Annotated in this window: 53 protein-coding genes (2 of these 53 running past the window's edge); 32 read left to right on the top strand and 21 right to left on the bottom strand. The window is 52.4% G+C overall.

All coding sequences use genetic code 11. The annotated features are described in order from the left end of the window. The 5 genes from Q4E93_RS22455 to Q4E93_RS22435 form a co-directional block, all read left to right on the top strand. Positions 1 to 780, top strand: the end of a protein-coding gene (locus Q4E93_RS22455) for a hypothetical protein (RefSeq protein WP_303589119.1). 1,584 nt of this gene lie to the left of the window's left edge; 780 of the gene's 2,364 nt are visible here — the last part of the coding sequence; its start codon lies off the left edge, out of view; the stop codon is at positions 778 to 780. Positions 781 to 892: 112 nt separating this feature from the next. Next, complete coding sequence (locus Q4E93_RS22450) at positions 893 to 1,939, top strand: PAS domain-containing sensor histidine kinase (protein ID WP_303589117.1); 1,047 nt, start codon at positions 893 to 895, stop codon at positions 1,937 to 1,939. A 25-nt stretch (positions 1,940 to 1,964) separates the two neighbouring features. After that, on the top strand, positions 1,965 to 2,621 hold the full coding sequence (locus Q4E93_RS22445; RefSeq protein WP_303589115.1) for a DsbA family protein: 657 nt from the start codon (positions 1,965 to 1,967) through the stop codon (positions 2,619 to 2,621). A 106-nt stretch (positions 2,622 to 2,727) separates the two neighbouring features. Continuing rightward, the gene (locus Q4E93_RS22440; protein WP_303589113.1) at positions 2,728 to 3,384 is read left to right on the top strand and encodes a DUF5606 family protein; all 657 of its coding nucleotides are present in this window, start codon (positions 2,728 to 2,730) and stop codon (positions 3,382 to 3,384) included. 160 nt (positions 3,385 to 3,544) lie between these two features. Beyond that, on the top strand, positions 3,545 to 5,266 hold the full coding sequence (locus tag Q4E93_RS22435; protein ID WP_303589111.1) for a M3 family oligoendopeptidase: 1,722 nt from the start codon (positions 3,545 to 3,547) through the stop codon (positions 5,264 to 5,266). A gap of 316 nt (positions 5,267 to 5,582) precedes the next feature. On the opposite strand, the gene Q4E93_RS22430 is transcribed toward Q4E93_RS22435, so the two are convergent. Both Q4E93_RS22430 and Q4E93_RS22425 read right to left on the bottom strand, forming a co-directional pair. Further along, positions 5,583 to 6,002 (bottom strand): Fur family transcriptional regulator, encoded by a 420-nt coding sequence (locus Q4E93_RS22430; protein ID WP_303589109.1) that lies wholly within the window; start codon positions 6,000 to 6,002, stop codon positions 5,583 to 5,585. A gap of 11 nt (positions 6,003 to 6,013) precedes the next feature. Then, entirely contained in the window at positions 6,014 to 6,679 is a 666-nt protein-coding gene (locus Q4E93_RS22425; protein ID WP_303589107.1) for an SCO family protein, read from the bottom strand. 83 nt (positions 6,680 to 6,762) lie between these two features. On the opposite strand from Q4E93_RS22425, the gene Q4E93_RS22420 reads away from it, so the two are divergent. From Q4E93_RS22420 to Q4E93_RS22405, 4 genes are all read left to right on the top strand, one after another. Continuing rightward, positions 6,763 to 7,188, top strand: coding sequence for a MerC domain-containing protein (locus tag Q4E93_RS22420; RefSeq protein ID WP_303589105.1), 426 nt, complete (start codon positions 6,763 to 6,765; stop codon positions 7,186 to 7,188). 183 nt (positions 7,189 to 7,371) lie between these two features. Then, positions 7,372 to 7,965 carry a NifU family protein gene (locus Q4E93_RS22415; protein ID WP_303589103.1) on the top strand — a complete coding sequence of 198 codons (594 nt, stop codon included), beginning with the start codon at positions 7,372 to 7,374 and terminating at the stop codon, positions 7,963 to 7,965. A 5-nt stretch (positions 7,966 to 7,970) separates the two neighbouring features. After that, positions 7,971 to 8,606 carry a nicotinamide riboside transporter PnuC gene (gene pnuC, locus Q4E93_RS22410; protein ID WP_303589101.1) on the top strand — a complete coding sequence of 212 codons (636 nt, stop codon included), beginning with the start codon at positions 7,971 to 7,973 and terminating at the stop codon, positions 8,604 to 8,606. After that, positions 8,596 to 9,180 (top strand): AAA family ATPase, encoded by a 585-nt coding sequence (locus Q4E93_RS22405; protein ID WP_303589099.1) that lies wholly within the window; start codon positions 8,596 to 8,598, stop codon positions 9,178 to 9,180. Before pnuC ends, Q4E93_RS22405 begins: the two co-directional genes overlap by 11 nt. A gap of 47 nt (positions 9,181 to 9,227) precedes the next feature. On the opposite strand, the gene mtgA is transcribed toward Q4E93_RS22405, so the two are convergent. The 4 genes from mtgA to Q4E93_RS22385 form a co-directional block, all read right to left on the bottom strand. Then, positions 9,228 to 9,929 carry a monofunctional biosynthetic peptidoglycan transglycosylase gene (gene mtgA, locus Q4E93_RS22400; RefSeq protein WP_303589097.1) on the bottom strand — a complete coding sequence of 234 codons (702 nt, stop codon included), beginning with the start codon at positions 9,927 to 9,929 and terminating at the stop codon, positions 9,228 to 9,230. A 110-nt stretch (positions 9,930 to 10,039) separates the two neighbouring features. Further along, positions 10,040 to 10,528, bottom strand: a complete 489-nt coding sequence (locus Q4E93_RS22395) for a hypothetical protein (RefSeq protein WP_303589095.1) — start codon at positions 10,526 to 10,528, stop codon at positions 10,040 to 10,042. A gap of 136 nt (positions 10,529 to 10,664) precedes the next feature. Next, complete coding sequence (locus tag Q4E93_RS22390) at positions 10,665 to 11,297, bottom strand: LysE family translocator (protein ID WP_303589093.1); 633 nt, start codon at positions 11,295 to 11,297, stop codon at positions 10,665 to 10,667. Between the two features lie 45 nt (positions 11,298 to 11,342). Beyond that, a complete protein-coding gene (locus tag Q4E93_RS22385) occupies positions 11,343 to 12,869 on the bottom strand; it encodes a GH3 family acyl-acid amido synthetase (RefSeq protein ID WP_303589091.1) in 1,527 nt (508 codons plus the stop codon). 118 nt (positions 12,870 to 12,987) lie between these two features. On the opposite strand from Q4E93_RS22385, the gene Q4E93_RS22380 reads away from it, so the two are divergent. Next, positions 12,988 to 13,710 carry a hypothetical protein gene (locus tag Q4E93_RS22380; RefSeq protein WP_303589089.1) on the top strand — a complete coding sequence of 241 codons (723 nt, stop codon included), beginning with the start codon at positions 12,988 to 12,990 and terminating at the stop codon, positions 13,708 to 13,710. Here Q4E93_RS22380 and Q4E93_RS22375 read toward each other — a convergent pair. Then, complete coding sequence (locus Q4E93_RS22375) at positions 13,700 to 14,758, bottom strand: glycosyltransferase family 2 protein (RefSeq protein WP_303589087.1); 1,059 nt, start codon at positions 14,756 to 14,758, stop codon at positions 13,700 to 13,702. The two genes, Q4E93_RS22380 and Q4E93_RS22375, sit on opposite strands and share 11 nt — an antisense overlap. Before the next feature lie 83 nt (positions 14,759 to 14,841). Between Q4E93_RS22375 and Q4E93_RS22370 the strand changes: the two genes are divergently transcribed. The 8 genes from Q4E93_RS22370 (at position 14,842) to Q4E93_RS22335 (ending at position 27,192) form a co-directional block, all read left to right on the top strand. Further along, positions 14,842 to 15,627 (top strand): inositol monophosphatase family protein, encoded by a 786-nt coding sequence (locus tag Q4E93_RS22370; RefSeq protein WP_303589086.1) that lies wholly within the window; start codon positions 14,842 to 14,844, stop codon positions 15,625 to 15,627. 10 nt (positions 15,628 to 15,637) lie between these two features. Beyond that, on the top strand, positions 15,638 to 16,675 hold the full coding sequence (gene thiL / locus Q4E93_RS22365; protein ID WP_303589085.1) for a thiamine-phosphate kinase: 1,038 nt from the start codon (positions 15,638 to 15,640) through the stop codon (positions 16,673 to 16,675). A gap of 7 nt (positions 16,676 to 16,682) precedes the next feature. Continuing rightward, positions 16,683 to 18,221 (top strand): S41 family peptidase, encoded by a 1,539-nt coding sequence (locus tag Q4E93_RS22360; RefSeq protein WP_303589083.1) that lies wholly within the window; start codon positions 16,683 to 16,685, stop codon positions 18,219 to 18,221. A 164-nt stretch (positions 18,222 to 18,385) separates the two neighbouring features. Beyond that, positions 18,386 to 21,142: a PAS domain S-box protein gene (locus Q4E93_RS22355; RefSeq protein WP_303589082.1), complete on the top strand. Its 2,757-nt coding sequence runs from the start codon at positions 18,386 to 18,388 to the stop codon at positions 21,140 to 21,142. Positions 21,143 to 21,154: 12 nt separating this feature from the next. Next, positions 21,155 to 21,619: a response regulator gene (locus Q4E93_RS22350; RefSeq protein WP_303589080.1), complete on the top strand. Its 465-nt coding sequence runs from the start codon at positions 21,155 to 21,157 to the stop codon at positions 21,617 to 21,619. Beyond that, positions 21,604 to 23,082 (top strand): hybrid sensor histidine kinase/response regulator, encoded by a 1,479-nt coding sequence (locus tag Q4E93_RS22345; RefSeq protein ID WP_303589078.1) that lies wholly within the window; start codon positions 21,604 to 21,606, stop codon positions 23,080 to 23,082. Before Q4E93_RS22350 ends, Q4E93_RS22345 begins: the two co-directional genes overlap by 16 nt. Positions 23,083 to 23,141: 59 nt before the next feature. Then, entirely contained in the window at positions 23,142 to 23,648 is a 507-nt protein-coding gene (locus Q4E93_RS22340; protein ID WP_303589075.1) for a redoxin domain-containing protein, read from the top strand. A 163-nt stretch (positions 23,649 to 23,811) separates the two neighbouring features. After that, positions 23,812 to 27,192 (top strand): sensor histidine kinase, encoded by a 3,381-nt coding sequence (locus Q4E93_RS22335; RefSeq protein WP_303589073.1) that lies wholly within the window; start codon positions 23,812 to 23,814, stop codon positions 27,190 to 27,192. Positions 27,193 to 27,247: 55 nt separating this feature from the next. Here Q4E93_RS22335 and nagA read toward each other — a convergent pair whose 3' ends face one another. From nagA to Q4E93_RS22320, 3 genes are read right to left on the bottom strand one after another with little or no spacing between them, the layout of a single operon-like run. Next, positions 27,248 to 28,360, bottom strand: coding sequence for an N-acetylglucosamine-6-phosphate deacetylase (gene nagA, locus Q4E93_RS22330; RefSeq protein WP_303589071.1), 1,113 nt, complete (start codon positions 28,358 to 28,360; stop codon positions 27,248 to 27,250). Between the two features lie 11 nt (positions 28,361 to 28,371). Further along, positions 28,372 to 29,223 carry a nitrilase family protein gene (locus tag Q4E93_RS22325; RefSeq protein WP_303589069.1) on the bottom strand — a complete coding sequence of 284 codons (852 nt, stop codon included), beginning with the start codon at positions 29,221 to 29,223 and terminating at the stop codon, positions 28,372 to 28,374. An 11-nt stretch (positions 29,224 to 29,234) separates the two neighbouring features. Continuing rightward, positions 29,235 to 29,714 (bottom strand): regulatory protein RecX, encoded by a 480-nt coding sequence (locus tag Q4E93_RS22320; protein WP_303589067.1) that lies wholly within the window; start codon positions 29,712 to 29,714, stop codon positions 29,235 to 29,237. A gap of 145 nt (positions 29,715 to 29,859) precedes the next feature. On the opposite strand from Q4E93_RS22320, the gene dnaN reads away from it, so the two are divergent. The 5 genes from dnaN to Q4E93_RS22295 all read left to right on the top strand — a co-directional run bounded on the left by dnaN (position 29,860) and on the right by Q4E93_RS22295 (position 34,359). Next, entirely contained in the window at positions 29,860 to 30,975 is a 1,116-nt protein-coding gene (dnaN, locus tag Q4E93_RS22315) for a DNA polymerase III subunit beta (protein WP_303589065.1), read from the top strand. Positions 30,976 to 31,129: 154 nt separating this feature from the next. Further along, positions 31,130 to 31,354, top strand: coding sequence for a putative signal transducing protein (locus tag Q4E93_RS22310; protein ID WP_303589063.1), 225 nt, complete (start codon positions 31,130 to 31,132; stop codon positions 31,352 to 31,354). Positions 31,355 to 31,378: 24 nt separating this feature from the next. Next, positions 31,379 to 32,281, top strand: a complete 903-nt coding sequence (locus Q4E93_RS22305; protein ID WP_303589061.1) for an alpha/beta fold hydrolase — start codon at positions 31,379 to 31,381, stop codon at positions 32,279 to 32,281. A 47-nt stretch (positions 32,282 to 32,328) separates the two neighbouring features. Beyond that, positions 32,329 to 33,213, top strand: coding sequence for a sterol desaturase family protein (locus Q4E93_RS22300; protein ID WP_303589059.1), 885 nt, complete (start codon positions 32,329 to 32,331; stop codon positions 33,211 to 33,213). Between the two features lie 96 nt (positions 33,214 to 33,309). Continuing rightward, positions 33,310 to 34,359: an Abi family protein gene (locus tag Q4E93_RS22295; protein ID WP_303589058.1), complete on the top strand. Its 1,050-nt coding sequence runs from the start codon at positions 33,310 to 33,312 to the stop codon at positions 34,357 to 34,359. Positions 34,360 to 34,371: 12 nt separating this feature from the next. Here the strand turns inward: Q4E93_RS22295 and Q4E93_RS22290 are convergent, their stop codons facing one another. The 3 genes from Q4E93_RS22290 to Q4E93_RS22280 all read right to left on the bottom strand — a co-directional run bounded on the left by Q4E93_RS22290 (position 34,372) and on the right by Q4E93_RS22280 (position 37,922). After that, positions 34,372 to 35,352 carry a transglutaminase family protein gene (locus tag Q4E93_RS22290; RefSeq protein WP_303589056.1) on the bottom strand — a complete coding sequence of 327 codons (981 nt, stop codon included), beginning with the start codon at positions 35,350 to 35,352 and terminating at the stop codon, positions 34,372 to 34,374. A 44-nt stretch (positions 35,353 to 35,396) separates the two neighbouring features. Continuing rightward, a complete protein-coding gene (locus Q4E93_RS22285) occupies positions 35,397 to 36,329 on the bottom strand; it encodes an alpha-E domain-containing protein (protein ID WP_303589055.1) in 933 nt (310 codons plus the stop codon). Between the two features lie 102 nt (positions 36,330 to 36,431). Next, positions 36,432 to 37,922 carry a circularly permuted type 2 ATP-grasp protein gene (locus Q4E93_RS22280; RefSeq protein ID WP_303589053.1) on the bottom strand — a complete coding sequence of 497 codons (1,491 nt, stop codon included), beginning with the start codon at positions 37,920 to 37,922 and terminating at the stop codon, positions 36,432 to 36,434. Positions 37,923 to 38,061: 139 nt separating this feature from the next. On the opposite strand from Q4E93_RS22280, the gene kdsB reads away from it, so the two are divergent. From kdsB to mgtE, 5 genes are all read left to right on the top strand, one after another. Continuing rightward, a complete protein-coding gene (gene kdsB, locus Q4E93_RS22275) occupies positions 38,062 to 38,796 on the top strand; it encodes a 3-deoxy-manno-octulosonate cytidylyltransferase (RefSeq protein ID WP_303589051.1) in 735 nt (244 codons plus the stop codon). 219 nt (positions 38,797 to 39,015) lie between these two features. Next, positions 39,016 to 39,927 (top strand): ROK family protein, encoded by a 912-nt coding sequence (locus Q4E93_RS22270; protein WP_303589049.1) that lies wholly within the window; start codon positions 39,016 to 39,018, stop codon positions 39,925 to 39,927. Positions 39,928 to 40,092: 165 nt separating this feature from the next. Beyond that, on the top strand, positions 40,093 to 41,175 hold the full coding sequence (locus tag Q4E93_RS22265; protein WP_303589047.1) for an iron-containing alcohol dehydrogenase family protein: 1,083 nt from the start codon (positions 40,093 to 40,095) through the stop codon (positions 41,173 to 41,175). A 111-nt stretch (positions 41,176 to 41,286) separates the two neighbouring features. Next, positions 41,287 to 42,171 (top strand): fasciclin domain-containing protein, encoded by an 885-nt coding sequence (locus Q4E93_RS22260; RefSeq protein WP_303589044.1) that lies wholly within the window; start codon positions 41,287 to 41,289, stop codon positions 42,169 to 42,171. Positions 42,172 to 42,244: 73 nt separating this feature from the next. After that, positions 42,245 to 43,615 carry a magnesium transporter gene (gene mgtE, locus Q4E93_RS22255; RefSeq protein WP_303589042.1) on the top strand — a complete coding sequence of 457 codons (1,371 nt, stop codon included), beginning with the start codon at positions 42,245 to 42,247 and terminating at the stop codon, positions 43,613 to 43,615. 82 nt (positions 43,616 to 43,697) lie between these two features. Here mgtE and cydB read toward each other — a convergent pair whose 3' ends face one another. From cydB to Q4E93_RS22235, 4 genes are all read right to left on the bottom strand, one after another. Beyond that, a complete protein-coding gene (cydB, locus tag Q4E93_RS22250; protein WP_303589040.1) occupies positions 43,698 to 44,732 on the bottom strand; it encodes a cytochrome d ubiquinol oxidase subunit II in 1,035 nt (344 codons plus the stop codon). 20 nt (positions 44,733 to 44,752) lie between these two features. Next, a complete protein-coding gene (locus Q4E93_RS22245) occupies positions 44,753 to 46,132 on the bottom strand; it encodes a cytochrome ubiquinol oxidase subunit I (RefSeq protein ID WP_303589039.1) in 1,380 nt (459 codons plus the stop codon). A gap of 73 nt (positions 46,133 to 46,205) precedes the next feature. After that, a complete protein-coding gene (locus Q4E93_RS22240) occupies positions 46,206 to 46,712 on the bottom strand; it encodes a DUF2480 family protein (protein ID WP_303589037.1) in 507 nt (168 codons plus the stop codon). A 103-nt stretch (positions 46,713 to 46,815) separates the two neighbouring features. Beyond that, on the bottom strand, positions 46,816 to 48,987 hold the full coding sequence (locus tag Q4E93_RS22235; RefSeq protein ID WP_303589035.1) for a peptidylprolyl isomerase: 2,172 nt from the start codon (positions 48,985 to 48,987) through the stop codon (positions 46,816 to 46,818). A 773-nt stretch (positions 48,988 to 49,760) separates the two neighbouring features. On the opposite strand from Q4E93_RS22235, the gene nadA reads away from it, so the two are divergent. Next, the gene (gene nadA / locus Q4E93_RS22230; RefSeq protein ID WP_303589033.1) at positions 49,761 to 50,771 is read left to right on the top strand and encodes a quinolinate synthase NadA; all 1,011 of its coding nucleotides are present in this window, start codon (positions 49,761 to 49,763) and stop codon (positions 50,769 to 50,771) included. 109 nt (positions 50,772 to 50,880) lie between these two features. On the opposite strand, the gene mnmG is transcribed toward nadA, so the two are convergent. Together mnmG and ybeY are read right to left on the bottom strand one after the other, a co-directional pair. Then, on the bottom strand, positions 50,881 to 52,743 hold the full coding sequence (gene mnmG, locus Q4E93_RS22225; protein WP_303589031.1) for a tRNA uridine-5-carboxymethylaminomethyl(34) synthesis enzyme MnmG: 1,863 nt from the start codon (positions 52,741 to 52,743) through the stop codon (positions 50,881 to 50,883). A gap of 345 nt (positions 52,744 to 53,088) precedes the next feature. Next, positions 53,089 to 53,523, bottom strand: a complete 435-nt coding sequence (gene ybeY / locus Q4E93_RS22220; protein ID WP_303589028.1) for an rRNA maturation RNase YbeY — start codon at positions 53,521 to 53,523, stop codon at positions 53,089 to 53,091. 160 nt (positions 53,524 to 53,683) lie between these two features. Here ybeY and Q4E93_RS22215 point away from each other — a divergent pair, with 160 nt between their 5' ends. Then, positions 53,684 to 53,914 carry a FeoA family protein gene (locus Q4E93_RS22215; protein WP_303589026.1) on the top strand — a complete coding sequence of 77 codons (231 nt, stop codon included), beginning with the start codon at positions 53,684 to 53,686 and terminating at the stop codon, positions 53,912 to 53,914. Next, a complete protein-coding gene (nadD, locus tag Q4E93_RS22210; protein ID WP_303589024.1) occupies positions 53,914 to 54,495 on the top strand; it encodes a nicotinate (nicotinamide) nucleotide adenylyltransferase in 582 nt (193 codons plus the stop codon). The genes Q4E93_RS22215 and nadD overlap by 1 nt, the downstream gene beginning before the upstream one ends. A 10-nt stretch (positions 54,496 to 54,505) precedes the next feature. Here nadD and Q4E93_RS22205 read toward each other — a convergent pair whose 3' ends face one another. Both Q4E93_RS22205 and Q4E93_RS22200 read right to left on the bottom strand, forming a co-directional pair. Next, a complete protein-coding gene (locus tag Q4E93_RS22205; RefSeq protein WP_303589022.1) occupies positions 54,506 to 54,856 on the bottom strand; it encodes an MmcQ/YjbR family DNA-binding protein in 351 nt (116 codons plus the stop codon). An 84-nt stretch (positions 54,857 to 54,940) separates the two neighbouring features. Next, complete coding sequence (locus Q4E93_RS22200) at positions 54,941 to 56,242, bottom strand: amidohydrolase (protein WP_303589020.1); 1,302 nt, start codon at positions 56,240 to 56,242, stop codon at positions 54,941 to 54,943. 184 nt (positions 56,243 to 56,426) lie between these two features. On the opposite strand from Q4E93_RS22200, the gene chrA reads away from it, so the two are divergent. Continuing rightward, on the top strand, positions 56,427 to 57,671 hold the 5' portion of the coding sequence (chrA, locus tag Q4E93_RS22195; protein ID WP_303589018.1) for a chromate efflux transporter. It continues 15 nt past the right edge of the window; only the first 1,245 of its 1,260 coding nucleotides appear in the window; it begins with the start codon at positions 56,427 to 56,429; its stop codon lies beyond the right edge, outside the window.

Here is a 57,671-nt window from a genome sequence, read left to right as displayed (position 1 = left end):
TATGGCTATGGCGGCGGATGGCTGCATTTCGGGATCGGCTTTGGCGGCTACTGGGGTGGCGGTTGGGGCGGCGGCGGATGGTGGGGACCCCGTGTGTATCGTCCCCCCTATGTATGGAGCGGGTACCGTAACTATGGCTACTATGGCCATAACTACTATCGTAACAGTAACATTTACACCAATCATTATACGACCAATATTTACAGGAACAGGGGCGGCGTGATCACCCGGAATGTGCAGGGTGGCTATAACTTCCGCAACGTTTCTACCCGTCCCACCAGCTATAACAGGCCCGGCGGCTATAATGGCAGTACCCGCCCGTCGCCGCAGGGCTTTCGTCCCGGCGGAACGTATAATGGTACGAGCCGGCCTATCACGCAGGGAGCAAGACCGGGCATGAGACCGGGTTCGAACAATGTTTATTCGGATCGCAATGGGAATGTGTATCAACGGAACCCTTCCACGAACCAGTGGCAGCAGCGGCAGTCCAACCAATGGAGGCCTGTGCCGAACAACAGCCAGGCCGTGCCCAACCTGAACAGGGATCAGCAGATGCGGATGCGTGGCCAGCAGAGCACCCAGAATTTCGAGCGGGCCCGGAGCGGTGGTTATAGCCAACCTGCCCGTCCCAGCGGGGGCGGCGGTGGTTTTAGCAGGCCCAATGGCGGAGGTGGCGGCGGCTTCAGTGCGCCCCGGTCCAGTGGCGGAGGCGGTGGCGGCGGTTCCAGGTCTTCCGGAGGTGGCGGTGGCGGCGGCAGCAGGCCCGGCAGAAGAGGTTAAAATAGTAAAATATAAACAAAAGCCCCGGATGAGTGTAAATGCTTACCGGGGCTTTGTGTTTTCTCCTATCTTAGGCTGAGAATCTTATTTTTACATTGAATATTGTTTTTTCATGCCTGTGACCAACGACATCACTCATCCGTGGCTTTTCCAGCCTGTTTTTTTACTGGACAATATCAGTGATGTCGTCATTTCCACCGACCTGGATTATCGTATCAAGACCTGGAATAAAGCGGCGGAGGAGATGTTTGGGTACCGGGCATCCGAGGCGTTGGACAAGCCGATAATGGAGCTGGTGACGTACGATTTTCTTACAGATTCGCGGGAAATCGCCTGGAGCAACCTGAAGCGGGATGGGAAGTGGAAGGGTGTGATGGTGCTGAGGAAAGGCGAGCGGGAGATCTTCCTGGAATGCAGCTCTTCCTCCGTCAAAGACACCGAAGGCGAGCCGAGGGGGTATGTATCGATCTACCGGGATATCACCGTTCAAAAGAACCTGGAGAAAATGCTGATCGAGGATGAGGTGCGAAAGAAGCGGGAGATCATCAAGGCTATCATGGAGGCGCAGGAAAAAGAACGGAGGGAGATCGCATCGGAGCTGCATGATAATGTAAACCAGATCCTCACCACTTGTAAGCTTTTCCTGGAAATCGCCCGGAACGATCCCGCGGACGCACGCTTTATCGACGGATGTTATCAAAATATTCAGATTGTGATCGAAGAGATCCGGAATATCTCACATAATCTTACGCCTTATACGTTGAAGGACCTGGGTCTGGCGGCGGCATTGCATGACATCATTCAAAAGATCAACCAGTCGGGCAAGCTGACCATCCGGCTTCTGGCCCTTGAAAACCTGGAAGAGGAGGAGATCAGCCATGATATCAAGCTGGTTGTTTTCCGGATCATCCAGGAAAAGATCAGCAATGTGCTGAAGCATGCGCATGCTACGGAACTGAAGATCGTCCTCAGTGCGTTTGAGGGACGGATCCGGGTACAGCTGGTGGACAATGGCCGGGGATTTGATGAGAAAGCAGTGAAAAAAGGAATGGGGCTGAACAATATTCAAAACCGTGTGGAGTATTATAAGGGATCCTTCCATTTGAGGACGGCGCCGGGAGAGGGATGTGAGGTAAAGATCGAATTGCCCTGTCGTTGAAAATATCCCGTTCTTTGCTTTTATTATGACACCGACCTTATATTACTGTTATGATGCCTATTGCGGATGGTGCTATGGTTTTAGTCCTGTTATCCGGCAGATCTTTGAGCAATACAAAGACCGTTTGGCTTTCGAGGTATTGTCCGGGGGCATGATCCTGCCCGAAAAGCCGCAGCCCATCGGGGTGATGGCGCCGTATATTCAGAAAGCTTATAAGACAGTGGAGGAGCATACGGGGATCAAATTCGGAGCGGACTGGCTTTGGCATATTTTTCATCCGGAGGAGAGCGACTGGTATCCCTCTTCGGAGAAGCCGGCCATTGCCCTGTGCGTATTCAAGGAGTATCATCCTGACCTGGCCATTCCTTTCGCTGCTGGCCTGCAGTATGCCCTGCACGAGGAAGGCAGGGACCTCACGGATGACGAGGCTTATCGCCATCTGCTGGAGAAATATGCCATCCCGGAACAGGAGTTTTACGCCCGATTGCATAGCGTGACGTACAGGGAAAGGGCCTATGAGGAGTTTGCGCTTATAAAGCAGCTGAAGGTGACGGGGTTCCCTACCCTGTTCCTGCAGGTGAGTGCGTCCCGGCTGTACCTGCTCAGCAGGGGGTATACGGATAAGGCGTCCGTACAGGCGGGCATTGAGCGGGCGTTGGAGGAGGCGGCAAAGCAGAAATAGCTGTGAGCCGTGAGCTACCAGCCATGAGCCAGGGTCATTAGGGGTAAAAATTTATGGCCAAACTGGCCGTATAGTATTAACTTGCATGTCCCATAAAATTATCAGCATGGAATATAACAAAGTTATCGCTGTTACCGGTTTGCCCGGATTATACGAATTGTTAAGCAGTAAGTCCGATGGTGCGATCGTACGTTCGCTGGATGACAAGAGCACTCGTTTTGTTTCCAGCCGTATTCACAATTTTTCGCATTTGGAAAGTATCGAGATCTATACGGTGCGGGAGAATGTCAATTTAGTGGATGTGTTGAAGGCGATGGAAGGCAGCGGTGAAAAGCTACCGGACGACAAGGACAATACCGCCCTGAAGGCTTATTTCACGAAAGTATATCCCGACATGGATTTCAGTCGCGTATACACCAGTGACCTGAAGAAGATGGTGAAATGGTTCAGCGTGCTGAAAGCGAATAACGTCGAGATCAAGCTGTCCGAGCCTGCGGAAGAAGAGGAAGCTGCGGAGCCGGAAGAAGCCGTTGGCGAGAAGGCGCCGGCGAAGCCGAAGAAAGAGAAGGCGGCGGCGGCCGAGGAAAAGCCTGCTGTTAAAGAAAAGAAAGCGGCAGTGAAGAAGGAAGAAGAAGAGGAGGAGGAAGAGCCGAAGGCAAAAAAAGCGGCTCCCAAGAAGAAAGCGGCCGAGAAAGCGCCGGCAGAAACGTCCAAGAAGAAAGCAGCTGAAGCCCCCAAGAAGGCGGCGGCGAAGAAGAAATAACCGTTTTTGTAGCTGCAAGCAACAAGCTTCAAGCTACAAGTTGGCTTAAATAGGTACATAAGATCTTTTAATATAAACTTCAGGCTTGCGGCTTGTAGCTTGCGGCTTGAAGCTAAAAAAGGCAGGCTTGCAGCTTGTAGCTTGCCGCTTGAAGCTAAATATGAGGTATACAGCTGAATTAGCGAAGCCGGAACGGCATTTTCTACCAGGTGATTTCGTTTTGACGGACTGGAATGGGCTGGAGCCTTATTTCCAGGATCTCGAGCAGCGGGTGCTGGATTCCAGGCAGGCGCTGGAAAAATGGCTGCGGGATATGAGCGAGCTGGAGGCGGTGGTAAGCGAGGATGCCAGCTGGAGGCAGATCCGCATGACCTGTGATACGGAGAATAAGGAGCTGGAAGAGGCATTCAGGTATTTTGTAATGGAGATCCAGCCGAACATACAGCCTTATGCTGACCGGCTTAACCGCAAGCTGGTGGAATGTCCGTATACGGCCGACCTTGATCAACACCAATTCTTCACTTATATCCGTAGCGTAAAGAAAAGGATCGAACTTTTCCGGGAGGAAAATATTCCTATACAGGCCGAGCTGAGTGTGCTTGCGCAACAATACGGAATGATCGCCGGCAAAATGACGGTGACGTTGGACGGCAAGGAATACACATTGCAACAAGCGGCAAAATTCCTTGAAAACCCGCAGCGTAATGTGCGGGAAGATGCGTACAGAAAAATCCAGGAACGCAGGCTACAGGATAAGGACGCACTTGACAATTTGTATTCCGAATTGATCAAGCGGCGTCACCAGGTGGCTTTGAATGCTGGTTTTGCCAATTATCGCGACTATAAGTTCGAGGACCTGGGGCGTTTCGATTATACGAAGGAAGATTGTTTCGAGTTCCATGAAGCCGTCAAAGCGCATGTGTTGCCGTTGGTGAGCCGCATCCACGAGGAGAAGAAAAAGAAACTGGGCGTCGATACGCTGCGTCCCTGGGATACGGAGGCGGAACCTGCGGGGACAGAACCCTTGCGGCCTTTCAAGGACGGGGGGGAGCTGGTGACCAAGACGATCGAGTGCTTTGACCGGCTAAATCCTTTTTTTGGCGATTGTCTGCGCACGATGAGGTCCATGGGAAGATTTGACCTGGAAAGCAGGAAAGGAAAGGCTCCTGGCGGTTATAACTGTCCGTTAGCCGAAACCGGCGCCCCTTTCATTTTTATGAATGCGGCGGGGCAGATGGGCGACCTGACGACGATGGTCCATGAGGGGGGCCATGCGATCCACTCTTTCCTGGCACATCCGCTGGAGCTGAGTGCCTTTAAGGAGTACCCTATGGAGATTGCGGAAGTAGCAAGCATGTCCATGGAACTGTTTAGCATGGATCATTGGGATCTGTTCTTTACTAAAAACGATTTAGCAAGAGCGCGTCGTCATCAACTGGAGCGTGTTATTACTATCTTCCCCTGGATTGCCACCATCGATAAGTTCCAGCATTGGGTATACGAAAACCCAGCGCACTCACTGGAGGAGAGAAAGGAAAAATGGCTGGAGATCCTGCAGGAGTTTTCCACTCAAGTGATTGACTGGCAAGGTCTAGAGCAATACAGGCCCACTTCATGGCAAAGACAGCTGCACCTTTTTGAAGTACCGTTCTACTATATTGAATATGGCATTGCGCAGTTAGGCGCCATCGGATTGTGGAAACAATATAAAGAGAACAAAGAGAAAGCGTTAAACAATTATATGGCTGCGCTCAGCCTGGGAGGGACCCGTACGTTACCGGAATTATACGATGCAGCGCGGCTCAGGTTCACCTTTTCAAAAGAGCATATTAAACAATTAATGGAATTTGTTAGTACAGAATTGGAACAAAATTGTTCCTAAAAAAAATTCAAAAATACCCGGAAAGTAGTACTTATACCTCTTGTTCGTATGCTTTTTTCCGGCTATATTTGCAATAGACGATGAGATAAGTAGGGTGATTCGTATCACCTTTTACATAAAGAAGCTACTAATCAGAGCCTTAACCAAAAGTCCCGGTGTTTCTACATCGGGGCTTTCGCTTTTATATATACTCATCGCATTGGAGGCCTGAAAAAACATTGTCGAAACATCATTCATTGTTCGTAAACCTTCTGTCTGCCGGAAAGCCCGTTATATTTTTGATTGCCAGAACCCGCCAGGGGCGCGGCCTGGCGGCTCAGGAATTACAACTTTTACAGACGCCGCTGACCAACATCTCCACCTGCTCGGACGTAAACCCTTTGGGAAGTTGAATAGGGGGAACTGCTACTCCTTCGAGACAAACGGTGTTGCCACACGCACTGCAAACGAAGTGTACGTGATCGTCGTGGTGATGACCGCCGGTACAATTGTCCTTACATAACGCATAACGTATAGAATTATCCGCAGTTGGGATACTGTGGATAAGGCCTTTTTCCAGGAAGGCCTGCAGCGTACGATAGATCGTGACGCGATCGAATTTTTCGCCTGCGCGTTTTTCTATATCGCTGTGTGCGAGTGCACCTTCCTGTTGCAGGAACAGCTCGAGGATCTTTTTGCGGCCGCTGGTTATGCTGAGCTGATTGCGTTTGAGTATGTCTTCAATTTTATTTTCCATGGCGATATCTTTTATCCCGGATTATTATTGAATAATCCATTGGCGAAACGAGGTGAAGAAGAAGCAGACTCTTTCAGCAATGTCCTGATATCTTTTTCCATTTCAGCCAGCTCGTCTTTTTTAAGACTATCGTAGATCTTTCGTATGCGACCGGCCTTGTCTACCAATGCGAGGAACTGGGTGTGGATGAATTGTTCGTCAATGCTGGTGGTGTTGTTCTTCGGGTCGTCCAGCAAATAGCTGTTGCGGGCAAGGTGATACAGGCTGTCCTTGCGTCCCGTGAGGAACCACCATTTTGCCGGGTTGGCGCCCAAAGAGTCTGCATAGTGTTTCATGCGTCCCACCGTATCGACCTCCGGGTCCACGGTGTGGGAGAGGATGCGAAAATCGGGTTCACCGTCGAATTCCTCGGCAATCTTTTTCATGTTGGCATTCATTCTCGGACAGATGCCTTTGCAGGTGGTGAAAAAATATTCCGCTACATATACCTTTCCTGCCACGTCTTTTTCCGTGATGCGCCTCCCGTCCTGGTTGGCAAAAGAAAAAGCATGTACATAGCTGAGTACAGGGAGCTTTGTATCTGCATAACCGGGGATGTACCGGGCCAATGCGAAATAGAAGCCTAAGAACAGCAGGACGAAGAAGCCTATAAAAAATGCCAGTTTTTTCTTATTCATGATTAGTGCAAAATTAAGACTTACCGGGGACAATATTATTTGCAACATTGTTGCGTTTGGGGTATATTTGCATTCTCCTGACTATGATACGTAAAATTAATTGGGATATCCTGGGCATCAGCGCTTCTCTTTTGTGCGCTATTCACTGTGCCATCCTCCCTCTGGTGCTGGCAAGTCTTCCGGTGCTGGGGGTCAACATCATACATAATACACTCTTTGAATATGGAATGATCGGCGTGGCCTTTGTGGTGGGGAGCCTGGCGTTATTGCATGGTTTTCGGTATCATCACCGGCATCCCGGCCCCTGGCTGTTGTTCACCGCGGGCTTGTTGTTGCTGGTTGCCAAGCAGATATGGCATGCTTACGAGCTGCAGCTCCTTCCATTTGCCGTTGGGCTCGTCATCGGGGCGCATGTGCTGAATTATCGTTTTTCCAAGAAGCTGCAAGCCACCGGCGTGAGAAGCTACAAGCGACAAGCTGCAAGCTGCAAGCCAGACAGGATTTATTAGGACCTCACTTGTGGCTTGCAGCTTGCAGCTAATGAAAGGAGGTCGTGGATTTTGGCTGGGAATTGTTAACTTTGTACCAAAGCGGCCCACAGGGTCGCTGGCCAAAGGCCCATCATCAGACGTGCGGCGGGGATGGGTTAATTTTGGTAAACACATACCCGCGGCACAACAATAAGGCGTGCTATGATCAAAACTGGAAATCCTGTTATCAGCATATATACTGAAATGACTCCCAATCCGGAAACGATGAAATTCGTGGCCAACAAACTGTTGTACCCCGGAAAGAGCATTGATTTCCCGGATGTGGAAGCCGCCAGGCCGTCTCCGCTGGCTATCGAGGTATTTGGTTTCCCCTTCATAAAAAGTGTTTTCATCGCCAGCAATTTTGTAACGCTCACAAAGACGCCCGATACGGACTGGAACGACGTCATTCCCACGATCAGGCAGTTCCTGAAAGAATACCTGGAGGAGAACAAACCTATCATCAACGAGGAAGAAGTAGTCGTGGTGAAATCCGAAGGCAATACCATCGATGCAGATGATGACGATGTCGTCAAGCGCATCAAGGAGCTGTTGGAAAATTATGTAAAGCCTGCCGTAGAAATGGACGGTGGCGCTATTCAATTCAAAAGCTACCAGGAAGGCGTTGTCAACCTCATGCTGCAAGGCTCCTGTTCCGGTTGTCCTTCTTCCATGATCACGCTGAAGGCCGGTATCGAAGGCATGATGAAGCGCATGATCCCTGAAGTAAAGGAAGTAGTGGCAGAAGCGGAATAACCGGCATGAATATATCGGCGCTTTACCAGCAATTTATTACCGACCTGCAACATACTTCCTGGCTGGAATTCATAGCCGTGGTGGCGGGCATTCTCAGTGTCTGGTTCAGCCGTCGGGAAAACATATGGGTGTATCCTACGGGGTTGGTGAATACCATCATCTATATTTATCTCAGCTTTAAGTTTGCATTATTGGGCGAGGCGAGCGTCAATTTCTACTATACGGTGGTCAGCATCTATGGTTGGATACTGTGGGCACGCAAGGACAGGCAGGAGCGGCCATTGCTGCATATCACGGCTTCCACCGCGCGGGAATGGTTGCAGCAGGTGGGTTTTTTCGGTTTCTTTTACATCGTCGTCTTTAGCGCGCTGACCTACCTGAAAAAAGATTTTGCGCCGCAAGCTATTCCCTGGGCGGATGCATTCGCTTCGGCTACGGCATATACGGGCATGTGGCTGATGGCAAAGAAGAAAGTAGAGAGCTGGCATTGGTGGATCGCCACGAATGTCGCCTCTATCCCTTTGTACTTCGTAAAGCATGCCGTTTTTACCAGCGTTTATTATGTCATTTTGCTGATCATGGCCGTCTCGGGGCTGATGGAATGGCGTAAGAAATCCAAACAAAGGAGCTATGCGGCTTAGGAAGATCGTCATCATAGGACCGGAGTCTACGGGCAAGAGCACCTTGTGCGAGGGATTGGCGGCGCATTTCAACACGGAGTGGGTGCGGGAGTATGCGCGGGAGTACTTGCTTACACATGGAAAGCAGTATCAATATGCGGACCTGAAGACCATTGCCCGGGGGCAGCTGGAGCTGGAGGAGCGGTATGCGGCTGACCTGGCGGGCCATCATGACCCGATCCTTTTCATCGACACGGATATGTATGTGATGAAAGTCTGGGGCGAGTTCGTATTCGGTCGCTGCGATCCGTGGATACTCGACCAGATCGTTGCCCGCGATTATGACGGCTACCTGCTTTGCAGGACGGATCTTCCCTGGACGGCAGACGAGCTGCGGGAGTACCCGAACGAGGGGCCCAGGGAAACCTTGTTCCATATGTATAAGGATTGCATGGTGAACCAATCCACTCCCTGGAGGGAGATTGGCGGACACGCGGAGGAAAGGCTGCGGACGGCGATCAACGCAGTGAAGGAAATGCTGGGGGAGGGGCGAGCTGCAAGCTACAAGCCGCAAGCTGCAAGCGGTGAGCTGTGAGCGGTGAGCTGCGGGCTATGAGCCCAGGTTGTATTAAAAGATGGGTGTTAGTTCATCAGGCGTTGTATGTCGTCATCGTCCTGCAGGTGGTTCATCTGTGTCAGGATCCAGGGATAGCGGTGGGCCACATGATCTGACAGGGGCTTGACCGTAAACTCCTTTGGATTGGGGAGACAGGCGGCGATCTTAGCCGCCTCGATGCGGTTGAGATTTTTGGCCGGCTTGTTGAAATAATAATGCGCGGCGGCCTCGATGCCATAGACGCCTTTTCCCATCTCGCTTATATTCAGATACATTTCCAGGATCCTTTTCTTACCCCAGATCCATTCGATCATAAACGTGAAATATACTTCCAGGGCTTTCCTGATCCAGCTCCTCCCCTGCCAGAGAAATACGTTCTTCGCTACCTGCTGGCTGATGGTGCTGGCCCCGTGGAGGGACTTGCTTTTCTGATTATGTTTCATCGCCTTTTCAATGGACTTGAAATCAAAGCCGTCATGATCGGGGAACAGCTGGTCCTCGGAGGAGATGACGGCCAGCTTGGCATAGGGGGAAATATTCTTCATACTCTCGTAGTCCCGCCGGAGCCCTTCGCCTTTGAACACGCTGCTCAGCTGTGTCAGCGTGATGGGGGGATTGACCCATTTCAGTAATAGCAGGTAGAACAGCTGGAAAAAGAACAAAAAAATAAAGATGCGTTTGATCACTCTCCATATGCGGGGCACTAATCCTTTGGTATTGATGGGCATCCGTTTAATTTACCCTTGCAATATACGGAGATACATCTTCAGGACATAGGGAGTTACCGCGAAAACAACGGATCGTATTTTCCTCATAGGCCTCTGGGAAATTGCGCCTGTCAGAATGGACGCGGTGAGGGAGTCGGTGAGGACGCCGGTGTTTTCTTAAATGTGAGCTCGAGGTAGTCTAGCTTGAACCTGTGTCCGAGATGGTAAGTCGAGCGGGTTGTCCGGGTGAGGAGGAAGCCGCCGGCGAGGAGCGCTATGCCTGTGACGATGCTGGAATGGGTATACCAGTCCTTTGCTTTATCGTGGCGGTAGGCGCCGTTGACGGCGTTGAGGACCAGGATGCCTCCCGCGGCGGCTATCATGCCGTAAGGGAGCACGGTGTTGCCAAAATTATAATGTGTCCGGCGGATGGCCTTGATCTCCTTATAATGAAAAGCCATGCCGTTGAGATAAATGCTGTCATGCCGCAATTGGGTGATGGTGCCTGTGAGCCACTGATTGTAGACGGTCTCCATGTTGAGTTCGTCGCCGACCGTATAGGTGCGCACGTGCGCGCCTCTTTTTTTCAGCACAAGGATGTCTGTCTGTGCTTGGGTCATAAAGGGGATGAGACAAAAAAGTAATATGAGGGCCTTGATCAGCATCTGGTTCAAACTTACAAATAGAACGTCATATCCAGATGTTAATGCGCAAGGAATGTTATACATTCCCTGGCCGACAGACCTGTGGTCTGTCTTAGTGCATGATCTTCTTTGAAAAAAGTACGAGCGCGAGCCCAAAGATGATGAGGAGCGAACCGGAGATCTTATTGACGATGGTAAGGGCGCGGAGGGTGATCTTCGCCCGGAGCTTGCCGGCCATCATGACCTTCGCCACGTCGGCGGCCATATTGATCAGCAGGCAGACGGAAAAAATAATGATGCGTTCCTGCAGGGTGTGGTCGACGGATAGTACGGTGGCATTGCCCAGCCAGAAGAGGATGACGCCGGGGTTGAGGGTATTGATGATAAAGCCGGAGGCAAAGATGCGGGCCATGTCTCTTTTACGGAAGCGGACTTCTTTGCCTTCCGCATCCTTGGGAAGGTGCGCTTTTTTGAAAAAGGCAAAATAAACCCCCATGGAAACGAGGAAGGCGCTGCCGGCGATGGCGATGGCGCTTTTGTGTTCCAGCATCTGATTCACCAGGGCGCTAACGGTGTTGCTGAGCACGACGAGAACGATGTCGCTGATCCAGACGCCGGCCACGAAGCTGAAGCCGCCTTTGTGGCCATTGTTCAGGCTTTGCTTGATGATGGTAAAAATGATCGGTCCTACCGATAAAGCAAGTACGAATCCCAATGCTAACCCTTTCAATACGGCTTCTGTCATAGTTTGCGTTTATGCCTTATAGCTTGCAAAGGTCGGGAGAATACATCAGATGGCGCCTGTTTCCAGGAATTTCTGCCAGTCCTGCAGCATCTTGCCTTTCAGCACCCGGGGGAATTTATGCTGTCCGCCTATTTTTCCTTTCAGCCGCATGAACTCCATGAACTTTTCTTCGGACAGCACCTGTACGTAAACATCTTTGAGGGCGCTGTCGCGTTCGACGGCGTAGTCGTCATTGAGCTCCCGCAGCCTTGCATCGATCCTTTTGCGCAGCATTTCCGGGTCGACCTTATCGTTGGTGGCCACCCACCATTGGTGTGCAAAAAAGAGGCCATGGGGTATGCCGGCCACAGTGAACTCGGGGATCGAGATATTCAGCTCTTCGCTGGTGAGCTGAACGGCCTTGTTCATGTTATCGACGCTGAGGTGTTCGCCTACCAGGCTGAGGTAGTGTTTGGTCCGTCCGGTGATGATGATCTCACTGCGGGCTTTGTCCACGAAACGGACGGTATCGCCTATCAGGTAGCGCCATGCGCCGGCGCTGGTGCTCAGGAGGATGGCGTAATCCTTTCCCTCTTCCACCTCATGGATCATAAATGCTTCCGGGTTCTCCACCAGATTGCCGTCCTGGTCGAAATTCCTGCTGTCGAAAGGAACGAATTCCAGGAATATATGCTGGTTGGTCACCAGGCGCATGCCTTTGGCATATTGCAGGTCCTGGTAAGCGATGAATCCTTCAGAAGCGAGGTAGGTCTCGATGTAGGTGATGGGTTTGCCCAGCAGCTTTTCGAAACCTTTCTTATAGGGTTCGAAGGAGACGCCGCCGTGGACGAAGAATGCCATGTTGGGCCAGATCTCATGGATGTTGTTGAGATTATACCGCTCGATCACTTTTTCCATGCAGAGCTGGATCCAGCCGGGGACGCCGACGACAAAGCCAATGTCCCATTGGGGAGCGAGGCGTACGACCTCTTCCAGCTTTTTGGTCCAGTCCGTGGTGCGGGCGATCTTTTTGCCGGGCTTATAGAAGGGCTGGAACCAGAAGGGGACTTTCCGGGCCGTGATACCACTGAGATCCCCTGCGTAATAGCCGGAGCCTTTTTGCAGGCTGGTGCTGCCTCCGATCATCAACCATCCTTTTCCGATGCTTTTCACGGGAATGTCGTGATAGGTACGCAGCGTCAGCAGCTGCTTGATCATGACGATGCGGTTGCCGCGCAGGAGGTCATTGGTGATGGGGATGAATTTACTGCCGGCTTCGGATGTGCCGGAGGAGAGCGCATAATACTTGATCTTTCCGGGCCAGCAGATGTCGGCCTTTCCTTCAAGGGTCTTGTGCCACCAGGCGTCGTAGATCTTGTTGTAATCGAAGGTGGGGACCATCTCCTGGAATTTCTTGCCCGGATGTTTGCTCAGGAGGATCTCATCGAATCTGTATTGCTGGCCGAATTCCGTGAAGCGGGCTTTTTTGAGCAGTTTCCGCAATACCTTCAACTGCTGCCGCCGGGGAGATTTCTGGGGCAACCGTAATGCTCTTGCCAACGATTTGGGTAATTGAATTTCAATCAACGCCATTGAGTAACATTTCGCCTTCGGCAGTGAACCTGTGGTTCATCACAGGTAACAGTTCGTTTATCAGTCCGTTGCGGCCAAAATTAAGGTTTTGGATGATAATTTTGTTACATTTATTTCCATGAAGGTAAAACTCTCCCCTGCATCTTTCCTCTGTTTTTTCTGCCTTGTATTTTTGATCCACGAAATTCATGACTGGGCGCATTTCTGGGCCTCCACGGCGGTCTGCGGCTGCCTGGGCAACCGGGCCTTTGACAGCTGGTCTGCCTGCACGGCCTGCAATGTAGGGCATACTTATCAGCAAGCCATTCCCTGGCTGGCGGGGCCGCTGGTGAATTACCTGGCTATCTGGGTGGGCTGGGGCCTGATGCAGCCGGACAATCCTCCGGAGAAGCAATCCCTTGGATTTACCATGGTCTTTGCCGCCCTTCCTTTTCCGCGGATCATGGCTGCGCTGGCGGGCGGAGGGGATGAGACGGCGGCCTTTCGTCAGCTGTTCCAGCGGCCGGACGGAAGTAATCACTATATCGTTGCGGGGGCGGGGTTGCTGGTGGTGGTGCTCTTGTGTGCGCCGGCGCTTATCCGGGCTTTTATACTGGTGACGGGCTGGGCAGGCAGAGCCATTATGTTCCCTGCGTTTTTCCTGCTGCCTCCATTGGTAGATCGCTGGCTGGTGAACGGGGAGCTGAACAGGCTTTTGGCGAGCGGGGTCTTGTCCCGGCAGATCCTCCGGGGCGGGACGCAGCTGTTTGTCTTTGTATGGGCGGCAGTGTTGCTGATGGTATTTGTATTGTTCCGGAAAAGCCTGGAATATGTGCTGGAATATAAGGAGCTCAATGTGTGACGGGCATGGCAATGGCGATGCCCCTCTCTTCCGCCGAGGGGCTCCCGACGGCGGAGCCGCTGGCGCCGGCGTGGATCAGCACTCTTTTCGCTCTGTAGGGTCCTTCCAGCTCTTCTATGATCTGTTTAAATGAATGATCCTTGTTTTCGGTGAGGATCATGTCATAATGCCCGGACGGGGTTTTGACGGTGCGGGGCGAGCAACGCACCCGCAGCCAGACGGCGATCTCCAGCAGGCCGTTGAAAAGGCGGGAAAGGGGTCCTTTGAAGTGTTTGCGGCGGAAACGGGCCATGGCCTGATAGAAAAGCTTTACATAACGGGCATCCTTGCGGGTGCTTTCCCCTTTGAAATGGAGGATGGTCGTCTCTGCAATATAATAATTGGTGAACCCGGCCATTTCTATACGATAGCTCAGGTCGATGTCTTCCGCGTACATAAAGAACTGTTCGTCGAATGGCCCCGCTTTGTCGAGTGCGGTCCTGTCCACCCACATGCAGGCGCCGGAGAGTATGGGAGCGGGATGCGTCTTGCTTTCCGGCAGGTGTCCCATGTAATAGCCGGCCAGACGGCGGGAATGGGGGAAAAGGGCTGTCAGGCCGGAGAGCTTGCAAAAGGCCACCCAGGGTGTGGGAAAGCCCCGGCGGGATTCTTTCAAGAATTGTCCGCTGCCGTCGATCATTCGGACGCCGGCGGCGCCGATGCCGGGGGTGGAAGCCATGAAAGACAAGCAGGTCTTGCAGGCGTCTTCGGGCAGGATGGTATCGGGATTGAGGAAGAGGATGTATCTACCTTTTGCCTTCTGCAGCCCTTGGTTGTTGGCCCGGGAGAAACCCTGGTTATCCGGAAGGGCTATGAATGTTACCTTTGGGAAGCGGGGCCGGAGATATTCCAGGGTCCCGTCGGAGGAATGGTTGTCGACGACGATGATCTCTGCCTCGTCCCGGATACCCTGCAAGGCTTTTTCCACGGAGAAAAGGCATTGTTCGAGGAAGTATTTTACCTGGTAGCTGACTATGATGACGGACAGTATCATATTGGGTTGATGCACGAAGTAAGTTAAAAATGTTCAATGATAGTCTTTGGGTCTCAGGTTCATAAGGGAATTTGGGGGACCGGGTTGTATATTTGCGCATGCTAAAATCAACATTAATTAAGGCTGTTGAGGCAGGAGCGGCTGTGATGCAGAAATATTTCCAGGGTGAGTTCACTATTTCCAACAAGGAAGGCGTTAATAACCTGGTTACGGAGGCGGACCATGCTTCAGAAAAGGCTATTTTCGAGGTTATCAGGCAGGATTATCCGGATCATTATATCCTTAGCGAAGAGGCCGGGGCTATTACGATGGACTCTTCGTTCAAATGGATCATCGACCCTATTGACGGCACGGTGAATTTCGCCAACGGCCTGCCGTTGTGCTGTGTTTCGGTGGGAGTGGAGCAGGATGGCGAAATGATCCTGGGGGCAGTGTACAATCCTTTTATCCGCGAGTTCTTTTTTGCGCAGAAAGGGTATGGGGCTTCCCTCAATGATAAAAAGATACATGTCAGCGACGAGACGTCTGTTGGCAGGGCTTGCCTGGTAACGGGCTTCCCTTATTCTTACCTGGATGAGGCGAATGGCCCGCTGGAGGTCTTTTCAAGACTGATACGCGCCGGGGTGCCGGTGCGCCGGCTGGGTTCGGCGGCCATGGACCTTTGCTGGGTGGCGGCCGGCAGGTTTGACGGGTTTTATGAACATAAGCTGTCGGCATGGGACAGTGCGGCGGGCTTCCTGATCGTGGAGGAGGCGGGGGGCCGGGTCTCCGATTTTACGGGGCGCCGGTATTCGCCTTACCAGCCGCATATACTTGCCAGCAACGGGAAGATCCATGACGAGCTGTTGAAAGTGGTGAATGATCCTTCCTATAAACTGAGTTAATACAAGCAATATGAGCGAGAGCAGGACTGAAATATCGTCTTTGGGTGAATTTGGGCTGATTGAGCATCTTACCAGGAATATCGAGATACAGCATGCCAGCACCATCGTGGGTGTGGGCGACGACGCCGCGGTGATCGATCACTTCGGCAAGCAGACGGTGGTGTCAACCGATCTGCTGATCGAGGGCGTCCACTTCGATCTGATGTATACCCCCTTGCGGCACCTGGGTTATAAATCCGTGGTGGTGAACCTCAGCGACATCTATGCGATGAATGCCACGCCCACGCAGATCACGTTGAGCATCGGCATCAGCAACCGGATAAGCCTGGAAGCGCTGGAGGAGTTCTATGAAGGCGTGTATGCGGCCTGTGACAAATATGGCGTCGACCTGGTGGGCGGGGATACGGCCAGCTCACAAAAAGGTTTCATCATCTCCGTCACGGCCATCGGCGAGGTGAGCCCTGATCAGTTCGTGAAGCGCAGCACGGCGAAGAAAGGCGACCTGCTTTGCTGTACGGGCGATCTTGGGGGGGCCTATATCGGGCTTATCCTGCTGGAAAGAGAAAAAAAGATCTTTTTGGAAAGCCCGCAGATAAAGGCGGACCTGGAAGGGGAGAAATATGTGATCGGCCGTCTGCTGAAGCCCGAAGCGAGAAAGGACCAGGTGGAGTTCTTCCAGCAGGCGGAGATAATGCCGACTTCCATGATGGATATCAGTGACGGGCTGAGCTCGGAGATCCTGCACATATGCCGGCAAAGCGAGCTGGGCTGTGTGTTGTATGAAGACAAGATCCCCATTGCGGAGGATACGCGCAATGCCGCTTATAAATTCGAGCTGGACCCGACGGCCTGCGCCCTCAGCGGCGGAGAGGATTATGAGCTGCTGTTCACCGTCCCGCAGCAGGACTATGACAAACTGGTGCTGAACGAACAGATCAGCGTCATTGGTTATATGACGGAACCGGAGAAGGGGGCTAAGATAATTACCAAGGGGGGTAATACGTTTGATATTACCGCGCAGGGTTGGAATGCGTTTGCCGGCAAATGACCTTACTATGCAAAGAAGTCTGTACCATCTTATATTATGTTTATCCGTAGTCGTCGTTTCCTGCGGAACGACCCGGCAGGCGTTTAACCCGGACAAAAAATATGCGCCGGCGGTTCTACGGGACGACTACCAGCTCTTCCGCCATATCCTGGAGGAAATGCATCCCAGCCTATACTGGTATACCTCCAGGGACAGCATGAACTTTTATTTCGACAAGGGATTTGCGTGTATCAGGGATTCCATGACCGAGCCACAGTTCAGGACGTTGCTGAGCTATGTCATCGCCAAGGTGGATTGCGGGCATACGTCTGTCCGCAGCTCCAAGGCGTTTGGCCATTTCATGGACACGGCGAAGCTGCCGCAATTCCCGTTGATCCTGAAATGCTGGAAAGACACGATGGTCGTCTCCGCGAACCTGAACCGGAAGGATTCCCTGCTGAAGCGGGGAGTGGTCATCAAGAGCATCAATGGATGGAGTACGGCACAGCTGACGGACACCTTATTCAACTATTTTGTCAGTGACGGGTATAATCTCACGGGGAAGTACCAGTACCTGAGCACGGGACTTAATTTCGGCTATTGGTATAAGCAGGTGATCGGCGATACGCCCACTTATTCCATCACCTACCTGGATTCGGCGAAGCTGCTGCGGGAAGCGCTTATTACGCAATATGATCCCCGGGCGGACACTTCCCGCAAGGCAAGGCCGTTGCGTGCGCCTGAAGGGGTGCGAAGGCCCGGTCTGGGGCGGGAGCCCAGGCGGAAGGAGCGCAGGGAACGGAAAGAGCGGGAGGCCTTCCTTACCCGCAACCTGCAGCTGGACAGCACGAATACCACGGGTTTCATGGCGCTGAACACATTCGAGCACGGGAATCATCTGCGCCGATTTTTCCGCCGGAGCTTTCGAACGCTGTCGGAAAAGCATGTACAGAACCTGGTGATCGACGTCCGGATCAATGGCGGCGGAGATGCGACCAATTCTACGCTGCTGACCCGGTATCTGATCGACAAGAAATTTAAGGTAGCCGACTCGCTATATGCATTGCACCGTCATAGCCAATATGACAAATACATTGAGAACAGCTTTCTATACCGTGTGCTGATGAATGTGGTCAGCCGCCGCCGCGGCGATGGGAAATATCATTTCGGATATTTCGAGCGGCATTATTTCAGCCCGCTGAGGAAAAATCATTTTGACGGCAGGGTATACATTCTCACCGGGGGCAATTCTTTCTCCGCCACCTGCTTGTTCGCGGGTGCGTTGAAAGGGCAAAAGAATGTCACCATCGTGGGAGAGGAAACGGGGGGCGGCTATTATGGCAATACCGCCTGGATGATCCCGGATGTGACGCTGCCGGGTACGGGGGTACGGTTCCGGCTGCCCAGGTTCCGGCTGGTGGTAGACAAACGGCGGCAGAAGGATGGGCATGGGGTTTTGCCGGACGTGGCGGCCCTTCCTACCAGCGATGCCATTCTGAAAGGGCTGGATTTCAAGACTGCCAAGGCCAGGGAGCTGATCCTGCTGCAAAACGTCAACAAGAAGTAGGCTGCTCCCGCGGCCTGACGGATAATTATTTGATCAAATCAGGTATTTGTATTAACTTCTAGCGCTACAAAGTCCCCTTTACGACCGGTCGCGAAAACTTTTAGACTCTGAATTAGTATTTGGCTGTACTAAAAAGATGCATTCATCTAAAGTTTTCGAGACCAATGTTCCGACAAATAGCAGACTTTTTCACCCGCCTGTTTGACGATACTGATTGGCCACCCAAATGGCATTGCGGTCGCTGGACCGAATTCCACGGATGGCTTTATATCGTCAGCGATCTCCTGATATGGGCAGCTTATTTCAGCATACCCCTGGCGATCATCCGGTATATCTCCAAAAAGCAGGGTCTGCCATTCCTTAAATTATATTTCCTTTTTGCGGCATTTATCCTGGCCTGCGGTTCCACGCATTTCCTGGATGCCATAGCGTTCTGGATACCCATGTATCGTCTGAATGCCCTGGTGCGCCTGATCACGGGCGTGCTCAGCTGGATCACCGTCTTCTCCGTGGTCAAGCTGCTGCCCCAGGCCTTTTCCCTGAGATCGCCGCAGGAGCTGGAAGCGGAGATAACCCAACGAAAACTAGCGGAAGAGCAAAGCCGGGAAAACGAGGCGCAGGTGCAGACGATCTTCGATGCCGCGCCGGATGCCATCATCGTCATGGACGAACTTGGCAGGATCAGCAAATGGAATCCCCGGGCGGAAGCAATTTTCGGCTGGACGGCCGGGGAGGTGACGGGCAGCAACCTGAACGAGGTCATTATCCCGCACCGGTATCGCGACGCTCATCAGAAAGGATTGGCCCGGTGCCTGGAGACCGGGAAAAGTACGGTATCAGGAAAAACCATCGAGATACAAGCGCTCGATAAGAGCGGCGCCGAGCTGGATGTGGCGCTGCGTATTTCGCCGGCGGTCAGGCAGGGCCGCCGGCATTTTATCGGTTTTATCCGGGATATCTCCGAACAGAAGAAGGCGAGGGAGGAGATCCATAAATTAAATGAGACGCTGGAGCAGCGGGTGGCGGAACGAACGGCTGCGCTGAATAAGAGCATCAAGGAGATCTCCGACTATAAATATGCCCTGGACGAATCTTCCATCGTAGCGATCACGAATCAGAAGGGGATCATCACGCATGTGAACGAAAATTTCTGCAGGATCTCCAAATACAGTGCGGAAGAGCTGATCGGCCAGGACCACCGTATCATCAATTCGGGCTATCATCCGGCGGAGTATATCCGCCATTTGTGGGCGACGATCGCGCATGGAAAGATCTGGCGGGGCGAGCTGAGGAACAAGGCCAGGGACGGCGGCATCTATTGGGTGGATACGACCATCGTCCCTTTCCTGGATGAAAATGGCAAACCCTATCAATATGTCGCCATCCGGGCGGATATTACGGAACGGAAGCAGGCCGAACAGGCATTCCGGGAAAGCCAGCAGCTGCTGCGGGCCATCGTCGATAATTCTGAAGCAGTCATTTATGTCAAGGACCTGCAGGGACAATACCTGATGGTGAATTCCCGGTTCCTGGAGCTCTTTCATCTCGACGCCAGCGAAGTCCTCGGCAAAACCGATCGCTCCATTCTTCCTTCCGAAGCGGCGGATGCCGTGATGGCGGTGGACCGGCGGGTGATGGCCGCCGGCCGCACCCTGAAAGAGGAAGAGCTCATTCCGCAGGATGATGGCATCCATACGTACATTTCCGTGAAAAGTACGATGAACGACGCATCCGGCAGGCCTTATGCGATCTTTGGGATCTCCACGGACATTACGGAGCTGAAAGGCGTCGAGGAGAACCTGCGCAAGACCCTCAAAGAAGTATCGGACTATAAATTAGCCCTGGACGAAGCCTCCATCGTGGCGATCACGAATCAGAAGGGGATCATTACACATGTGAACGATAATTTCTGCAGGATCTCCAAATACAGTGCGGAAGAGCTGCTGGGGCAGGACCACCGTCTCATCAATTCGGTCTACCATCCGGCGGAGTATATCCGTAATCTATGGGTGACGATCGCGAACGGAAAGATCTGGCGTGGCGAACTGAGGAACAAGGCCAAGGACGGCAGCATCTACTGGGTGGACACCACCATCATTCCTTTCCTGGAAGAAAATGGCAAACCCTATCAGTATGTCGCCATAAGAGCGGACATCACCGACAGGAAGAAGGCGGAGGAAGAGCTGCATAAGCTGAACGAAGAGCTGGAAAACCGGATCACCCTTCGTACCGCGCAGCTGGAGACGGCCACGAAAGAAATGGAGGCTTTTGCCTATTCCGTCTCTCATGACCTCCGGGCCCCTTTGCGGGGCATCACGGGTTTTGCCAGCATCCTGGAAGAGGAATACAGCAGCAAGCTGGACGCAGAGGCCCACCGGATCACGACGGTGATCATCAATAATGCCCAGAAAATGGGGCGGCTGATCGATGATCTCCTTGCCTTTTCACGCACCAGCCGGCAGGACATTATCAAGACGACGATCCCTACGCCGTCGATGGTACAGGCTGTGACGGAAGAGCTTACGGCAGGGATGGATGCGTCTTCCATAGAATGGGAGCTCCATCCTCTTCCCAAAGTGCGCGGAGATCTGGGCGCCATCAGGCAGGTGTGGGTCAATCTCCTTTCGAATGCGCTGAAATACAGCGCGGGCAGGAAGCCGGCCCGGATCGAAGTGGGGAGCTACCAGCATGAAGGGCAGATCGCTTTTTTCGTGAAGGACAATGGCGTGGGGTTCGACAACAAATACAAGGGCAAGCTATTCAGGGTCTTCCAGCGCCTTCATACCGCAGACCAGTTCGAGGGCACCGGCATCGGCCTGGCGCTGGTGGAAAAGATCGTTTCCAAACATGGGGGAGCCGTATGGGCAGAGGGCGAGCCGGGCAACGGCGCCTGTTTCACTTTTTCATTACCTGTTGATTAAAAATACTATCATATGAACTCTGTAGACGTATTATTGGTAGAGGACAACATGACGGACGCAGAGCTTGCTATCCGTGAATTCAGGAAAAACCGTCTTGCCAACAACCTGGTCCATGTCAAGGATGGAGAGGAAGCGCTGGACTTCCTGTTTGCCCGGGGGAAATTCGAGGCCGTGCGGGACGTCGCATATCCCCCGAAAGTTGTGCTGCTCGATATCCAGATGCCAAAGGTGAATGGGATCGAAGTGCTGAAGAGGATGAAGGAGGATGACCGTACGAAGGCGACGCCCGTGGTCATCCTGACCTCCTCCAAGGAAGATCCGGATATACAGCAATGTTATGCCCTGGGGGTGAACAGCTATATCGTGAAGCCGGTGAATTTTGAAAGGTTTGCGGAGGCGATAAAAAACCTGGGATTCTATTGGCTGCTATTAAATCAACCACCGCTGCAACAGCAAGCACCATGGCCGACACATTAAAGATATTAATGCTGGAAGACGATGCGGGCGATGCGGAGATCATTCAACGATTGCTGCAAAAGGACATCCCGTCCGGCGTCTTTTGCCTGGCAATGACAAAAGAGAAGTTCTTACAGGAACTGGAACATTTCCAGCCGGATATTATCCTGGCGGACAATTCCATGCCCCAGTTCGACGCGAGAGACGCGTTACAGGTCGTACGGCAACGGTCGGACGATGTTCCTTTTATCCTGGTGACGGGCACCGTCTCAGAAGAATTTGCCGCGGGCATTATCAAGGCGGGCGCGGACGACTATGTTTTGAAGGACAGGCTGCAAAGATTGTCCGCCGCCATTGAAACGGCGATCCGGCAACACCGGGTGGAGAGGGAAAAGCAGGAGGCCATGGAATCCATCCGGAGATCGAACGAACGTTTTCAGACCATTTCAAGGGCGACCAAAGATGCCTTATGGGATTGGGACCTGGTGACGGACACGATATGGTGGAGCGAGAATTTCTTTACCCTGCTGGGTTATGATCCGGCGCAGCCCGTCCCTGCGCTGGAAGAATGGACGGGCCGGATACATCCGGATGACAGGAAAAGGGTCATATCCAGGCTTCGGCAGGTGAAAGCATCCGCTATCTCCTGGGAGGACGAGCTGCGGATATTGCTTCCGGACGGCAAATACGGCACCGTGCTTGACCGGGTGTATACGCTGCGGGATGACACGGGAAAAGCCGTCCGGGTGATAGGGGTATTCGTGGATATCACGGAGCAGAAAAAACTCATCGCGGAAAAAAGGAAGATGGAAGAAGAGCGGCTGAGAAGCCGGCTTGAGCAGCAAAAGGAGATCACCCGGGTGATCCTGCAAACGCAGGAGATGGAACGGAATACGCTGGGACGGGAATTACACGACAATATCAACCAGATCCTGGCTTCCGTAAATTTGAAGCTGGGGTATTACCTGGAGGAGCCCGAAAACAACCTCGACATCATTGAAAGCTGCCGCCAGAGCCTGGTGAAAGCCATCCAGGAAGCCCGAAACCTCTCTCATCACATGGTGATGCCGCGTTTCTCGGAAAAAGACCTTCGGGACGAACTGGGGCATTTGATCGAGAATTACAATTATAACCAGGTGGTTGAGCTGGATGCGACCACCATGCAGGAAGAGCTCCTTCCCCCGCCCGTCAAGGAAACCCTTTTCCGCATTGTGCAGGAACAGCTGAGCAATATCTACAAACATGCCAAGGCCAACAGCATCATGATCCGGCTTAGCACTGCGCTCCGGAGCGTGACCCTGCTGATCATCGACAATGGGGTCGGGTTCGACGTACAGCAAAAACGGAAGGGCATCGGGATCACCAATATCTTTAACAGGGTGGAATCCTACAACGGGAAGGCGGATATTGTATCTTCCCCCGGGAAGGGATGTACCTTATCCGTTGTGATACCCCTCTCCGGCAAAGTCCATCGTCTTCCTTAGCCCCCAGGCCGGCGGATGCCTCCGGCTGTGCCCGGAATTTCGTATTTTTAATGTCGCACATGCCCCCTGTCAGCAAAATATTCCTGCTTTGTTCTTTTCTCACACTGGCTTTTATCGCCGGCGTAAGGGCGCAAGACGCTTTGGATTCCGTGCAGCTGAGGAATGTGAAAGGAAAGACGGTGAGCTATGCTTCGGTGAAGGGAGGCATGTCCCTGGTGCTCGTGTGTTTCTGGTCGGTCAATTCGGAGGTTTCCATCCGGGAAGTGACGGCTATCAGCCAGCAATGGGCCAGGATGAAGCATCCGGTGCATTTTACGGTACTGGCGCTCTGTGTGGACCAGGGCAACCTGCTCAGCCACATGCGGAATACGGCTTTTCAGAATGACTGGGCCTTCGAGGTATATGGGGATGTCAATGGTGATCTGCAGCGGGCGTTTCATTATACGAACCCTCCTTTGTCCCTTATCGTGGATAAGGGAGAGGTGGTCTATCAGCAATCGGGTTTCGAGCCCGGAACGGAGCAATATCTTTTTTCCAGGATACAATCGCTGGCGGCGGGGAAATGAGATACCGTGCGCTGCATGTTTTGCGACGAATACAGCCGGATAGATATGTATTACTAAGGATAACCATTATTTTTCCAAGGAATCTCCCGCACCCGGGCATAGGAACCGGCAACCCGCGTTTAGATCAACGATCTATCACTCTGCCGCAATAAAATATTATCTTATGTCCTGGCGACGTCCTTGCACGAAGGTCTCCCGGTGCCTGTTCTGGCTTTTGTTCTCTCTGACAGGCACAACGGCCTTTTCCCAAAAGCAGCAGATAAGGTTTACCCACCTGAGCACAGAACAAGGGTTGTCCCAGAGCAATGTCACCTGCATCCTGCAGGATACCCGGGGGTTCATGTGGTTTGGCACCCGCGACGGGTTGAATAAGTACGACAGCTACGGGTTTACGGTCTATAAGAATAAGGCGGACGATGCGGCCAGCATCAGCAATAATTTTATCACCAGCATCATAGAAGATAAAAATGGAGCGCTATGGATCGGCACCTGGGGAGGAGGGATCGACCGGTTTGACAGCAGGAAGACTAAATTCGACCGTTATAGCCATGATCAACGGCAAAGTGGCGGCCTTTCCAGTGATTTTATCAATAGCCTGCTGCAGGACAGCCGGGGAAACATATGGATCGGGACGAATGGAGGGGGCCTGGATATGTTGGATCCTGCGACGGGTAAATTTACCCACTACGTGTACAACAGTCACGATCCGGGCAGCATCAGCGCCAATGACATCACCCATATCTTCGAGGACAGCCGTCACCGTATATGGGTGGGTTCCTCGCAGGGGGGGCTTTGCCTGTTCAATCCCCGAGACCATTCCTTTACCCGCTTCCTGCACAATGACAAGGACCCCGCTTCCCTCGCGCTGAATGCAGTCTGGAGGATCTTCGAGGACAGCCGTCACCGGCTGTGGATTGGCACCAGGGGCGGGGGATTGGACCTGATGGATCTTTCGAATCATACATTCCGGCATTTTAAGCATGACCCGAACAATCCCAACAGTCTTGCCCGCGACATCGTATTCAGCCTGGCGGAAGATGACAGGGAAAATCTCTGGATCGGCACGGAGAATGGCGGGCTGAGCATTCTGCATCTTCCTACCGGAGTTTTTAGCAATTACGTACAGGATGATATCGACCATACCAGCCTCAGCAATAATTCCATCCACTCGCTCTATAAGGATAGCCGGAACAATCTGTGGGTGGGCACTTATAGCGGGGGGATCAATTTGTACAATAAGCATGCGAACCTGTTTACACGGTATGCGCACAGCACCGACCCCGATGGGCTGGGCAACAACAGTATCCTGCATTTCCACGAGAGTCGCAATGGCCTTGTCTGGATCGCCACGGACGGCGGAGGAGTAGACCTGTTCGACCCGAAAAAAGGGTCCTTTCAACATTATACGCACCGGCAGAATGACCCGAACAGCCTCTGCGGGAATTATGTCATTTGCGTACAGGAGGATCCGGATAATAACTTATGGATGGGCACCTGTATGGACGGCACTACGGTGTATGATCCGTCAAAGCATACGTTCCGGCACCTGAAGAAAGGCGCTGCCCCCTCCTCCATCAGCGGCAATAATGTGCTGGCGATGGTGGTGGATAAGGACAAGGACATGTGGATCGGCACTTACGGGGACGGGCTGAACCTGTACGAGCGGAAGACAAAGCAATTCCGGTGTTTCCGGAACGACAGCACCCGCGCCAATTCCCTCAGCAGCGACCGGGTGGTCACGCTCCTGCAGGACAGCAAGGGATACCTGTGGATCGGCACCTTCGATGGCGGAGTGGACAGGCTCGACAAGCGAACCGGCACTTTCACGCACTACCGGCACTCGGACAACAGCCACAGTCTCAGCAGCAATTCCATCCATCATATCTACGAGGACAGCCACGGCCGGATATGGATCTGTACCACCGTGGGGTTGAACCTGCTGGACCCGGGGACAGGCCTTTGTACGGTGTATGCCTCGAAGGATGGCCTGCCCAGCGATATTGTCTTCGGCATCCTGGAAGATAACAACGGGAAATTCTGGATCAGCTCCAACGGGGGCCTTTCGCGTTTCGACCCGGCGACCCGGACCTTCACCAATTTCTCGGCGGCGGATGGGCTGCAGTCCAATGAGTTCAAAGCCCATTCCTGCTTTAAGAGCACCACCGGCGCCCTGTATTTCGGAGGCGTCAACGGTTTCAACGTTTTTTACCCGGACAGCATCAAAGCCGCCGCGTTCGACCCGCCCCTGCTGGTGACGGGCTTCCAGATCTTCAATAAGGAAGTCCCCATTTCCGACCTGAAAGGCGCCTCTCCCCTGCAGCAGTCCATCACCGATACAAAAGAGATCACGCTGTCGTACAAAAGCGCTGTCATCTCTTTCGAATTTGCCTCCCTGAACTATACGGTCCCGGAAAAAAAGCAGTATGCTTATATGCTGGAAGGGTTCGATAAAAAATGGAATCATATAGGATCCAGGCGCATGGCCACCTATACTAACCTGGACCCGGGCGCTTATGTCTTCAGGGTCAGGGGGCTGACCAATGATGGAAAATGGTCGGCGGCCACCACGAGCATCCTGCTTACGATCACACCTCCTTTCTGGCAGACCTGGTGGTTCAGGCTCCTGGCAATCGTACTGGTCACCGGCAGCGTCGTTGCTTTCCACCGGATCCGCATGGGTATCGTCAAAGCGCAGAAGAAGAAACTGGAACAGCAGATCGCGGTACTGCTGGATAAGGCGGTGGCGCAGGGAAAATATGAGATCGCCTCGGATGTGCTCCATGACATTGGCAACGCGGTGGTGGGCTTTGGGTCTTACCTGACCCGTATCCGGCGATTGCTGGAGGAGGACAGTCCCGACAAGCTGGAAAAGCTGGCCGGCTTTTTTGAAGCGCAGCGGCACGAGCTGCTGACGGCCATCGGCGAACCCAAGGCCGGCGCCGTGATAACATTGCTGGGAAGCATCGCCAAGACGCAGCGGCATCACCGGGAAGAAATGCGTAACTCCATTACCGAGCAGCTGAATATCATTTCCCAGATCCAGGAGATCCTGAATATCCAGCGGCAGTATATCTCCGGCCAGGAGTCGCACGAGCGGAAGCCTGTGAACTTCAGGACCGTCATCAACGATTGCGTCTCCATGCTTTTTGCTTCCGTGGATAAAAGCAGCATCGCGATCTCCCTGGATCTTCCCGAAGAGCCCCCGGTGATCAAAGGCGACCGGACCCGGCTGATGCAGCTGATCCTGAACGTGCTGAAGAACAGCATCGAAGCCATGGATATCGATGCCGCCATAAAGACCATCTCCCTGCGGATGCACAAGCAGGACGGCCTCCTGGTCCTGCAGGTCCGGGACAGCGGCAGAGGATTTGATGAAGCCACCAGCGCGCGGCTGTTCCAGCGGGGATTTACGACAAAATCTTCCGGCTCGGGGCTGGGCCTGTATCATTGCCGGACCATTGCGGAAAGCCATGAAGGCGTCATCGATCTCACCAGTGACGGACCAGGAAAAGGGGCGCTTGCCACTATCCGGTTTGGTTTGTAGATGGCTATGCGCCTGAAGTGTGGGCTTTGCATGCTGTTATCGATCAGGCTCGGGATCAGGCGTCTCCGTCCACGATCACCTGCAGCAGATTGAGCTGATCGTCGAGCAGGATGAGGTCCGCCCGGGCGCCGGCCTGGATGCTACCCCATTTTTTCTCCCATCCCATCAAGGTGGCTGGATAGAGCGAGGCCATGCGGAGCGCTTCGGGCAGGGGGATGCCTACTTTTTCCACGCCATTCTTTACTGCCTGCAGCATGGTGAGTGCGGAGCCGGACAGTGTTCCGTCGGGAAGGGTGAAGCGATCGCCTTTGAAGACGTGCACATATTCTCCATATTGCACTTCGGCAACGGCGTCCGTGATGAAAAACAGGCGGTCGCCCATGATCTTTTTGCTGATGCGTACGGAAGCGAAATCCACGTGAATGCCATCGCAGACGATGCTGCAACGTACATCGGGGTTGTCATAAATGGCGCCGACCATGCCGGGCTCCCGTCCCTGCAACGGGGACATGGCGTTGAAAAGATGGGTGGCGGCGGGGATCCCCTGGTAGAAGCCGTCGATGGCTTCTCCATAACGGGCGTTGCTGTGGCCGGCGGAGACGACGATATTGTTTTCCAGGAGCAGTGCGATACATTCCCGGTCGCATTGTTCCGGCGCCAGGGTCATCATTTTAAAGATGCCTTTACCTTTTTCCAGGAGCTGGCGGATCTCGGCGACAGTGGGTGTTTTGATACATCTTTCGATGTGGGCTCCTTTTTTAGCGGGATTGATGTACGGACCTTCCAGGTGGATGCCCAGCAGGCCTTTACCGCCGCCGGCCTGGTAGTTGCGGGCCACTTCCATGCTTTGCAGGAATTTTTCTATCGAGTTGGTGGCGAGGGTGATGAGGAATTGCGTGCAGCCCCCCTGCAGGCAGTATTCGTAGACGGCTTCCAGTGCGTCCGTGGTGAGGTCTGCGGAGAAGAGGCGGCCGTTGCCTCCATAGATCTGGAGGTCGATGAAGGCGGGTGCGAGCATGTAGCCGGGGAGCTCCTTTGTTCTATAACCGGGGGGGATGTCATTGATGGGTACGATGTCGATGATCTTGCCGTCATTGACGAGGACGGCCTTACCTGTTTCGATGGTGTGTCCTGTGAAGATCTCGCGGGCGATGAGGGCGGTGGACATGGGTCGGTGGTTTAGGGTTCGATAGTAAACTGGTCGGCATCTTGCCAAAAAGGAAACCGGGTGCGGACCTCTTCCAATTTTTCCGGCTGTAAAGTACAGGTAAAGATCGACTCTTCCTTCGGTGCGTGGTATAATACCTCTCCGAGGGGGTCGACGACCATGGAATCGCCGCTGTGGTAAATATTATTCCCGTCTTTCCCTACCCTGTTGACGCCGACGACGTAGGCCTGGTTTTCGATGGCCCGGGCCTGGAGGAGGGTCTTCCAGGCGTGGTTGCGCCGTTCGGGCCAGTTGGCGACATAGACGAGGAGGTCGTATTCGGGTTCGAGGGTGCCGGGGGTAGCGCCGGGGGGTAGCGAGGCCAGACCTGTCGTGGATGGTTCGAGGGGTTCCTGCAGCTGCTGACGGGACCAGACGGGAAAGCGGAGGTCGTAGCAGACCAGGAGGTTGACCTTCCATCCATTGACGGAGGCGATCAGGCGTTTGTGGCCGGCGGTATAGTGTTCGTGCTCGCCGGCATAGGCGAAACGGTGCCTTTTGTCATAGATGCCGTATTGGCCATTGGGGAGCATCCAGATAAGGCGATTGTAGTACCGGCCTTTTTCTTCGATGATCAGGCTGCCTGTGAGGATGACCTTTTTGCGGGCGGCCGTTTGACTCATCCAGGCGACGGTGGGGCCGCTCATGGGCTCTGCCAGGGCTTCGGGCCGCATGCTGAAGCCGGTGCTGAACATCTCCGGCAGGATGACCAGGTGGGTTTTTTCGCTTATGGCGTCGATCTGCGCACCGAAGCGCGCCAGGTTGGCGGCCTTGTCTTCCCAGCGGAGGTCGGGCTGTATGAGTGTTATGGTAAGTGGAGGCATGCGGTGTAAATTTACATATTCTCCTCTATTTGGGCCAGGGCTGCCTGTATCCTGTCGGTCTCATAGCCTTTCCGGACCAGGTAGGCCTGTACTTTCTGGCGGCGAAGGAACGGTTCTTCATTTTTCAGGGATTCCCATTCTGCCTCTGCCAGCTTAGCCAGTGCGCGGGCGTAGTCGTCCTCGCTGATGGCGGCGAGGGCTTTTTTGATGCAATAATCTCCCACCTGCTTTTGCCTGAGCTCGTAACGGATCTTCACCTTTCCCCAATGTTTCAGGCGGAACCGGCCGCCGGCGAACTGGACGGCAAAGCGTTCTTCATTAAGGTAGTTGTCTTCGATGAGCTGGGACAGGGCGGTTTCCACGTCATTTTTTCTTAGTCCGAAGCTGTAGAGCTTTTCCTTTACCTCGGAGTGGCAGCGCTCCTGGTAGGAGCAGTAATGCCTTGCTTTCTGAAGGGCCTGGTCGGGGGACAATTGTTGCCGGCGGATCATTCGCTGCAAATTTACGAACAATCCGGAGGTGGCCGGCCGGGTTAGTCACAAAAAATTAACAATTGGAGGAACGGGGGTCCCCGCCCGGCCGAATAAGTTGGCCATTAACCAAAAATCAGTAGTTTCGCCTCAAAGATACCATTCCATGAAGTTTATCGTTTCGTCCTCGGCTTTATTGAAACAATTGCAACAGATCAGCGGCGTCATCAATGCGAATACCGTCTTGCCAATCCTCGAAGATTTCCTGTTTGAAGTTGAAAAAAATAAGCTGACCGTAGTCGCCACCGACCTGGAGACCGTCATGAAAGTCCACCTGGAAATTGAAGCCAAGGACACCGGTAAAGTCTGCATCCCTGCCAAGATCCTCATGGACTCGCTGAAAAATATTCCCGACCAGCCCCTGACCTTCAATATCGACAAGCATTTTGCGGTGGAGCTCACCAGCGACAACGGAAAATATAAGGTCATGGGCGAAAATCCCGATAATTTCCCGAAAGAGCCTGCCACGGACGAGACCACTTCTTTTACCACGACGTCCTCGGCGCTGGTGACGGCTATTAACAAAACCTTGTTTGCCGTGAGCAGTGACGATCTGCGTCCCGCCATGACGGGCGTCTTCTTCGAAATGGATAAGAAGGGGCTGCAATTTGTAGCGACGGATGCACACCGGCTGGTGCGCTATAAACGCACGGATGTCAGCTGTCCCAAAAGCGACAGCCTGATCGTGCCGAAGAAGCCCCTGAACCTGTTGAAGTCAGCCCTGCCTTCCAACGAGGACGAGATCACCATCAGCTATAACAGCAACCATCTTTTCGTGTCGCATGGCACCACACAGATGAGCTGCCGGCTGATAGACGCCCGATTCCCTGATTATAAAGTGGTCATTCCCGCAGACAACCCCTATAAGCTCGTGGTAAGCCGCAACGATTTTCAGAGCGCCCTTCGCCGGGTGAGCATTTTCAGTAACAAGAGCACGAACCAGGTGGTGCTGAATATCCAGGGCAGCGAATTGCAGCTGACGGCCCAGGATGTGGATTTCTCTTTCGAGGGGAACGAGCGGATGAAATGCCAGTATGACGGGGAAGATCTTGCGATCGCCTTCAATGCACGCTTCCTGATCGAGATGCTGGGATCTACGGATTCGGACGAGGTGCGGATGGAATTGTCTACGCCTACGAAGGCCGGGATCATCAAGCCGATGGAGCAGGATGAGAATGAGGAGGTGCTGATGCTGGTGATGCCATTGATGCTGAACAGTTAAGATTGTTAACTTTTTGAAATATGTGCCTGACCGAAATGTCAGGCCTTTTTTCTGTCTACGGGTGATATAAAATTTACCCTTCGACAGAAAACCTCATATGATGGGCCTTCGGCCAGCGAACCTGTGGTTCGCTTTTTTTTTGTAAATTGGGGGTATGGATTTTGTTCAATTGCGATCCTTTGACAATTACATCTCTGCGCACATTTCCCTCACCATGCTGCAGGATGCTGGTATCAACTGTCACTTGCAGGATGAACATATCATCACACTGGATCCCTTCCTCAGCCCGGCGCTGGGAGGTATGAAGCTGATGGTGTATCCCACCCAGGCCGAGCGGGCCGTCGAGCTGCTGGAGCAGGTCGACCGTTCGGGGCATTAGGTTTGCTTCCTGTACCATAAACGCATGTTATTAGATAGCTCAAGGACACTGGAGATCTCCACCGGGGTCACAACGATCTTTTTGCGTAAGCTGGGTACGGGACCGGGTTTGTTGCTGCTGCATGGTTTTCCTGAGACCCACCTCATGTGGCGGGATGTCGCCCCTTTACTTGCGGCAAATTTTACCGTGGTCTATCCTGACCTTCGCGGGTATGGCGGCAGCGGTTGTCCCGTTTCGGACCCGATGCATACGCCTTATACCAAGCGGGCGATGGCGGAGGACATGGTTTCCGTGATGGAGCAGCTTGGCTTTTCCCGCTTCTCCGTGGCAGGGCATGACCGGGGGGGCCGCGTAGCCTACCGGCTTGCGCTCGATCACCCGGACCGGATCGACAAGCTGGCGGTGCTCGATATCATACCTATCGGCGAAGCCTGGGACCGGGCAGACCGGCAGCTTGCCACTTCCTTTTGGCCATGGTCGCTCCTGTCGCAGCCGGCGCCTTTCCCGGAGCAGCTGATCGCCGGCGCGCCTGAGGCCATCATCGAAGATGCTGCCACGCATTGGGGATCGCCCGATGTCGTTTTTCCGCCTTTTATAAGAGCCGCGTATGTCGAACCCCTGCGGGATCCGGCGCATGCGCATGCCATATGTGAAGAGTTTCGTGCGGCAGCCACCCTGGATTATGAACATGATCATGAAGACATGGTGCACGGGCGGCGGATCGATTGTCCGGTGCTGGTGCTCTGGAGCGCAGATAATGCGCTGGATAACTGGTATGATCCCGTTGGCGGCCCCCTTGCAATCTGGCGGGGATGGGCAAATGACGTGCGTGGACAAGCGATCCGCGGCGGGCATTTTTTTCCTGAAGAGGCGCCGGAAGAGACTGCCGAAGCGCTGAAGCTCTTTTTTTCCGCAGGCGGCGCATAGCGGTTTTTTTTGTAACTTCCTGTTAAACGATATGCAGGAGCGTTGCTATGGAAAAGCTTGCCTATTATTTCGACCATATTCAGCCCTGGGAGCGCAGCGTGATCATCGCCGGGGGCCTGGTATTATTCTGGATGCTGGAAGGTGTGGTGCCACTGGTCCGATTCCGATACCGTAAGGTGCGTCACGCGGGTCTCAACCTCTTCTTTACGCTGACGACCATTATCATCAATTTTGCCTTTGCCACGCTGATCGTCCGCGCCAGCCAATACGGTAGCGTGCATAAGATGGGACTGCTGTATGTCGTCCACATGCCCCTTTGGCTATTTACGGTGGCGGGCCTCTTGCTACTGGACCTGATCGGGGCATATTTTATCCATTGGCTGCAGCACCAGGTGAAATGGATGTGGAAGTTCCATTTGATCCATCACAGTGACGTCTGGGTGGATACGACCACCGCGAACCGGCATCATCCGGGAGAAAGCGTCTTCCGGGCCGTCTTCACTTTGCTGGCTGTCGTCATTACGGGCGCTCCGTTGTGGCTGGTGTTTTTCTATCAAGCTTTGTCGGTGCTGCTGTCCCAGTTCAACCATGCCAATATTTCGCTGCCGAAGCGGCTGGATAAAGCCATCTCCTGGTTCATCGTGTCTCCGGACATGCACAAGGTCCATCATCATCACGTGCAGCCCCTGACGGACACCAATTACGGGAATATCTTTTCTATCTGGGACAGCCTGTTCGGGACCTTTGCTTACGTGGAGGATACTCGGTCGCTGCATTATGGGATCGACACTTACCCTGCGGAGGAAGAGCACAACCGGATGGGCAAATTGCTGCAAATGCCGTTTGGGAAGTACCGGCCACCGGCCGGTGGGAAGTTTCGGGAAAGAGAGGCAGCTGAAGGCAAAGGATCCGAGGATGTGTTAGTTGATTGATTATCAATGTGATTATTGGGGAGATTCACACTCATGTTCCTGGGAGGTCTTTGCCTGTGATTTTTTTATGCATGGACTAAAGAAAATATTACCTTTGTGCTAACAGTACTCACCACGCTACCCATCAGAACAGCGTCCCAGGGTGAGTCTTTTGCTTTTATAACGTTCCACATTCAAGATAGTGTCCTTCCCAGAGAGCAAGTCAAGGCTTGTCGGGAAGGTTTTTTTATATATACAGCTATGATATATAATAAGCAGGAAACATCCATTGAGGATCAAATAGCTCAACTAAAAAACAGAGGATTGCAGATCTCTGATGATTCCATGGCCAGACATTACTTATCTAATATCAGCTATTACCGCCTTGCCGGTTATTGGTGGCCCATGCAGGCAGATAAGATTAATCATATTTTCAAGCCCAATAGCAGATTTGAAGATGTCATTGCCTTGTATAATTTTGATAGAGAACTAAGATTATTATTCTTTGATATTATCGAAAGAATTGAAATTGGGCTCAGGACAAAAATGATCTATCATCTTTCACATGAGCATGGACCGTGGTGGTTTCAAAAGTCTGAATTATTTATAAACACGAGAGAATACATAAAAACAATAGCAGCTATTGAAGAGGAGTTAGACAGATCAAAAGACATATTCATTAAAGACCACATAAAAAGATATAAGTCCGATCTCCGATTCCCTCCTGCCTGGAAGACATTGGAAATAACAACTTTTGGCAGCTTGTCTAAATTATATGGCAATCTAAAGCCGTCTGTTAAATCAAAAGATATTATAGCGGCAGAGCTAAACACAGTAAATCATACGTTTTTACCAAGCTGGTTATTATCGATAGCCCAAATCAGGAACATCTGTGCTCATCATGGGCGATTATGGAATAAGAACCTTCCTGGAAGGCCGAATCTTCTCCCCCGCCCTCCTGCACCGTGGCTTAAAAATGTGCCTCCGGTGAATGAGCATCACATGTTATATATACATGCTAGTTGTATGAAGTATCTGATAGATGTCGTTAGCCCCGGACATTCTTATAAAATGAAGTTGGCGCTTCTATTTCAAAAGTATCAAAATGTTGATTTGAACGCGTTGGGATTCCCTGGCGACTGGGAAAATGAGCCATTATGGCATTAGAATTGTCTCATACTATTGCTGTTGCTGTTGCTGTTGTTGCTGCATCATCTCCATATAACGACGATAAGAATTCTGTTCCCCTGAAGCGTTACCGTTGCGTACGGCCTGCGGAGTCAGTATCGTCGTCGTATCTTCCGTGGTTTTTCCACTCTCATAAGATACGGATACGCCCACTTCGAGGGTTTGTCCGGCTGTCCCTTTGTACGTGCCTTTTACAGGCGAGCAGTCGGAGAAGCTGCGACCAACGGCCAGGCGTACGTGGAGATCGTCTGCAATGCAATTATTGGTGGGGTCCAGGCCTACCCAGCCATTGCCGGGGATAAAGGCTTCGATCCAGGCATGCGTAGCGCCTTCGCCCCGCATGCCATTCTTATTGGGGCAGATGTAGCCGCTGACATATCGGGCGGGGATGTTGATCTGCCGCAGGAGCACGAGCAGGATATGGGCGAAGTCCTGGCAAACGCCTGCTTTCAGCTTCCACACTTCATCGGGTGTCGTCTCCACGGTGGTGACGCCTTTGATATACTTGAAATTATCGTAAACGTAGGTCCTTAGCTCCTGTGCAACCTGCAGGGGCGTGAGGGTAAGCTTGTCTTCGGGACGGGCATGGTCGAGAAGCTCTGCCAGGGAAGCGAATTTTTCCTGTTTGAGAAAATCTATATAGGGCACCTGCCAGCGGATGTCCCGCAACGCGGCCCACTGCTGCTCCAGGGGAGCGTCGTCCACCAGCGGGGGCCGGGGCTTCGTGATCACTTCCAGCCTTGAGTCAATAATAAGATTTGTGTGCGATTCGGCATTGGTGAAAGACCCTATCTCATTGCCGTAATAATCCTTGTAGATGTCCACCATGGGGTCGCCGGTGATGGTGATATCCTGCTTCAGCACTTCCTGGTATTCGTCCTTGATGGGAAAAAGAACGATCTGGTTGGCGCTGTCCCTCACCGGACCTTCATAGGTGTACTTCGTAATGTGGTGGATGCTAAATCGGGGCATGGGGTAAAAATAAGCAAAATCGGGTAATGGCGCCGGGAGAGTATTCATGTGTACGCAAAGTAGTGTTGGTTAAGCGCAATGCCTACCTGGTAGAGATCGTCCTTTATTCCATTGAGGTAGGTGTGGAGGCCCTGGGCCATGATGGATTCCACGGTGGAGTACCGGACCTTGCTTTTGATCTTGCCGATCATAAAGTCGATGTGCCTGAAAGCCTCCTGGTTACGCTCCCCTTTCAGCCTTTCGAAATAGCGGTGCAGCTGACCCGCCGAGTAGAGGATGGAGCGGGGGAAATCTTCATTCAGCACGGTCTGCTCCACGACATTCCGTGCGTCGAAGCCGCTGCGATAGGTCTTTAGGTAGAGCTCATATCCTGAAATGGACAGGAGCAGGTATTTCCAGTAAGTCGTATCCGTCTTGGCGAAGTCGTAATTCATGTCGCTGAACTTCACGTCGAGGATATCAGCCGACTGTACGCCCCTTTCCAGGTATTTGCCGATGTTGATGAAAGCGTAGCCCTCCCCCCTGGCCATGGTGACATCCAGGGTACCGAAATAGATCATCCCTTGTTTGATGAGGATGTCCAGGATGGAGATGGGGTCTTCCCGCTGGAGGTCGTGGTTCAGCTTTTCATCGCGGATGGTGTGGTAAAAGTCGTTCAGGCATTGCCACAGCTCTTTGGTGATGTGGTCCTGTACGCTGCGGGCATTCTCTCTGGCGCGGGTGATGATATTCAATACGGAATTACTGTTCTCCCTGTCTGTCACCATGTATTGCAGCACGGCCCGGGTGTTGTGCGCCATCCTTGTCGCGCCTTCCTCGTCGACATAGCTGAAGATGCGGAGTACGGGCTTCCAGGAGAACTCCTGTATATCATCCTGGGAGGAGGCATAATTTATTCTTAGCATCCGGAGGATACCATCTGTGCGCTCCATATAGCGGCTCATCCAATATAAACTGTCAGCGACTCTGCTCAGCATGTTCTTTGTTTTTTCTACGGGGTCTTTTTGCTCGTTTTTTAAGTCCTGGCCTGACGGCCTGGGGGTTTGGTGTGGTTAGACGCCTATGATGGGGCGGCGGCATTAACCCGCCAAAACCCACGTGTCCTTGCTGCCGCCGCCCTGGGACGAATTCACCACCAGCGATCCTTCGCGGAGCGCCACTCTCGTGAGGCCGCCGGGGACGATCTGGATACCGTCCGGTCCGCAGAGGGCATAGGGGCGCAGGTCGATGCGGCGGGGTTTCAGCTTCCCATTCATATAACAGGGCGCCGATGACAGATTGATAATGGGCTGGGCGATGTACTGCCGGGGATCTTTCAGGATCTCCATCTTATAGCGGCTGATCTCTTCGTCGCTGGCCGTGTGGCCCATCAACATGCCGTAGCCTCCGCTCTCGTTCGTTTTTTTGATCACCATCTTTTGCATGCTGGCGAAAACATGCTCTCTTTCGTCCGCGTTACCCAGCTGGTACGTTGGCACATTTTTCAGGATGGGCTCTTCATTCAGGTAGTAGCGTATCATGGCCGGTACATAGGTATAGATCGCTTTGTCGTCAGCGACGCCATTCCCTACGGCATTCACAATCGCGACATTTCCTTTGCGGTAAGCGCTCATGATGCCGGCAACGCCCAGCATGCTGTCGGGATTGAAGACCAGCGGGTCAAGGAATTCATCGTCCACCCTGCGATAGATGACATCCACCTGCTGGAGGCCTGACGTCGTCTTCATATAGACCCGGTGGTTGTCGATGACCAGGTCCCTTCCTTCTACCAGCTCTACTCCCATCAACCGGGCCAGGGTGGTGTGTTCGAAATAGGCTGAATTGTAGATCCCCGGGGTGAGGACGACGACCGTTGGGTGGGCCGTCTGTCGCGGGGAGAGGGAGACGAGGTTACGGTGAAGGATATTAGGATAGTCTGTGACGGAGCGTACATTATTACCGGGGAGCAGGTCCGGGAAGAGCCGCTTGGTGATCTCCCGGTTCTCCAGCATATAGCTTACCCCGCTGGGGGTGCGCAGGTTGTCTTCCAGAATACAAAAAGTGCCGTCGTGGTCGCGTATGAGATCGATGCCCGCGATGTGGACGTACAGGTCATGCGGTACGTGGAACCCATGCATTTCCCGGAGGTAATGCGGGCAGCTGTACACCATCTCCACGGGGACGATGCCGTCCTTCAGGATGAACTGGTTGGTATAGACATCCTTGAGAAAGAGGTTGAGGGCCTTCAGCCGCTGGCGGATGCCTTCTTCAATATATTTCCATTCCGCGGCGGTGATGATGCGGGGGATGATGTCGAAAGGGAAGATCTTTTCGATGCCCTCCCCGCTGCTGTAGACGGTGAAGGTAATGCCCTGGCTCATGAAGAGTCTCTTTGCCAGCTCTTCTTTTTTATTCAGCTCTTCAATGCTCATCTGCTGCATGAAATCCACCACGCCGCGGTATTGCCCCCTTACTGAATCTAATGTCTGTCCTGCGGTCAGCGAACCTCCGGTTCGTTCTGGCTCAGAATACATTTCGTCCCAGGTGCCGGGATCCACGGTGTAGCTATTAAGCAGTTCGCTGGTATGCATACATGGTTAGTTTTGGAGAAATAATGTCCATTGGACGAGTGTGGCAGGCGCTGGCGTTAGATTTACTAAATATAAATAAAAAAATGACCCATTTGTCCGACAGCTGGAAAAAAGTACTTTTGGGGCTTCAATTTCTTTTATGAAGACAATCGCCATGATCCCAGCCCGTTATGCCGCTACCCGTTTCCCTGCCAAACTGATGCAGGTGCTGGGCGACAAGACGGTGATCCGCCATACTTATGACAATACGGTGGCGACGGGGCTATTCGATGAAGTGGTGGTCGTGACGGACAGCGATGTCATCTTCCGGGAGATCACCGGGCATGGGGGGAAGGCGAAAATGAGCATCCGTGAACATCAGAGCGGCAGCGACCGCATTGCCGAGGCTGTTGCCGACATGGACGTGGAGATTGTCGTCAACGTACAGGGCGATGAGCCTTTCGTACAAAAAGAGCCACTGGAGAAATTGTTGGCGGTGTTCCAGGGCGAGGAGGGGCGTAAGGTACAGGTGGGTTCGCTGGTGCAGGTGCTGAAGGAGCAAAGATTCATCGATGATCCGAACTATGTGAAGGTGGCGCTGGATAAATTCAATAACGCGCTTTTTTTCAGCCGCAGCGTGATCCCTTATCCCCGGGATGCGTCAGCAGCTCCGGTGTATTATGAACATATCGGTGTATACGCTTTCCGTAAACAGGCGTTGCTGCAATTTACCGCATGGCCCGTGAGTCCGCTGGAGGCGGTGGAGAAGATAGAATGTCTGCGCTATTTAGAGAATGGGGTTCCGATGAAAATGGTGGTCACTTCCTATATGGGTGTGGAGATCGATACGCCGGCGGACCTGGAGAGGGCTGCTAAAATAATGTCCGGACATTAAGTTTGTCCTGGGTGTTATAATGATTTTTTTTCTTTTTCTGTGCAAGTCCTTGCGTTTTTCGATTTGCTAAAATCTTGATCCCCTAAATTTACGGCCGAAACGAACCAAAAGTTCGTTGTCCGTAACCGCAAGGTTACGACCGAGAAGGACCGATATTAAATATTTGGCGCAATTGGACTAGATTTTTCAAAGAGTCCAATTGTGCACAATTTCAACTGCATGAACAAAGCATTATGGGGTTTTGACCTCGGCGGAACCAAAATAGAAGGGGTCATATTGGAGTCCCTTGATAATCCTACTCCCATCGTCCGCACACGCGTGGACACAGAAGCATCCAAAGGTTATGATCATATCATCGGGCAGATAGGACGGCTGGTGAAAGAAATGGAAAAGCAGTCCGGTCTGAAGCCCAGCGCCATCGGCATGGGTACCCCCGGTGTGCTGGACCCGACCCTGCAGACCATGAAGAATGCCAATACCACGGTCCTCAATGGTATGCCGTTGCTAAAAGATCTGCAGGATCGCCTGGAGATCCCTTTTGTGCTGGCCAATGACGCCAACTGTTTTGCTCTGGCGGAGACACACCTGGGGATCGTCAGGCAGAAAGCGCCGGAGGCCCGGATGGTTTTCGGGATTATCATGGGCACCGGTGTCGGAGGCGGCATCGTCATGAACGGAAAGATCTGGGAGGGGCGGCATGGCATCGGGGGGGAATGGGGCCACAATTTCCTGGATGAATCCGGCGGCCCTTGTTATTGCGGCAGGACGGGCTGCGTGGAAACGGTGATATCGGGTCCTGCGTTGGAAAGGTATTATAAGTCCCTTACGGGCACCCATATAAAGTTAAAGGATATCGCGTCCCGGCACCGGGAAGGGTCGGATCCCGCGGCGGATAAAACGATCGAGCGGCTGTGTCATTTCTTCGGCAAAAGCGTCAGCGTCATCACCAACATGCTGGACCCGGATGTCATCGTCGTGGGCGGCGGTGTTGGGAATATGGATGATATCTATACGAAAGGGCTGGAAGCGTTGGGGCAGTTTATCTTCAACAACCGGGTGGAAGTGCCTTTGCTGAAGCCCAGCCTGGGGGACAGTGCGGGGGTGTTTGGGGCGGCGGCGCTTGTGAGCTAGCCATGAGCGGCAAGCTGCGAATTAGCTGCAAGCTACTAGCTACAAGCTGCAAGCCAGGACTTATTAGGACCACACTTGTAGCTTGCAGCTTGACGCTTGTAGCTGTTTTGGTGCTCGCTGCTTGCAGCTTTTTTACTACCTTGCAGCCTCAATTTCGATCCCTTTATGAGCGTGAATAAATTCCGGAATTTTAAGATGGTGGGCTATGTTATCTATGGCCGGGGAAGCTTTTCCCAGCTGGATGAGATCCTTGCCCCTCAACGGAAGGGAGATGCTCCCATGATCTTTTTACTCGACCATTTTTTTGAAAATAAGCCTTTGGCCAAGCGAATCCCCGTAAGGGGGAAGGACAAGGTGATCTATGTGGACGTCACCCTGGAGCCGAAGACCAAATATGTCGACCAGCTGGCGGCTGAGATCCGCCAGGAGTTCGGTACGGTGAGCGGGGTCATCGGCATTGGCGGCGGCTCTGCGATGGACCTGGCCAAGGCCGTCTCTCTCATGATGACCAACCCCGGCTCTTCGGCCGACTACCAGGGCTGGGACCTGGTGAAATTCCCGGGTGTATATAAGGCAGGTATCCCTACGCTCAGCGGCACGGGGGCGGAGGTTTCCCGGACGACGGTGCTGACGGGACCTACCAAGAAGCTGGGGATGAACTCGGACTTTACGCCTTTCGACCAGATCGTACTGGATCCGGAGCTGACGGCGGATGCGCCGGTGAACCAGCGTTTTTACACGGGGATGGACTGCTATATCCATTGTATCGAAAGCCTTACGGGGACCTACCTGAATGAGTTCAGCCGCAGCTATGGCGAAAAGGCGCTGCAACTGTGCCAGAAAGTGTTTGTCGAAAAAGACCGCTGGGATGCGGAAAGCGATGACCAGCTGATGATGGCTTCGTATGCGGGGGGAATGAGCATCGCCTATTCCCAGGTGGGGGTAGCGCATGCCGTAAGCTATGGCCTTTCCTACCTGCTGGGCACCAAGCATGGGATCGGCAACTGTATCGTCTTTGACAAGCTGGAGGAGTTCTACCCGGATGGGGTCTATGAGTTCAAGAAGATGGTGGAGAAAAATAAGATCGATATTCCACAACATATCACAAAAGGTCTGTCGGACGAACAATTCAACGCGATGATTGACGTTTCTCTCGTCATGAAGCCGCTGTGGGAAAATGCGCTGGGGAAGGATTGGGAGAAGGTCATGACCCGGGAGCGGCTGCGGAAACTGTACGAGCGACTGTAGGATAGCTACAAGCCAGGCTTAATTAACTCTCCCCCTTGCAGCTTGTAGCTTGCGGCTTGCAGCTTTATAAATGTTTTATGTATGGTGCAAAAAAGCTTTTTTCCGGGGTGTTTGATCCTTTTACTCCTGAGCCTGGGCGCCTGTAAAAAGTCTTCTCAGGCCGTGAGCAATCCGCTTACTCCTTTGCAGTCGCTGATCAATACCGATACCAGCCTGAGCCTTTACCACCGCATGTTGCTGACGGCCAATGAAACGAGGCTGCTGGCGGACAATTCCGTTACCCTGCTGATCCCTACCAATTCGGCTTTCCGCGCTGCGGGTTATACGGAAGTCATTATCGATTCGCTGAAGCCATCCGTTGCGGATCGTATCATCAGCTACCATTTTATTCCTCAAAGGGCTACGCCTTCTACCAACAGCTATACGTCCTACCCTACGCACCTGGGTTTTTCCATTTTCGGCGAGCTGGACGGCAACCAGACCTGGTTTAACGGGACTGTCGTGGGAGATACGGCCGAGGTGGGGAAAGCGTTGATCTACAAGCTGAATTCCCTGCTTTTATCGCCCATGGACTCCCTGCTCTACCAGTTGTCCAGCGATAGCACCCTTTCCTTTACTACCGAGCTGTTCAGCCGTACAAGGCTGGATACCACCCTGATACAAACGCAGGGCAATTATACGGTGCTGGCCCCTGTGAACGATGCCTGGCGCAATGCGGGCTATGACAGCGTTGGCATGATCGATTCGGCCGACTTCAATACCATGCTGAACCTGGCGAAATATCATGTGCTGACGGAGCGGCTGTTCACCAATACGTTGAGCGGGCTGACCAGTGTGACGACCGTACAGGGCGGGTCGCTGACAGTAGGCGTTTCGGGTGGCGTGCTGCAGTTTTCCGGCACCGGGAATTCCACCCCTGCCCATGTGTTGACGGGTAACCAGCCTGCCGGGAATGTTTTCGTGATACACAAGATCGACGAGCTGCTGTCGCCGTAAAAGTTTTGGGCAGTGATCCCCTGGCGCTTTCCCAGCACGAAGTTTGCGTACTGTCTTTCCGTATTTTTGAAGTATGGCCAGCTTTAATGATATCAAAAACCTGTTGCAGCATAATAAGCTCACTGACTTTGTCAAGCTGAACAAGCTGACGCCCCGTGATATTGCGGAGTTTACCAACCGGCACACCCCTCAGTGGGCGGTGAGGCTTTTCCAGCACCTGGATGCGAAGAATGTCGCCAAATCCTTCAAGTTCATCCGGAAGAACAAGCAGCAATCCATCCTCAACGCCTTGCCCGAGGAAAAGGCGGCGGAGATCCTGAATGCCATGCAACCCGATGACCGGACGGCCTTTCTGTCCGAGCTGCCGGGTAGTGCCGTGAAAGAACTGTTGAAAGTGCTCACGCCGGAGCACCGGGCCAAGACGCTGGAGCTGCTGGGATATGCGGAAGGTTCCGTGGGCAGGCTGATGACGCCGGACTATGTGGCGATCAGGATGTCCGAGACCTGCCGGGGTGTACTACAGGTCATCCGGCAGCGGGGCAAGGCTTCGGAAACCCTGAACTGGCTGTTCGTTGTGGATGACAAGGGCGTCCTGATCGACGATATCAATATAAAAGATTTCCTGGTGGTGGATCCGGAGACGACCGTCAGCCAGATCATGGATAATCAATTTATCGCCCTGAAAGTAAACGATCCGCAGAAAGAGGCGATCAAAGTTTTCCGGAACAATAGCCGGTATGCCCTCCCTGTCACGGATGACAACGGCATGTTGCTGGGTATCGTCACGCTGGATGATGTGCTGCGACTGGCTGAATCCGAAGATACCCGTGAAATGCAGAAGATCGGGGGTTCCGAAGCGCTGGACGAACCCTATAATACCATCTCCTTTGTCAGTCTCATCCGGAAAAGGGCCGGCTGGCTCATTATCTTATTCCTGGGTGAAATGCTGACGGCTACGGCCATGGGGCATTTCGAAGGGGAGATCAGCAAGGCCGTAGTGCTGGCCCTGTTCATCCCGTTGATCATCTCCAGCGGGGGCAATTCCGGGAGCCAGGCTTCTTCCATCATCATCCGCGCAATGGCCCTGGGGGAGATCGGTTTCCGCGACTGGTGGCGGGTGATGCGGCGGGAAGTGATGTCGGGGCTTGTGCTGGGCTTGATCCTCGGCATCGTCGGTTTTTTGCGGGTGGCTATCTGGCAGGAGTTTCATATACAAACGTATGGCGTACATTGGATGAAAGTGGCGGCCACTGTTTTCTTCTCCCTGATCGGGGTCGTCATCTGGGGAACTTTGTCGGGCAGCATGCTGCCCCTGATCTTAAAAAAGCTGGGCGCAGACCCGGCGGCTTCTTCCGCGCCCTTTGTAGCGACGCTGGTGGATGTGACCGGTCTGGTCATTTATTTCACGGTGGCGTTCTTAGTCATGCAGGGAACGCTTCTATAAGCTTCAAGCTACAAGCTGTTAGCTACAAGCCAGGCTTAATTAAACGACTTGTAGCTTGAGGCTTGCAGCTTGTGGCTAGGCGCTAGTAGCTCATTTCGTCCAGCTTTACTTTTCCTTTGAAGGTCCAGAATACAAAAGTGGTATAGGTTGCCACCAGCGGCGTGCCGATGAGCGCGATGATCAGCAGGATCTTTACTGTCTGCTGCGAAGAGGCGCCATTGTACACCGTTATGCTATTGTTGGGATGCTGGGGGGAATACAATAAATAAGGAAAAACTTCCAGGGCCACCATGATCAGCAGCAGGGCGATGGTGACGGCGGAGCTGATAAAGGCGTAGCGGTATTTTCCTTTTTTTATCTGCCGGGGGATGTTGGCGATGCAGAGGGTCATCAACAAGGGAATGACAAAATACCCCGGGCGTGCTTTGAAGAAATCGCTCAGGTGTGGAATATACAGCAATGTATACAGCGTGGTGATGACAAAGCTGACAACAAAAAAAATGGTGAAATTATTTGAGAGCAGGTGCATTTTTACATAGAGGCGATTCTCTGTCTTCATGGTGAGAAAGATGGCCCCGTGCATCATGAAAAGCGCCAGGGTGGTGATGGCGACGAAGATGGCGAAGGGGTTGAAGAAATAGAGCCAGTCACCCGTGAACTCCATGTCCTTGTTCAGCGGCAATCCTTCCACGACGTTGCCCAGCATGAGTCCCAGGGAAAGGGAGATGATGATGCTGGCCACGCAGTAGACAATGTCCCAGGTCTTGCGCCACCAGCGCATGGGTTCCTTGCTGCGGAATTCGATGGCAACGCCCCGCCAGATGAGGCCGATGAGGAAGACCATGAAAGGGATATAAAAGGCTGAAAAGATGGCGGCATAGGCTACGGGGAATCCGGCGAACAGGGCACCACCCCCGATGACCAGCCAAACTTCATTTCCATCCCAGATGGGTCCGATGGCATTGATGGCGATGCGGCGGCTTTGTTCTTTATTCAGAAAGAGGTGGAGAGCGCCGGCGCCCAGGTCGAATCCGTCGAGGATGGCATAACCGCTGATCACGGCCCCGAAAACGAGGAACCACCACTGATTGTAATCCACGCCTAAAAAAGTATGCATGGGTTTTTGGTTTGGTTAGACTAGTGTTCTAAAATCGGGTTATCACGTCTTGCGCCGTCTTCAATCTCTTCACGCGTTCCATAATCTACAGGTCCGTGCTCGATCTTCCTGTGCATTAAGAAAAGAAAAAGCACAAACAGGACGATATAGACGAGGGTGAACAGGATCAGCGAGAAGATGATCTGGTTGGCAGTGACGATCTTTGAAAGTCCGTCAGAGGTTTTTAGCAAGCCATATACTACCCAGGGCTGGCGGCCCAATTCGGCGGTGAACCAGCCGGCCTGGTTGCCTATCTGCGGCAAGAGCACGCTGTACGCGAATATCCACATGAGCCATCGTTTGTCGAAGAGCTTTCCTTTCCACCAAAGCCAGCTGCCGAAGAGGGTGAGCGCGATCATGCCGGTGCCGATGGCCACCATCAGGTGATAGAACTGAAAGACGCTGTTGACCTGCGAAGGCCGTTCGTCCGGCTTGAAGGAGCGTAGTCCCCGGATGGGTGCGTTGAAGTCGCCATGCACGAGGAAGGATAGACCGCCGGGGATCTTAAGGCCACTGGTCCTGCCGTTGCGATTGTCGACATAGCCGAAGAGATACATGTCGGCGCGGGAGGAGCTGTCGTAATGTCCTTCCATCGCGGCCAGCTTTGCGGGCTGATATTTAGAGACGCCGTCCGCGCTGCGATGGCCAGTGAACAATTGCAGCAGTGAAAACACCGTGGCGACGGCCAGGGCGATCTTGAAGGAAGGGCGTGCTATCTCCAGGTGTTTTTTATGGAGTATATACCAGGCATTGACACTGAGGACGAGGAAGGCGCCGGCGAGGATGGCGGCGATCCAGACATGGAGGAGGCGGTCTATGCTGGAGGGGTTGAAGACCATGGCCCAGAAATCCGTGATCTCTGCGCGGGCCTTCAGGCCTTCTCCCACGATGTGGTAACCTGCGGGCGTCTGCTGCCAGGAGTTGGCCACGACGATCCAGACGGCGGAGAAAAGAGAGCCGAAGAATACCATGATGGTTGAAATGAAATGAACCCGGGGGCTCACCCGTTTCCAGCCGAAGATGAGGACGCCCAGGAATCCGGATTCGAGGGCGAAGGCGAAGATACCCTCGGCGGCCAGTGCGCTGCCAAAAATATCACCTACATATTTCGAGTAAGTGGCCCAGTTAGTGCCGAATTCGAATTCCATGATGATGCCGGTGGCGACGCCGATGCCGAAGATCAATGCGAAGATGCGGATCCAAAATCTTACGGCCTGCTCGTAAATCCTGTTGCCTGTCTTAAGGTACAGTCCTTCCATAATGACGAGGACCAGACCCAGACCGATGCTGAGGGGAGGATAAATATAGTGGAAAGCAATGGTGAAAGCGAACTGTATCCTGGCCAATATCTCTACATCCATAGCGATGGTATTTGAATGTCCGGACAACGAACCTCCGGTTCGTTATGTGGCTTGTGGCTTGCAGTCGTCGGACCTACTTCTTCTTGTACACGGGCACATTGCTGCAGGCCTCTCCGTACATGATGCTTTTCACAACGGGGCGCAGTCGTTTGGCAATCTCCATATAGGCGAATCCGCCCAGTGGCAAATCTCCGCATCCTTTTACGATGATGCGTTTGTCCGCAAATTCCTGTATGTCGATGGCGGCAAGCCTGGAAAGAAACACCTGTTGAAGGGCTGTCTGTTCATCTCCCATGATGATGTCGCGGGCAAAAGGTTGCAGGTTGACGGCAATCAGCATGTAAGACCAGAGGGGTATGATGGCGTCCACGGAACAGGTGACGGCAACGATCTTGTCCTGGTATTGGTTCCAGTCGATCTGCTGGAGGGCAGCCCTGAAATCTTTCTCCCGGAGGATCTTTTCCATAAAAAGATAGGGCTTCAGGTCGAACAACACGATCTCTTCGCGGGGATAATATTCTTCGAGGTCGAGAGTCTGCAGGGCGCTCTGCGCTACTTTATTGACGATCTCTTCGCTCATAGACTGGAGTTGATGAGGCAAAGGTACGACACGGAGGGGATTCGCGTAGCTATAAAAATAAAAGCCCCGCAGCGTGCTGCGGGGCTTTTTATTTAGCTATACTTTAGTAAAATTTACCCCTGTCATCCTTCACTTTAGCCTGTTTGCGCAGGCTTTCCATCAGCGTCCCGAAGATCCGGGACTTCTGCTGCTGTTCCTGCATGAACCGTTGTTGCTGCAGGTCGGCATTGAGGTTGGAGGTTGCGCTGACGTTCTCCACTTTTATCACGAAGACGCCGCCATTGCCTGCGATGGGCGGGGAAGCGGGCTTGCCTGCCAGCGCCTTGTTGAAGGCTGAGCCAATTACCTTGGGTTCCTGACCGGCATTGGGGATCATGGGTGAAGAGAACAATACGCTGTCGGCCCTTTGGACTGATTGTCCGGCACCAGCGGAGGCGGCGGCGGCTTCCAGGGAAGCGGGGGTCCCCAGCTTCTTCATAATGATCTCGGCTTTTTTCTTATTCCGCAGGATGGGCTCTACCTGGCCACGGGCCTTGGCTGCCGACATCAATCCTTCGGCATTGATCTCCGTGATCTCGGCCACTATATATTTATCTCCGACGGGGAAGGGTTCAGAGACATCTCCCAGTTTGCCTTCATAGATCCAGCGTACCAGGGAACGGCTGGCCCCCACTCCGGGGATAGAGAATTCGGAAGGCTGAATATCGGGCGCCAGGAGCTTCTGATAATTATTTTTCTGGATGGCCTGGTCAAAGGCTTTGGGGTCATGATTCTCCCCGGCGAACTGAGATGCCATGCCGGAAACGCGCTGGTCTGTCTCGTTGCTGGCCTCGATCCTTTTGGAGAGGTAAGCTATCTTATATGCCGGCTCGATATTCTTCTGATCGACGATCTGCACATAATGATAGCCGAATTGGGTCTTGACGATCTTCGCATCTCCCTTTTTCCCTTCAAAAGAAAAATCGTTGAATTCCTTTACCATCTGTCCGTTGGCAAAGTAGCCCAGGTCGCCGCCTTTTGCTTTGGATCCGCCATCGGGACCGCCGCCATCGTCGGAATATTTAAGCGCAACGGTATCCCAACTGATGCCATGTTCGAGGAGATTTTTAACGCTGTCGATCCTTGCCTTGGCCACGCTGTCAGGCAGCAAGGTCTGTCCATTGCGGTCTGCGGTTGCCACCAGGACGTGGCGGGCCTTCACGGAGTCCGGCATTAACTTCTCATCTATCTTTTTCGCCAGTACATAGCTGCCGGCGTCCAGGTAGGGACCGTAGACCTGTCCTTTGGCCAGTGCGAAGATGGAGTCCTTATTGGGTACCATGATCTGGGACTTGCCTTTATAGCCGTCGAAATATTGCTGTTCGGAACCCATGCGGGCGAGGAAGGCTTCGGGCTTATCGGATTTAGCGAAATCGGCTTTCATGTCCGTCAGCTGCTGGCGAAGCGCGGCGCTGTCAGCGGCATTGGGTGATGCGTCGAATACCACATAGGCGATGCTCCGGCCTTCTTCCTGGTGGAACTGATCCTTATGCTCGTTTACGTAGTCCGCTATTTCACTTTCCGACACTTTTACAGCACTATCGGGAATGGTGAAATAAGGCGTGTTGACATATGAAATGGAAGCGAGCTGGCTGTTGTCGGCATTTCCTTTTTCCAGCATCCATTTAGGGACAAATGCGCTGTTGGCCAACAGGGAAGTATATTTTTCACGCAGCCGCATCTTTGCGATCTGGGGAACAGACTCTTCAAAAAAACTGCGGGCGGCTTCGTATTCTCTATTATCTGCGTTCTTCTTCGGTCCTGCTTTCCAAAGCTGGCGCATCTGGTTGATCCTGGCTGCCGCGGCCTGGGCGTCGAATACTCCCGTCTTCGGATCCGTGAATGCTCTTTTTATATCCTGAATGGCATTGGCACCGACCAGCATATCATTGATCTCCTTGTCAGTCACTTCCAGCCCCAGCGTATTTTCATCACCGGTGAGGAGGGCATCTTCTATCATTTGCCTCCATACCCCTTCCCGGATATTCTGCTGCATTCCTTCATTCATAGGATAGCCGCTCCTTTTATATTGCTCTTCCTGCAGGGATACCAATCTCTGGAAGTCATTATATTCTATCTTCTCTCCATTGACAGTGCCTACTGTAGTAGAGCGGTTGCCGAAAAGACGGCTTCTTCCCACGAAGGCATCCATCAGAAGAAAGCCAATAAGGCTCAAAGCAATCAGACCAAAAACTAACCAGGCGGCTTTTTCCCGGATTTGCTGAATAATAGACATAGTATTTATAGCACAGGGTATAGCTTACTCCGAAAATTAACCCATACCCTGTGCACGGCTTATGATGGGCCTTCGGCCAGCGGACCGGTGGTCCGCTTTGCTAACCGTTCGTTTTTTTGAACGGATGGCGAAGATAGGGTAAAAAATATTATGAACAAATTGTGGAAAATAGGCGAAACCGCCTGCTGTGCTGGGTTTCAAAAATATCGGGCAGGGGTTTTTCAGGGGGTGGCACCGGGTGTCTGAAGAATATTTTAGTGCGCTTAAAAAACAAATTCATATATACTCCGTTTTGGTATTGTCGGGCTTTTTTTATAAGCCTAATGCTTTCGCAGGTGTGGAACGTTTATCAACAATCCTCCCGGCCTATGCCCGGCCTGGCGTGAAACCCTAGTTAACACCTGAATATGAATAAGCGCCCTTTTTCGTGGATAACCCATGTTCCGGGGCCTTCGAATTTGGGATAAGTTAGGTAATAACTTTAAGCGGGGAAGGTTCCGGAGGCATCCGGGTGTACAAATGCACAGTTATTCCACCTTCGCTAACAGCTGCGCTCCAAAAATCTTTTCCGGACACTTATTTATTCCACTGTGGTGGAAAAGCACCCGAAACATCGATCCAAACAGGGTTATTCATTGTTAAGTAATTGTGGAATGCTGTGAATAAGTATGGATATCGTTGTATTCCAATACCCAATAGAAATTCTTATCCACGAATTCACCATCCTAATAGTAATAGCTATTTTTATAAATAAATAAATATTATTAAATACTATGGTAGATATTAACATGGATACCGCAGTGGCGAATTTGGAGAAAAAAGGGTTTTTGGATATCGATGTTTCGCCGGAGCTGGATCTTTTCAAGGAGATCGAGGTGCTGAAAAAGGAAAAAAATGCGATCATTCTTGCGCATTATTACCAGGAGGCGGATATCCAGGATGTGGCGGATTACCTGGGGGATAGCCTGGGACTGGCGCAGCAGGCGGCGGGAACCAAGGCGGACCTGATCCTTTTTGCGGGTGTGCATTTCATGGCGGAAACAGCGAAGATCCTCAACCCGCAGAAAAAAGTGGTGTTGCCGGACCTGAAGGCGGGGTGTTCGCTGGCTGACTCGGCGCCGGGGTTTTTATTCAAGGCATTTAAAGAGAAGCACCCGGATCATATCGTCATTTCCTATATCAACTGTTCGGCGGAAGTAAAGGCGCTGAGCGATATTATCTGCACCTCGTCGAACGCGGAGAAGATCGTGGAAAGCGTACCCAGGGACCAGCCTATTATTTTCGCGCCGGACCGCAACCTGGGCGCTTACCTGATCAAGAAGACGGGCAGGGACATGTTGCTTTGGGATGGCGCCTGTATGGTACATGAGATATTCAGCCTGGAGAAGATCACGAAACTCAAGATCCGGCATCCCAAGGCGAAGCTGATCGCACATCCCGAATGTGAAGAGCCGATCCTGCGCATAGCGGACTTCATAGGCTCAACCACGGGCTTGTTGAAATATACGCAGCGGGATGACGCCCAGGAATACATAGTGGCTACAGAGGCCGGTATATTGCACCAGATGGAGCTTGCCTCTCCCCAGAAGACCTTTATACCTGCGCCCCCGAACAATAGCTGTGCTTGCAATGATTGCCCTCACATGAAACTCAATACGCTGGAAAAGCTGTATTTGTGTTTGAAGTATGAGAAGCCGGAGCTGATCATGGATGAAACGCTGATGAAGGCTGCGCGCAAGCCAATCGATAGAATGTTGGAAATCAGCGCGCAATATGGATTGTGATATTGGTTGAGCAGGTGGGATTATTAGTTAAATAATTGATATTCAATGTGATATAACAAAAAATAGGCTCTTTGGGAGCCTATTTCTATTTCGGGTGGTTCGTATTAAATTATCTTCCCATATAGACCATCAGGATCTGCACGTCACTGGGATTGACGCCGCTGATGCGGCTAGCCTGGCCGAGCGTGCGGGGACGGACGCGTTTGAATTTCTGCAGGGCCTCATTGGAGAGTGAAGAGATGCGATCGTAATTGAAATTGTCCGGGATCAGCAGGTCTTCCAGCTGGGCCATCTTTTGTACCAGCTCTTTTTCTTTTTCAATGTACACGTCATATTTTACCTGGATCTCCGCTTGCTCGATCGTCTCGGCATTGAAATCATCGAAGGCATTTTGGAGCCGGGGGATAGAGCGGATCATGGAGGGCAGATCGATATTGGGACGCAGCAATACTTGGATGGCTTTTTGTTTTTGGGTAAGGACGGCTGAATTTTTTGCCTGCAGGAATTGTTCCGATTCCACCGGATCCAGGGAGTATTCTTTCAGGATCTCTTTTATTTTTTCTACGCCGGATCTTTTGGCGATTGTTTTATCCATCCTTTCCTGTGATGCGAGTCCCAACCTGTAGCTCATTTCAGTCAGGCGGAGGTCGGCATTATCCTGGCGAAGGAGGGTGCGAAACTCGGCCCTCGAAGTGAACATGCGGTAAGGTTCTTCCGTGCCCTTGCTGATGAGATCGTCGATAAGCACGCCGATATACCCTTCGCTCCTTTTCAGGATGAAAGGTTCCAGGGCACGTACTTTCTGATGGGCATTGATGCCAGCCATAAGACCCTGGCAGGCGGCTTCTTCATAGCCGGTGGTTCCGTTGATCTGACCGGCAAAGAACAGGTTCTGCAATAATTTTGTTTCCAGCGAATGGGTCAGCTGGGTGGGTGGGAAGTAGTCATATTCGATGGCATATCCCGGCCGGAAGATCCGGACGCTCTCAAAACCCTGCACTTCTTTCAATGCCTGGTATTGTACTTCTTCGGGAAGGGAGGTGCTGAAGCCATTGACGTAGATCTCTACGGTATTCCAGCCTTCGGGTTCGATGAAGAGCTGGTGCCTTTCCCTTTCTGCGAACCGGTTGATCTTATCCTCAATACTTGGACAGTATCTGGGACCTACCCCTTCGATGCGACCTGTATACATGGGACTTCTGTCGAAACCTGTTTTGAGAATATCATGTACGGCGGGGCTGGTGTAGGTGATCCAGCAGCTTCTTTGCCGGGCGGGTTTTGGAACATCGAGGTAAGAGAAGCCTACGATCTCTTCATCTCCCTTTTGTTCTTCCATCTTTGTATAGTCCAGGCTTCTTCCATCTATTCTGGGGGGAGTCCCTGTTTTGAGCCGGTCGCTTTCCAATCCCAGGGATACCAGCTGTTCTGTTATACCGGTGGATGCTTTTTCCGCCACTCTCCCACCCCCAAATCTCTTTTCGCCTATATGGATCACTCCGTTGAGGAAAGTTCCGCTGGTTACCACCACAGCCTTTGCTTCTATTTTATGTCCGAGACCCGTGATGACCCCATGAACCTGGTTGTTTTTAACAAGGATGCCATTGACCATGTCCTGGTAGAAATCAACATTGGGGGTATTCTCCAGCATTTCCCGCCAGGTGGCGGCAAATAGCATGCGATCGTTTTGTGCTCTTGGGCTCCACATGGCGGGTCCTTTCGAGCGATTGAGCATCCTGAACTGGATCATACTCTTATCTGTGACGATACCCGAATAGCCGCCCAAGGCGTCGATCTCCCGAACAATCTGGCCTTTTGCAATGCCACCCATGGCAGGATTGCAGCTCATTTGCGCAATGGTCTGCATGTTCATGGTGATGAGGAGAACCTTTGAGCCCAGGTTGGCGGCAGCGGCGGCGGCTTCACATCCGGCATGGCCAGCGCCGACTACAATAATATCATATGAAGGGAACATAAGATGCAAAGGTACTTTATATAGGGGATTGAGGAAGGGGTAGGTTTAGGATGTAGAAGGGGGGAAATGCTAGTAAGAATGGGGAAGGTTTATGGGATATGGATCGCGAAGAGGATGGAGGATGAATGAAGTAAAATCCTTTTGGCGGGCTGTGGAGCGAATTGTTCAAGGGGGCATGGGCGTCTATCCGGGTGTGGGGTGCTTAAGTACCAGGATGGAGAGAGGGTGATAGTTTATGGAACGGTGGGAGATCCTTTGAAAACTGCGATGAATAGTTCCACGTGGAACTACATTCTTTGATAATTATTGTGAATGGAGGATGTTTCCACGTGGAACGTTCCTCCTTTACTTAAAGTATAAGGCCAGATATTTTTCCTCCATTTTCCTCATAATTGCCTGGTCCTTTGGCTTTTTATCTTTGTATCCGCATAAGTGGAGGGCTCCATGAAAGATAACCCGATGTAATTCATTCCTTAAAGAAGTCTTAAACTGCCGTGCATTGTCCCTCACCCTGTCAACACTAATATAGATTTCTGCGTTTGTAGGTTTACCGGGATCAGAGAGGTCAAAGGTGATGATGTCTGTATAATAATCGTGCTTTAAGTGTTGCCGATTAATTTCCAATAGATAATCATCAGAACAAAATATGTAGTGGATCCCAGCCAGCCTTTTCTTTTCCCTTTTGAACAGGCTGGAGATAAACGACTTTAAATGAGTACGTTGGGTAAGGAGATGGGCTCCTTCCAGGAAATGAAATTGAACAGGAGAAGAAAGGGACATATTTGATGGCATTTCCGTGAAGGAATGAATTTTTTGAAGGATGATTTGAAATACTTCAGGGTAAAATTAATAAAAGTCAATGGGTTGCCGTTGTCCAGGAAGGATTTCGTCCACAAGCGATAAAACGTACCTTTACAAAGGATTGAGAAAATACTAATAAATGAAGCGATTATCAGAGTTAGAACCCGGAACCGTAGCGAGAATCCACTCTTTTGAAAAGAATGAACTATTCCTTAAGCTAATGGAAATGGGTTGTGTACCCGGGGAACTGATCCGGGTGGAACAGGTCGCCCCCCTGGGTGATCCTATCTCAATCACAGTGGCAGGATATAACCTAAGTCTTCGCCTGGACGAGGCGGATAATATATTTATGGAGGAGGAGGCGTACTAATGCAGATAGGGCTTTACTTCGGATCTTTTAACCCCATTCACCATGGGCACCTGATCATTGCGAACTATTTGCTGGAGAATACTGACCTTGACCAGATCTGGTTTGTGGTCTCTCCGCAAAACCCTTTGAAACCATCCGCTACCCTACTGAATGAATACCACCGGCTCTTCCTGGTACAGGCGGCCATTGAAGGGGAAAACCGGCTTAAGGCCACTGATATCGAGTTTAAATTACCCAAGCCATCTTACACAGTGGATACCCTTGCCTATCTCCAGGAAAAATATCCTGCTCCCGCTTATCAATTCTCTATCATCATGGGGAGTGACAGCTTCCAGAACCTTCCAAAGTGGAAGAATTACAGCTGGCTATTACAGAATTTTCCCGTTTATGTATATAAGCGTCCCGGGCACGAGACGCTGCTCTCTTTTCCGGAGGCCAGGAAAGTTACCGTCCTGGATGCTCCTCTCCTGCCGATCTCGGCTACGCACATACGAAAAAACATCAAGGAAGGAAAGTCAATACGCTACCTGGTGCCGGATGCGGTAAGGGAGGAAATTGAAAGAAATGGATATTATAGATAGGCAAGGGAGTCTATAAAAGTCCTTCCTGTGATTTCTTCGGCAAGGATCTTACCACCAGCATATAAGAGTCATCGATCATTTCCCGCAGGGTGCGGGCAGGTATGCTGCCATCGACCATGACTGTATTCCACATTTTCTTATTCATGTGATAGCCGGGCTGGACGGCATGGAACTGTTCTCTCCATTCGATGGCTTTCTCGGGATCGCATTTTACATTGAACTGCAGGACGGGATTATCGAGGGACACCAGCAGGAACATCTTTCCCCTCACCTTAAATACCAACGTGGTGTCGCCGAAAGGAAAGGTTTCTTCGGCTTCCTTTTTCTTCAGGCAATATTCTCTCAATGATTCGATGTCCATTCCGTAAAGTTAAGGAGGAAAGGACAATAGATCTCGTGGCAAAGCGACCGTTAGAGGCGGACAACAGGTGTCGGGGAAAGAGGATCAGTTCGAACCCGCGTAGTCCACTACCAACTGGCAGAAGGCTTTTACGCCTGTCTTGAAACCGGCTTCATCGATGTAGAAGTCGGGCGTATGATGGGGAAAGGCGGTGTGGGGATCCTGGCCTTTCTTCATTCCCCCCAGGAAGAAAAAGAAGGACGGCACTTTATCGCCGAAGAAAGAAAAATCCTCCGACCCTGTCATGGCATCGATCCAGGTGACATTGTCCTCTCCTGCTGCTTTTTGCAGTGAGGGAAGCATTTTCTTCACCAGCCCGGGGTTGTTATAAGTGATAAGGGTCTTATTCTCTATACTAAGCTCGGCAGTGGCTCCAGCGCTTTCAGCGATCTTGGTGACTGTCCTTTGCATCTTCTCGTGGATATCGCGCTGCATGGCCGTATCCAACGTTCGGATCGTGCCTAACATCTCTACTTCCTCGGGTATGATATTCGAGCGAATGCCCCCTTTGATGACGCAAACACTGATGACGGCGGGATCTTTCGTCAGTTCCGTTTGCCGGCTGATGATGGTCTGCAGTCCTGTGATGATCTGCGCGGAAACGACGACGGGATCGATGCCTCCCCAGGGTTGTGATCCGTGCGTGCCCTTGCCTTTTACTTTAAGGGTGAACCAATCGGAAGCAGCCATGGCGCCGGCGCTGCGATATTTTATCTTACCTGACTCCGTAGCCGAATTAATATGAAGGCCGAACATCACCTCTACTTTTGGATTGTCCAGCACTCCTTCTTTGATCATCAGGGGCGCCCCACCCTCTTCGCCTGTGGGAGGACCTTCCTCTGCCGGCTGGAACACAAACTTCACCGTCCCTTTCAGCTCCTGTTTCATGCCCGCCAAAACTTCGGCGACGCTCATGAGGATGGCGATGTGCGAATCATGTCCGCAGGCATGCATGACGCCTACCTCCTGGCCATTGTAGGTGGTCCTTACTTTTGAAGCAAATGGCAGGGAGGTTCTTTCGACCAGGGGAAGTCCATCCATATCCGCACGCAGACCGATGACGGGACCAGGCTTTGCTCCGCGAAGGATACCGACCACGCCGGTCTTGCCCACGCCTTCCTTTACTTCCAGTCCCAGGGAGCGGAGATGGTCGGCAATGATCTTTGCTGTTCTGACCTCGCGATTGCCCAGCTCGGGATGTTCGTGAAAATCCCTTCTCCATGCAATGGTCTTTGGCTCGATCTTATCGGCAGCGGCGCTGATGAGCAAAGTCATGTCTTTTTTTTGTGCGAGGATGTACATTGCGGGCAATAAAATGCCGGCGAGGGAAAGCAGGAATTTTCTCATGTGTTGATTGGTTTGGTTTATGCAGAACCGACCACGGGTCGGTTGACCGAAGGTCAGTAATTTAGATCAAGTTACTAATTAGCGGATTTAAATGGATGGTTCATCGATTGATTTTGTTCATGTTTTCAACAAGCCATAAATTGTACACTTATTAAAAGTTTACTACGCGCACCCGGACAACACCGTGATAGTTTTATTCCGACATATTGCATTCCTCAAGGCGGTGTTCCTGCACAGTATTTCTGCTTTTGGCGGTCCACAAGGACATATGGGGATGATGATGAAGACGTTTGTCGGCAAACGCAGGGACGTCACCGAGGCGGAACTGATGGATTACAGCGCTTTTTGCCAGCTGCTGCCTGGCGCCAGCTCCACCCAGACGCTGACGCTTATCGGTTATAAGAGAGGGGGCGTTGTCCTGGCGATGCTGACACTGATCATCTGGACATTGCCGGCCTGTATCCTGATGGGGGCTTTTTCCTTTTTTATCGCCTATGTCAATGAGCGGACGTTGAAGACGGCCGCGCTTTTCCGATTTGTAGCGCCGATGACGGTGGGGTTCATCTCCTATGGTGCGTACAAAGCGTTCCGCATATCCATACACAATACGATCACCCGCGTCATCCTGCTGGTGAGCGCGGTGGCTACTTTTATCCTTTTCAAGACGCCGTGGATCTTTCCTATCCTCCTGGTATTGGGCGGATTTGTCACCAATCTCAGCGACCGGCGGATCCCGCAAAAAGAGCTGATGCCGAAGAAGATCAAGTGGGGGAATATCTGGCTGTTTGCCATTATTTTCCTCCTTGCCGGCGCAGGCAGTGAATTAGCCCGGAAGAACAATTGGCCGAACCGGCGGCCACTGAATCTTTTCGAGAACACGTATCGCTTTGGCAGTCTGGTTTTCGGGGGAGGTAACGTATTGATTCCCATGATGTACGAACAATTCGTAGTTCGCCCGGAATCACAAAACCTCATTCACCGGAATCCTAATATCATTCGTATCAACCGGGAAGACTTTTATTCCGGGGCGGGCATGGCCCGGGCGATTCCGGGGCCGGTGTTTTCCGTGACCTCTTTTATGGGAGGGATGGCCATGAAGGATAAGGGGACCGGGATGCAGGTGCTGGGATGTTTTATAGCGACGACCGGCATCTTCCTGCCCAGCGCGCTGCTGGTGCTTTTCTTTTTTCCCATCTGGCATAACCTGAAAAAATACGCAGTGGTATATCGTGCGCTGGAGGGTATTAATTCAGTGGTAGTGGGAATCATGATCGCTTCGGCCTGCTATATGATGAAGGATATGTCTTCCGAGAGCTGGACGGACCTTTTTCTCAACCTGGGGGTGATAGTAGGGACATTCCTGCTGCTGAATAACAGCCGGCTGCCTTCGCCACTGATCGTGCTGGTTTGCCTGTTGCTGGGATGGGGC

Origin of the sequence: Flavitalea plasmicola, assembly GCF_030546645.1 — a bacterium.
Classification (GTDB): domain Bacteria; phylum Bacteroidota; class Bacteroidia; order Chitinophagales; family Chitinophagaceae; genus Puia.
This window is presented reverse-complemented; position numbering and strand designations above follow the sequence as displayed.

Bases quoted from the DNA above. Each gene is read 5' to 3' on its own strand.
- Q4E93_RS22450 (WP_303589117.1), top strand. From the start codon at position 893: ATGCCTGTGACCAACGACATCACTCATCCGTGGCTTTTCCAGCCTGTT.
- Q4E93_RS22445 (WP_303589115.1), top strand. From the start codon at position 1,965: ATGACACCGACCTTATATTACTGTTATGATGCCTATTGCGGATGGTGC.
- Q4E93_RS22440 (WP_303589113.1), top strand. From the start codon at position 2,728: ATGGAATATAACAAAGTTATCGCTGTTACCGGTTTGCCCGGATTATAC.
- Q4E93_RS22435 (WP_303589111.1), top strand. From the start codon at position 3,545: ATGAGGTATACAGCTGAATTAGCGAAGCCGGAACGGCATTTTCTACCA.
- Q4E93_RS22430 (WP_303589109.1), bottom strand. From the start codon at position 6,002: ATGGAAAATAAAATTGAAGACATACTCAAACGCAATCAGCTCAGCATA.
- Q4E93_RS22425 (WP_303589107.1), bottom strand. From the start codon at position 6,679: ATGAATAAGAAAAAACTGGCATTTTTTATAGGCTTCTTCGTCCTGCTG.
- Q4E93_RS22420 (WP_303589105.1), top strand. From the start codon at position 6,763: ATGATACGTAAAATTAATTGGGATATCCTGGGCATCAGCGCTTCTCTT.
- Q4E93_RS22415 (WP_303589103.1), top strand. From the start codon at position 7,372: ATGATCAAAACTGGAAATCCTGTTATCAGCATATATACTGAAATGACT.
- pnuC (WP_303589101.1), top strand. From the start codon at position 7,971: ATGAATATATCGGCGCTTTACCAGCAATTTATTACCGACCTGCAACAT.
- Q4E93_RS22405 (WP_303589099.1), top strand. From the start codon at position 8,596: ATGCGGCTTAGGAAGATCGTCATCATAGGACCGGAGTCTACGGGCAAG.
- mtgA (WP_303589097.1), bottom strand. From the start codon at position 9,929: ATGCCCATCAATACCAAAGGATTAGTGCCCCGCATATGGAGAGTGATC.
- Q4E93_RS22395 (WP_303589095.1), bottom strand. From the start codon at position 10,528: ATGACCCAAGCACAGACAGACATCCTTGTGCTGAAAAAAAGAGGCGCG.
- Q4E93_RS22390 (WP_303589093.1), bottom strand. From the start codon at position 11,297: ATGACAGAAGCCGTATTGAAAGGGTTAGCATTGGGATTCGTACTTGCT.
- Q4E93_RS22385 (WP_303589091.1), bottom strand. From the start codon at position 12,869: ATGGCGTTGATTGAAATTCAATTACCCAAATCGTTGGCAAGAGCATTA.
- Q4E93_RS22380 (WP_303589089.1), top strand. From the start codon at position 12,988: ATGAAGGTAAAACTCTCCCCTGCATCTTTCCTCTGTTTTTTCTGCCTT.
- Q4E93_RS22370 (WP_303589086.1), top strand. From the start codon at position 14,842: ATGCTAAAATCAACATTAATTAAGGCTGTTGAGGCAGGAGCGGCTGTG.
- thiL (WP_303589085.1), top strand. From the start codon at position 15,638: ATGAGCGAGAGCAGGACTGAAATATCGTCTTTGGGTGAATTTGGGCTG.
- Q4E93_RS22360 (WP_303589083.1), top strand. From the start codon at position 16,683: ATGCAAAGAAGTCTGTACCATCTTATATTATGTTTATCCGTAGTCGTC.
- Q4E93_RS22355 (WP_303589082.1), top strand. From the start codon at position 18,386: ATGTTCCGACAAATAGCAGACTTTTTCACCCGCCTGTTTGACGATACT.
- Q4E93_RS22350 (WP_303589080.1), top strand. From the start codon at position 21,155: ATGAACTCTGTAGACGTATTATTGGTAGAGGACAACATGACGGACGCA.
- Q4E93_RS22345 (WP_303589078.1), top strand. From the start codon at position 21,604: ATGGCCGACACATTAAAGATATTAATGCTGGAAGACGATGCGGGCGAT.
- Q4E93_RS22340 (WP_303589075.1), top strand. From the start codon at position 23,142: ATGCCCCCTGTCAGCAAAATATTCCTGCTTTGTTCTTTTCTCACACTG.
- Q4E93_RS22335 (WP_303589073.1), top strand. From the start codon at position 23,812: ATGTCCTGGCGACGTCCTTGCACGAAGGTCTCCCGGTGCCTGTTCTGG.
- nagA (WP_303589071.1), bottom strand. From the start codon at position 28,360: ATGTCCACCGCCCTCATCGCCCGCGAGATCTTCACAGGACACACCATC.
- Q4E93_RS22325 (WP_303589069.1), bottom strand. From the start codon at position 29,223: ATGCCTCCACTTACCATAACACTCATACAGCCCGACCTCCGCTGGGAA.
- Q4E93_RS22320 (WP_303589067.1), bottom strand. From the start codon at position 29,714: ATGATCCGCCGGCAACAATTGTCCCCCGACCAGGCCCTTCAGAAAGCA.
- dnaN (WP_303589065.1), top strand. From the start codon at position 29,860: ATGAAGTTTATCGTTTCGTCCTCGGCTTTATTGAAACAATTGCAACAG.
- Q4E93_RS22310 (WP_303589063.1), top strand. From the start codon at position 31,130: ATGGATTTTGTTCAATTGCGATCCTTTGACAATTACATCTCTGCGCAC.
- Q4E93_RS22305 (WP_303589061.1), top strand. From the start codon at position 31,379: ATGTTATTAGATAGCTCAAGGACACTGGAGATCTCCACCGGGGTCACA.
- Q4E93_RS22300 (WP_303589059.1), top strand. From the start codon at position 32,329: ATGGAAAAGCTTGCCTATTATTTCGACCATATTCAGCCCTGGGAGCGC.
- Q4E93_RS22290 (WP_303589056.1), bottom strand. From the start codon at position 35,352: ATGCCCCGATTTAGCATCCACCACATTACGAAGTACACCTATGAAGGT.
- Q4E93_RS22285 (WP_303589055.1), bottom strand. From the start codon at position 36,329: ATGCTGAGCAGAGTCGCTGACAGTTTATATTGGATGAGCCGCTATATG.
- Q4E93_RS22280 (WP_303589053.1), bottom strand. From the start codon at position 37,922: ATGCATACCAGCGAACTGCTTAATAGCTACACCGTGGATCCCGGCACC.
- kdsB (WP_303589051.1), top strand. From the start codon at position 38,062: ATGAAGACAATCGCCATGATCCCAGCCCGTTATGCCGCTACCCGTTTC.
- Q4E93_RS22270 (WP_303589049.1), top strand. From the start codon at position 39,016: ATGAACAAAGCATTATGGGGTTTTGACCTCGGCGGAACCAAAATAGAA.
- Q4E93_RS22265 (WP_303589047.1), top strand. From the start codon at position 40,093: ATGAGCGTGAATAAATTCCGGAATTTTAAGATGGTGGGCTATGTTATC.
- mgtE (WP_303589042.1), top strand. From the start codon at position 42,245: ATGGCCAGCTTTAATGATATCAAAAACCTGTTGCAGCATAATAAGCTC.
- cydB (WP_303589040.1), bottom strand. From the start codon at position 44,732: ATGCATACTTTTTTAGGCGTGGATTACAATCAGTGGTGGTTCCTCGTT.
- Q4E93_RS22245 (WP_303589039.1), bottom strand. From the start codon at position 46,132: ATGGATGTAGAGATATTGGCCAGGATACAGTTCGCTTTCACCATTGCT.
- Q4E93_RS22240 (WP_303589037.1), bottom strand. From the start codon at position 46,712: ATGAGCGAAGAGATCGTCAATAAAGTAGCGCAGAGCGCCCTGCAGACT.
- Q4E93_RS22235 (WP_303589035.1), bottom strand. From the start codon at position 48,987: ATGTCTATTATTCAGCAAATCCGGGAAAAAGCCGCCTGGTTAGTTTTT.
- nadA (WP_303589033.1), top strand. From the start codon at position 49,761: ATGGTAGATATTAACATGGATACCGCAGTGGCGAATTTGGAGAAAAAA.
- mnmG (WP_303589031.1), bottom strand. From the start codon at position 52,743: ATGTTCCCTTCATATGATATTATTGTAGTCGGCGCTGGCCATGCCGGA.
- ybeY (WP_303589028.1), bottom strand. From the start codon at position 53,523: ATGTCCCTTTCTTCTCCTGTTCAATTTCATTTCCTGGAAGGAGCCCAT.
- Q4E93_RS22215 (WP_303589026.1), top strand. From the start codon at position 53,684: ATGAAGCGATTATCAGAGTTAGAACCCGGAACCGTAGCGAGAATCCAC.
- nadD (WP_303589024.1), top strand. From the start codon at position 53,914: ATGCAGATAGGGCTTTACTTCGGATCTTTTAACCCCATTCACCATGGG.
- Q4E93_RS22205 (WP_303589022.1), bottom strand. From the start codon at position 54,856: ATGGACATCGAATCATTGAGAGAATATTGCCTGAAGAAAAAGGAAGCC.
- Q4E93_RS22200 (WP_303589020.1), bottom strand. From the start codon at position 56,242: ATGAGAAAATTCCTGCTTTCCCTCGCCGGCATTTTATTGCCCGCAATG.